The sequence below is a fragment of the Paenibacillus sp. GM1FR genome (genome assembly GCF_002803315.1).
In the GTDB taxonomy this organism is placed as follows: domain Bacteria; phylum Bacillota; class Bacilli; order Paenibacillales; family Paenibacillaceae; genus Paenibacillus; species Paenibacillus amylolyticus.
The window spans coordinates 807,400-865,070 of record NZ_MKZL01000011.1 but is presented as its reverse complement, the minus strand read 5'-3'; the positions used below and the strand labels follow the sequence as shown (position 1 = coordinate 865,070).

32 protein-coding genes (2 of these 32 only partly in view) are annotated in these 57,671 nt (G+C 43.2%); 4 read left to right on the top strand and 28 right to left on the bottom strand.

Annotation, left to right across the window (positions count from 1 at the left end):
* On the top strand, positions 1-660 hold the 3' portion of the coding sequence (locus tag PAEAM_RS09605; RefSeq protein ID WP_100527342.1) for an HAD family hydrolase. 78 nt of this gene lie to the left of the window's left edge; the window shows 660 of its 738 coding nt (coding positions 79-738); its start codon lies off the left edge, out of view; it ends in the stop codon at positions 658-660.
* Positions 661-803: 143 nt separating this feature from the next.
* Here PAEAM_RS09605 and PAEAM_RS09600 read toward each other — a convergent pair whose 3' ends face one another.
* The 6 genes from PAEAM_RS09600 to PAEAM_RS09575 all read right to left on the bottom strand — a co-directional run bounded on the left by PAEAM_RS09600 (position 804) and on the right by PAEAM_RS09575 (position 26,605).
* Complete coding sequence (locus tag PAEAM_RS09600) at positions 804-986, bottom strand: YjfB family protein (RefSeq protein ID WP_100527341.1); 183 nt, start codon at positions 984-986, stop codon at positions 804-806.
* A gap of 473 nt (positions 987-1,459) precedes the next feature.
* Positions 1,460-11,281 (bottom strand): non-ribosomal peptide synthetase, encoded by a 9,822-nt coding sequence (locus PAEAM_RS09595; protein WP_100527340.1) that lies wholly within the window; start codon positions 11,279-11,281, stop codon positions 1,460-1,462.
* 35 nt (positions 11,282-11,316) lie between these two features.
* Positions 11,317-23,205: a non-ribosomal peptide synthetase gene (locus tag PAEAM_RS09590; protein WP_100527339.1), complete on the bottom strand. Its 11,889-nt coding sequence runs from the start codon at positions 23,203-23,205 to the stop codon at positions 11,317-11,319.
* A gap of 274 nt (positions 23,206-23,479) precedes the next feature.
* The gene (gene fabD / locus PAEAM_RS09585; RefSeq protein ID WP_100527338.1) at positions 23,480-24,685 is read right to left on the bottom strand and encodes an ACP S-malonyltransferase; all 1,206 of its coding nucleotides are present in this window, start codon (positions 24,683-24,685) and stop codon (positions 23,480-23,482) included.
* A 420-nt stretch (positions 24,686-25,105) separates the two neighbouring features.
* Positions 25,106-25,966, bottom strand: coding sequence for a Cof-type HAD-IIB family hydrolase (locus tag PAEAM_RS09580; RefSeq protein ID WP_100527337.1), 861 nt, complete (start codon positions 25,964-25,966; stop codon positions 25,106-25,108).
* Positions 25,967-26,083: 117 nt separating this feature from the next.
* Positions 26,084-26,605, bottom strand: a complete 522-nt coding sequence (locus PAEAM_RS09575; RefSeq protein WP_100527655.1) for a GNAT family N-acetyltransferase — start codon at positions 26,603-26,605, stop codon at positions 26,084-26,086.
* A 220-nt stretch (positions 26,606-26,825) separates the two neighbouring features.
* On the opposite strand from PAEAM_RS09575, the gene PAEAM_RS09570 reads away from it, so the two are divergent.
* Positions 26,826-27,983 (top strand): S8 family peptidase, encoded by a 1,158-nt coding sequence (locus tag PAEAM_RS09570; RefSeq protein WP_100527336.1) that lies wholly within the window; start codon positions 26,826-26,828, stop codon positions 27,981-27,983.
* Between the two features lie 122 nt (positions 27,984-28,105).
* On the opposite strand, the gene PAEAM_RS09565 is transcribed toward PAEAM_RS09570, so the two are convergent.
* From PAEAM_RS09565 to PAEAM_RS09515, 11 genes are all read right to left on the bottom strand, one after another.
* The gene (locus PAEAM_RS09565; protein WP_036672797.1) at positions 28,106-28,504 is read right to left on the bottom strand and encodes a RidA family protein; all 399 of its coding nucleotides are present in this window, start codon (positions 28,502-28,504) and stop codon (positions 28,106-28,108) included.
* 314 nt (positions 28,505-28,818) lie between these two features.
* The gene (locus PAEAM_RS09560) at positions 28,819-30,261 is read right to left on the bottom strand and encodes a 6-phospho-beta-glucosidase (protein WP_100527335.1); all 1,443 of its coding nucleotides are present in this window, start codon (positions 30,259-30,261) and stop codon (positions 28,819-28,821) included.
* Between the two features lie 34 nt (positions 30,262-30,295).
* Entirely contained in the window at positions 30,296-32,209 is a 1,914-nt protein-coding gene (locus PAEAM_RS09555) for a beta-glucoside-specific PTS transporter subunit IIABC (protein ID WP_100527334.1), read from the bottom strand.
* A 445-nt stretch (positions 32,210-32,654) separates the two neighbouring features.
* Entirely contained in the window at positions 32,655-34,592 is a 1,938-nt protein-coding gene (locus PAEAM_RS09550; RefSeq protein ID WP_100527333.1) for a beta-glucoside-specific PTS transporter subunit IIABC, read from the bottom strand.
* Between the two features lie 167 nt (positions 34,593-34,759).
* Positions 34,760-35,599 (bottom strand): BglG family transcription antiterminator LicT, encoded by an 840-nt coding sequence (gene licT / locus PAEAM_RS09545; RefSeq protein WP_036613486.1) that lies wholly within the window; start codon positions 35,597-35,599, stop codon positions 34,760-34,762.
* Positions 35,600-35,823: 224 nt separating this feature from the next.
* On the bottom strand, positions 35,824-36,129 hold the full coding sequence (locus PAEAM_RS09540) for a hypothetical protein (protein ID WP_100527332.1): 306 nt from the start codon (positions 36,127-36,129) through the stop codon (positions 35,824-35,826).
* Between the two features lie 56 nt (positions 36,130-36,185).
* Positions 36,186-36,746 (bottom strand): DEAD/DEAH box helicase family protein, encoded by a 561-nt coding sequence (locus PAEAM_RS09535; protein WP_100527331.1) that lies wholly within the window; start codon positions 36,744-36,746, stop codon positions 36,186-36,188.
* A 163-nt stretch (positions 36,747-36,909) separates the two neighbouring features.
* The gene (locus PAEAM_RS09530; RefSeq protein WP_133120425.1) at positions 36,910-38,067 is read right to left on the bottom strand and encodes an acyltransferase; all 1,158 of its coding nucleotides are present in this window, start codon (positions 38,065-38,067) and stop codon (positions 36,910-36,912) included.
* A 71-nt stretch (positions 38,068-38,138) separates the two neighbouring features.
* The gene (locus tag PAEAM_RS09525; protein ID WP_100527329.1) at positions 38,139-38,678 is read right to left on the bottom strand and encodes a GNAT family N-acetyltransferase; all 540 of its coding nucleotides are present in this window, start codon (positions 38,676-38,678) and stop codon (positions 38,139-38,141) included.
* The gene (locus tag PAEAM_RS09520; RefSeq protein ID WP_100527328.1) at positions 38,653-39,126 is read right to left on the bottom strand and encodes a putative immunity protein; all 474 of its coding nucleotides are present in this window, start codon (positions 39,124-39,126) and stop codon (positions 38,653-38,655) included. The genes PAEAM_RS09525 and PAEAM_RS09520 overlap by 26 nt, the downstream gene beginning before the upstream one ends.
* Before the next feature lie 114 nt (positions 39,127-39,240).
* Complete coding sequence (locus PAEAM_RS09515) at positions 39,241-41,961, bottom strand: alpha-L-rhamnosidase (RefSeq protein WP_100527327.1); 2,721 nt, start codon at positions 41,959-41,961, stop codon at positions 39,241-39,243.
* A 134-nt stretch (positions 41,962-42,095) separates the two neighbouring features.
* Between PAEAM_RS09515 and PAEAM_RS09510 the strand changes: the two genes are divergently transcribed.
* Complete coding sequence (locus PAEAM_RS09510; RefSeq protein WP_133120424.1) at positions 42,096-42,980, top strand: AraC family transcriptional regulator; 885 nt, start codon at positions 42,096-42,098, stop codon at positions 42,978-42,980.
* A gap of 9 nt (positions 42,981-42,989) precedes the next feature.
* Here PAEAM_RS09510 and PAEAM_RS09505 read toward each other — a convergent pair whose 3' ends face one another.
* From PAEAM_RS09505 to zwf, 8 genes are all read right to left on the bottom strand, one after another.
* Positions 42,990-43,556 carry a 5' nucleotidase, NT5C type gene (locus PAEAM_RS09505; RefSeq protein ID WP_100527325.1) on the bottom strand — a complete coding sequence of 189 codons (567 nt, stop codon included), beginning with the start codon at positions 43,554-43,556 and terminating at the stop codon, positions 42,990-42,992.
* A gap of 168 nt (positions 43,557-43,724) precedes the next feature.
* Entirely contained in the window at positions 43,725-45,188 is a 1,464-nt protein-coding gene (locus PAEAM_RS09500) for a glycoside hydrolase family 1 protein (RefSeq protein ID WP_100527324.1), read from the bottom strand.
* 49 nt (positions 45,189-45,237) lie between these two features.
* The gene (locus PAEAM_RS09495) at positions 45,238-47,157 is read right to left on the bottom strand and encodes a beta-glucoside-specific PTS transporter subunit IIABC (RefSeq protein WP_100527323.1); all 1,920 of its coding nucleotides are present in this window, start codon (positions 47,155-47,157) and stop codon (positions 45,238-45,240) included.
* Positions 47,158-47,289: 132 nt separating this feature from the next.
* Complete coding sequence (gene licT, locus PAEAM_RS09490) at positions 47,290-48,144, bottom strand: BglG family transcription antiterminator LicT (protein WP_100527322.1); 855 nt, start codon at positions 48,142-48,144, stop codon at positions 47,290-47,292.
* Positions 48,145-48,477: 333 nt separating this feature from the next.
* Positions 48,478-49,581 (bottom strand): metallophosphoesterase, encoded by a 1,104-nt coding sequence (locus PAEAM_RS09485; protein ID WP_100527321.1) that lies wholly within the window; start codon positions 49,579-49,581, stop codon positions 48,478-48,480.
* 246 nt (positions 49,582-49,827) lie between these two features.
* Positions 49,828-51,246 (bottom strand): NADP-dependent phosphogluconate dehydrogenase, encoded by a 1,419-nt coding sequence (gene gndA, locus PAEAM_RS09480; RefSeq protein WP_036613463.1) that lies wholly within the window; start codon positions 51,244-51,246, stop codon positions 49,828-49,830.
* A gap of 68 nt (positions 51,247-51,314) precedes the next feature.
* Positions 51,315-51,980, bottom strand: coding sequence for a fructose-6-phosphate aldolase (gene fsa, locus PAEAM_RS09475; RefSeq protein ID WP_036613461.1), 666 nt, complete (start codon positions 51,978-51,980; stop codon positions 51,315-51,317).
* A gap of 36 nt (positions 51,981-52,016) precedes the next feature.
* Entirely contained in the window at positions 52,017-53,540 is a 1,524-nt protein-coding gene (gene zwf, locus PAEAM_RS09470; protein WP_100527320.1) for a glucose-6-phosphate dehydrogenase, read from the bottom strand.
* Between the two features lie 112 nt (positions 53,541-53,652).
* Between zwf and PAEAM_RS09465 the strand changes: the two genes are divergently transcribed.
* A complete protein-coding gene (locus PAEAM_RS09465; protein ID WP_036613457.1) occupies positions 53,653-54,537 on the top strand; it encodes a LysR family transcriptional regulator in 885 nt (294 codons plus the stop codon).
* Positions 54,538-54,635: 98 nt separating this feature from the next.
* Here the strand turns inward: PAEAM_RS09465 and PAEAM_RS09460 are convergent, their stop codons facing one another.
* The 3 genes in view from PAEAM_RS09460 to PAEAM_RS09450 are tightly spaced (at most 24 nt apart) and all read right to left on the bottom strand, a layout consistent with a single transcriptional unit that may run on beyond the window.
* Positions 54,636-56,651, bottom strand: coding sequence for a chemotaxis protein CheA (locus tag PAEAM_RS09460; RefSeq protein ID WP_100527319.1), 2,016 nt, complete (start codon positions 56,649-56,651; stop codon positions 54,636-54,638).
* Between the two features lie 14 nt (positions 56,652-56,665).
* Positions 56,666-57,091 carry a chemotaxis protein CheW gene (locus PAEAM_RS09455; protein ID WP_100527318.1) on the bottom strand — a complete coding sequence of 142 codons (426 nt, stop codon included), beginning with the start codon at positions 57,089-57,091 and terminating at the stop codon, positions 56,666-56,668.
* 24 nt (positions 57,092-57,115) lie between these two features.
* Positions 57,116-57,671, bottom strand: partial view of a methyl-accepting chemotaxis protein gene (locus tag PAEAM_RS09450; RefSeq protein WP_100527317.1) — the final stretch only. Its footprint extends 1,034 nt past the window's final position; the window shows 556 of its 1,590 coding nt (coding positions 1,035-1,590); the start codon falls outside the window, past its right edge; its stop codon occupies positions 57,116-57,118.

The following is a 57,671-nucleotide window of genomic DNA, read 5'->3' as shown; positions in this document are numbered from 1 at the left end:
GGTGTACTAATTGACAGCGAACCGATTTATTTTGAGATTGAGCGCAGCTCATTTTCCCATTTTGGAGCAAGGGTGACTGATGAAGAACATCATACCTATGTTGGAGTTACGCTGGAATCCATGTGGCAGCAAGTACTGGACAAACATCAGCTGACAGCTACGCTGGAAGAAATATTTACTTATCATCAGCATAATGTGATGCAAACGATGCTCGCCCATCCGAATCTGACGGCGATGCCTTCCGTGGAACGCTGGTTAAGTTGGCTGCATGAGCAGCACATACCCATAGCTGTAGCTTCTTCCTCTCCACGTGCACTGATCGATCTGATCATGGACAAAACCGGACTTGAGCAATACTTTGAGGTGCGAATGACAGGTGAGGAAGTTACAAACGGCAAGCCGGCACCAGATATTTTCCTGACCACAGCTGAGATGATTGGTGCATCCCCTTCGAATTGTCTGGTGATCGAGGACTCGCGCAATGGTGTCCACGCCGCCAAAAGTGCAGGCATGCGTTGCATCGGATATCGTAATCCGGGATCAGGCAATCAGGACTTGTCCAAAGCCGATCTTCAGATTTCCAGTTACGATGAGTTATGGACATTGAAGGATACGCTGCCCTTTGAAGGCAGATTGCCAAGCTTGTCAAAGTTTCGCTGAGAAGATCGTAATAAAAAGATCATAATTTCGGAATGTATTTAGAAAAAAAACAACCCAAACGGCTTCAATTCATTCGAATTGGAGCTGTTTGGGTTTTGCTTGCTGCAATGGGTATTACATGAGGACACATACTGTAATTTCAACTAAACCGAAAGATCGAGACTTCCACCCAGATTGGGATGAGGAGCAGGCATTGACTTCAACATTTCTGCCATCTGCTGGCCTTGCTGCTGTGCCATGTCTTTTGTAATCGACATCACTTGCAAGCTTGCCGACTGCACTACTGACGCTCGGCTCATCGCCATTGATAATGCTGCAATATCCATGTTCTGCACTCCTTTCACTTTCTGATTACATAGATGTACTTATTATATATCGGTCAGAAGGGAGGAATTGTTAAAAGGTCGATCAAAATGTATACGGAGGCTTCTTTCGTTTCAACGATCTGTTGAATGAACTTCCGCAGTTTCAACAGCTGATCTGCCTCGCTTGTGACATCACAATGTTGATCCGACCACGTAAGAGACTTCATTTCTCCATCTACAGTAATTTTCCAGCTATCATCATTAACGGAGCATAAAAAGGGGATGCCTCAGTCATGAGCATGACTGAGGCATCCCTTATTAAAGTTATTTAATTCTAATGAACCTGGTACACGCTATTCGCTCAGATTTGCACAGGTCTGTGATGTAACGAATCACAGAGACGTTATTCCGTCGATTGGGTCGATTTTTAGGTTCTGACACCCTGATATGATGAAATAACATTACTGAGGTTCGTTGAAGTTTGCCATTCACGTCTAATAACTGTTCGACGTACTCAACGCAAGTTCGTTTATTTTAACTTCCGGGTTACTTACCACCTGTTGAATCATGGAAATAAAGTGTTTTTGAATCTGTTCAACGGTAGATGAGTCATACACATTGGCATTGTACATCAATATGATTTTCATATTTTCATGGGGTTTGACAATCAAAGTAAAATCAAAACTATTGTGTTCTGTACCCCCAACATTCATAATCTCAAGCGGTATTTCACCTTTCTGGCCCAGACTCTCCATTCGGTTCTCTACCGGGAAGTTCTGATATACAACAACATGGTTAATCAGAGATTGTTTTTGCTTGGTCAGATTTTGAATATCATATAACGAATACGTATCATATGCATGTGACTCCACAGCTTGTGCCTGATTCATTTTCATTAGAGATATAAATGACTCATCGGCCTGAGCCTGGATACGAACAGGAATCGCATTAATAAATAACCCAATCATGCTTTCGATCCCAGGGATGACAGGCGGTCTGCCCGATACCACACTTCCGAATACAACATCATTGCTTTCATTGTATTGCTGCAACAATACACCCCAGGCCGTCTGCACTAACGTATGGAGAGTAACATGCTGCTGTTCTGCAATCTGTTTCATTTGCTCGACCAGTACATCATCCAAATAGCAGTTTAGCGTTCTGGAATCCTGTCTTTCATGTTTCGGTTTGACTTTTTCTCCGGGCAGTTTCGTTTGCCCCTCATAACCATCAAGGTAATGACTCCAATACGTTATTGCACCTTGATGATCTTGCTGTTCCAACCATTCAATGAATTGACTATAAGGTGTTAATAGAGTCACTTGAGGCTTTCTATTCTCCCGAATCGCAAAGTAATTCTCAAATATTTCTTTGCTTACCAGAGACATACACCAGCCATCCATCAAAATATGGTGAAAACTCCATATGACGCGGTATTCCTCATGCTTTGTTCGTAAAACAGACATACGTATTAGCGAATCTCGTTGTAAGTCAAATCCTCTTGCCTTGTCTTGCTCGATATACTCGTCAACATACGTTTTACGTTGCAGCTCACTTGTGCCAGCTACAACTTCATAGTTAAATTCAAATTTCTTCTCTTGATACACAATTTGAAGAGGGATATCCACGAAATCACTGTAAAAATTAGTTCTTAATATCGCATGCCTTTGCATTAATTGATCCAAACTTTGCGCAAAAGAGGTAACATCCAAATCTCCACGCATATCAAACATGATTTGTACAAAGTAAGCGCCCGAAATTGGATTCCGTTCACTTTCGTACAACATTTCCTTCTGTAATGGTGTAAGTGGGTACACATTTTCGATTCGACCGATGTGCCCAGTGTGTTCCACGATTTGATCCAATTGATCAATGGTTAATGACTTGCATGAAATATCACTTGGTGTAAGCTCGGTTTGTTCCTTCCTTACACAATGTTCAACGATTCTATCAAGACCTTCCTTATAGAGACAAGCCAATTGCTCCATCGTTTCCCGGCGATATTGTTTTGAACTATAGTTAATGGACAACGACAACCGACCCTCTGTAACAATGCCATTGATATTCAGCACAAAAGGTCTCTTGTTGTTTTCACTTACGGATGGCCCGCTGGAATAAGGCGAGAATTTAATGCCATCTTGGCCCGAATCCTGATTCACCTGTCCCATATAGTTGAAACTAATTTCGGGATTTTTCTCTAACTTGAATCCTTCATTTCCATGTGACAAATACCTCGAAATCCCGTAACCAATGCCCTTGGTTGGGATCTGGCGCAGTCCTTCCTTGACGGTCTTAATCTTCCTTGATAAGTCAGCCCCGGACTCCATCGTAATCATAACGGGGTACATACTTGTAAACCATCCCACTGTACGCGTAATGTCCAGCTCTGGCAGGATGTCTTCTCTACCATGCCCTTCCAGATTTACGAGGATTTCTCCCATGCCTGTCCAATCATCAACAGCCATTCCTAATGCCGTTAGCAATATATCATTAATTTCCGTATGGTACGCATGATGTGTTTGCTTTAATAATTGCTCGGTTTCCGCTGCTGTCCAATGAAGGGTGATCGTTTCACTATCTTTGCCAATCGTCTCATCACAATCCATATCTTTTGGCAGCGGGCTTAGCTGGGCCTGCTCCACACGACTCCAGTATGGATTCTCTTGCTTCATCGCCGGGCTGTCTGCAAACGTCGACAATTGTTCTGCCCATTGTTTAAACGAGGTCGTTTTTTGAGGAAGCCGGATTTCTTCACCTCTTAAGAACTGGTCTTGCCCTGTCTGGATATCTTCATATAAAATACGCCATGAAACCCCGTCTACCAACAAATGATGAATGGCAATAAGCAGGTGATCCCCTTCAGCACATTGGAAAAACCCAAGTTTGATCAAAGGTCCGTGAGACAGATCCATACCACTCTGAATTTCTTTTGCTTTATTTTCAATGAACGATGCAGGATCTGCTTCTGTTTTGAGGTCAACGATTTCAAGGCTGTATAATCCTTCTTCGTCTGCCCCTCGGTTCCACGCTTCATATCCGCCTTCAGGAGCTTGTCGATAAAGGATGCGGAGAGCATCATGCTGTTTCACGATCTTATCCATGATGCTGTGAATAAAACGAACATCAAACCCTTTTTCACGAAAGAACATCATTTCCTGATTGTAATGATGTGCGTCCACCATATTTTGATCAAAGAACCAGCGCTGAACAGGTGTCAGCATCACTTGTCCCGTAACTTCCCCTTGTTCAGAAATAGTGCTCACGGATGTAACGTGTTCACTCAACTCCGCTACTGTCGGATAGGTGAAGAAATGCTTCATTTCCACTTTATACCCTGCTTGAAGCAGTCGTGAGGAAACTTGAATACATTTAATCGAATCGCCCCCGAGTTCAAAGAAATGATCTGATGTGCTAACCTTTTGAACACCAAGCACAGCTTCCCAGGCAGCGACGATCGCTTGTTCTACAGCGTTCTGCGGCGCCATATACTCGGTCCCTTTTTGCATATGTTCTTGTGGAGATGGCAATGCCTTACGGTCAACCTTCCCATTGGAAGTTAACGGTATATGCTCTAATTGAACAAAATAAGACGGGATCATATAATCCGGAATTTCATGAGATAATGCCATTCTGATTTTCTTCGCTGTCAGTGAGCTGTCGCCTTTCCAATACGCACACAACTGCTTCGAACCATCCTTATGCTCACGGGCAATAACGACTGCTTCCTGAATGGAGTCTATTTGCAAGAGCGCAGTTTCCACTTCGCCAAGCTCAATTCGGTAACCGCGAATTTTCACTTGATGATCGATTCGTCCCAGATATTCAATATTCCCATCCGACAGCCATCTTGCGGCATCTCCTGTGCGATACATTTTCCCTTTTGTAATCCAGGGATGATCAACAAATTTCTCTGCGGTTAAATCAGGCCGGTTCAGATAACCTCTGGCAAGGCCCTCACCTGCTACAACTAATTCTCCCTGAACACCGATCGGTTGAATGCGCTGGTGTTTATCCAAAATATAGGTCTGCAACGTTGGGATTGGTTTTCCAATATTGCTCTTTCCAGCATGTATTTCAATGTCGGTTATTTCCTTATACGTTACATGAACCGTTGTTTCGGTTATCCCATACATATTAATTAACTGGATAAATGGATATTTCAGCTTCCAATCCTTCAATAACACGGGATTGAGGGCTTCTCCTCCAAAAATCACTTTTCTTAATTTCAGATCTGTTGCATGACCTGCCAGTTCTTCCTGAAGAAGATGATAGAAATACGTTGGCGTTTGATTCAATATCGTCACTTGCTCGTTTTTTAACAATTGTAGAAATTGTTCCGGACTTTTTGCCGTCATTTGAGGTACGATAACCAGTTTTCCGCCATAGAGCAATGCCCCGTACATTTCCCATACCGAAAAATCAAAACAAAAGGAATGGAATAATGTCCATGTATCTGATGCATTAAAATCAAACAAATTTTTACTGTTGAACAACAATCGCACCACATTTTTATGTTCAATACATGTCCCTTTTGGTTTACCTGTTGTTCCTGAGGTATAAATTACATAAGCCAGGCCTGTTGGTGCAGCAGTCATTCCCAAATTGGAATGATCTTCATGATAGGACTCAGGTTGATCCAGGCAAACGACCTCTCCTGCAAAAGAGATGCGTTCTTGCAAATGACTTTGCATTAATAATACATGTACACCCGAATCCTCAAGCATGTAGTTTATACGATCCTCCGGATATTCAGGATCAATCGGCACGTATGCGCCACCCGCTTTCAAAATCGCAAGGATCCCTACAACCATGTCTAGCGAACGATCAGCGATGATCCCGATTAACTGATCATTTTGAATGCCTTTAGCCTTCAACGTTCTTGCCAATTGGTTGGCTTTCTCGTTCAGCGTTTGATAGGTTAAATGTCGATCATCATATACAACCGCAACGTTTTCGGGAGTTCTTGCTGCTTGTTCCTCAAACAGTCCATGAATTGTCTTGTCCATTGGATATTCAGCCATAGAATCATTAAACTGTTCCAAAATTTGTGTTTTCTCCTGTGTTGTAGTCAAGTCAATGTCATGGATAGGGATAAGCGGATTGTTGGCCACTTGCTCCAACATCTGAATCAAGTGACCTTGAATGCGTTCTACGCTTGCCCGGTCATAGACATTAGCATTGTAATAGAACATGCATTTCATCGATTGGCCTGGTTTGATAATCAGGTTAAAGTCATAATTTGTTTGTTCATCTGCTTCTACATTCGTAATCCGAAGAGCTGTCTCTTCCTGATCCCCAAACTGTTCCATAATGCCCTGTACAGGATAATTTTCGAATATCAGGATATGATCAATCAAATTTTGCTTTTGCGATGTTTCCGCCTGAATCTCGTATAACGGATACGTGTCATGTGGATGCGAAGCCACAGCTTGTTCCTGATTCCGCTTCATAACCGCTGCAAATGTCTCGTTACCTTGAGTCTGAACGCGTACAGGAATGGTATTGATGAATAAACCAATGATTCGCTCAACTCCAACAATCGCCGCAGGTCTGCCCGACACCACGCTTCCGAATACAACATCCTCACTGCCGTTATATATCTGTAGCAACATTCCCCAGGCTGTCTGCATGAACGTGTTCAGCGTCACCTGATTCTGACTGGCCACTTGTGCGAGCTGTCCGGTTAATTCCTGACTAAGTGTACAAATCATATGCTCTGAATGATATTCATCACTCTTCGTAATTGAATGTTCTTTTGGCAAAGTGGTCTGCTCATCATAACCTTGCAGATAGTCACGCCAGTATTTCAGGGATTCTTCATGATCTTGGTTGTCCAGCCATTCAATATAGTGTTTGTATGGAATCGTACTCTTTGCCTCCAGTTTTCGTTGTTCCTGAATAGCAAAGTATCCATCAAACAACTCCTGGATTACAAGAGACAGGCACCAGCCATCCATTAAAATATGATGATAATTCCAAATGAAACGATAGGTTTGGTCATGCGTTTGCAAGATCGAAATACGCATTAAGACATCCTGAGACAGGTCGAAACCTTTTATTTTATCTGTTCTTGTATATTCTGCCACGTATGCTTCACGATCTTTTTCATTCATCTCACGCAAATCTTCGTATATTAGTCCATTCCGTTTATGACGGTATACCACTTGCAGAGGTCCATTCTTCCATTTGCTATGAAAATTTGTTCTGAGAATCGAATTACGCTGCATCAACTGATCCAGACTCTTCGTAAAAGCTTCCACGTCTAACGGACCATGAAGATCCAGCGTGGTTTGAAGGAAATACGCTTCCGATTTTGAATGAAGCAAATGATGAAAGAACATCCCATTTTGCATCGGTGACAAAGCATATATATCTTCGATTTCACCAATGTGTTCCGATTCTTGAACAAATCCTTCTAATTCTTCAATCGTAATTCCTTTTAACGTTAGATCACTTGGTGTACATTCCGGCTTCTCTTTTGTCACACAGTGCATCACGATTTCTTGCAGATGATCTCTAAAATATGTTACCACTCGCTCCATCGTTTCTTTTTGATATTTGGTGCGACTATACCGAAGTGACAACGTCAATTTGCCTTCTACAATTAAGGCATTCATATCGATAAGAACATTTCTTCTGTGATTGTCGCTTGCTGTTGCTCCGCCTGGGTAGGGAGAGATCTGCATCCCGCTATTCTGAAGATCCTGATCAAATTGACCCAAATAGTTAAAGCTAATTTCAGGATTCAAGGTAAAGGGCGTTTCTTGCTGATGTGCACTTAAATATCGTAAAATACAATAACCAATCCCTTTTTTAGGGATTTGACGAATCATTTCTTTGTTGGTTTTGATGAAAAGAGACATATTTGAACTTGCTTCCATATCAAGTACAACCGGATACTGGCTCGTAAACCATCCGATCGTTCGTGTAATATCGAGATCCGGTAAAATTTGTTCTCTTCCATGTCCCTCCAGATTGACCAGCACTTTATCCATGCCCGTCCATTGGTGAATAGACATGCCTAATGCATGGAGCAGCAAATCGCTAATCTCCGTTTTATACGCACGATTCGCTTGTTTTAATAATTGTTCCGTTTCTGCCGCTGACCATTCCATAGTGATCTCTTCGCTGTCTCTTTCCAGTGCATGATCCGCTTCGAAATCTGTAGGTAACGGTTTATAGGTTACTTGTTCAATTTCATTCCAATAGGCTAGCTCTTGCGTTATCGCATCACTGTTCGCATACAACTGAAGCTGTTCTGCCCATAATTGGAATGAAGCCGTTTTTTGCGGTAGTTGAATCGATTCTCCATCACTTAATTGTTCATATCCTCTGGATAGGTCTTCGATCAAAATTCGCCATGAAACCCCGTCGATGACGAGGTGATGAATAACGATTAATAGATGATCTCCATCTGCACACTGAAATACGCCCAACTTCATCAAAGGTCCACGTTCCAAAGTGAACGTGCTCTGCATTTCATTTGCCTTCTTCTCGATTTCTTGAGACGGATCTGCTAATGACTTGAAGTCCATCACTTCAAGTGTATATAAGGATTCCCTTGCCAACCCTTCATTCCACGCTTCATAACCCTGTTCTGTAAAGCGATATACTGTACGAAGTGCATCATGATGCTCACTCAATTTATCGAATACACGGCGAAGTGTGACTTCATGAAAACCTTCTTTCCGGTACAACATCACGGACTGATTATAATGATGGGCGTCCACCTTGTAATGCTCAAAAAACCAATGTTGGATTGGAGTCAGCATCACTTTTCCAGTGATAATTCCCTGTTCTGACAGGGTACTTATGGGTTGAACATAGGGAATCAAGCTTGCTATGGTTGGATTTTTAAACAGATGATCCATCTGCACCTGGTAACCTGCTTGATATAACCTCGAAGAAACTTGAATGGATTTAATCGAATCTCCTCCAAGTTCGAAGAAATTATCCAAAATCCCAATGTTCTCTACCCCAAGTACCTCTTCCCAGATCGATACAAGTTGTTGTTCCACCATCGTTCGGGGTGCTTCGTACTCCATGCTCTTCAACATATGTTCTTTGGGAGCAGGCAAAGCTTTGCGATCGATTTTCCCGTTGGACGTGAGCGGCATCTGAGCCAGCTGTACAAAATAGGACGGAATCATGTAGTTTGGCAGTTGCTGGGACAGCGTCTCCCGCAGTTCCCCGATCGTGATTGCATCCTCTCCTACCAGGTACGCACATAATTGTTTGGTTCCTGTTTCATCTTCTCTGGCTATGACGATGGCCTCTTTTATCTGGGTACTATTTAGAAGAGCCGTCTCCACTTCACCAAGTTCAATCCGGTGTCCACGAATTTTCTCTTGATGATCTACCCTTCCTATATACTCTATGTTCCCATCGGGCAGCCATCTTGCGAAGTCACCTGTCTTGTACATTTTTGCTCCCGAAACAAATGGATCATCCACGAATTTCTCCGCAGTCAGATCTGGACGGTTCAAGTAACCTCTGGATAGCCCTGCTCCGGCTACACATAATTCTCCCTGAACTCCAATTGGCTGCAATTCATTCCGTTCTCCTAAAATGTAGACTCTATTGTTCGCAATAGGCTTCCCGATTGAGATATTTTGATCTGCCGACTTGATCGACAAAACTGTGGATACAACACTATTTTCGGTTGGACCGTATTCATTACACACTTCGATGCGTGGATTGATGCGCTGCAATTTGTGTATTAAGGCAGGAACAATCTTCTCTCCCGCAGCCACCACATTTTTCATAGATGCCCAATCTTCCGCGCTTACTTGTTCCAATAGGGTCATCAAGAAACTGGGTGGACTTTGGATGTGCGTAATTTGCTGTTTTTTGACCATCGTATTGATGGCTATAGCATCTTTACACTGTTGCTGGTTTAACAAATACACTGTCGAGCCAGATATCATCGGACCAAAGAAATGAGTAATAAATGAATCAAAAACGAAAGGATTCAGCATTAATACCCGATCATCTCCGGTAAAATGATAAAAATCCGATTTCCATTGCAGGGAATTTACAATGCTGGCATGTTCAATCATTACGCCTTTGGGATGACCTGTTGTTCCAGACGTGTAGATCATATATGCCAGATCACTGGAGATCGCTCCATCGTCCAATTTTAAATGATCATCATAGTGATTTATTTCAGAATCCAGAATGACACATGTCCCTGCATAATGTTCCGGCTTCTGTATATGACTTTGATGCAGCAACCAAGCCACTTTTGAATCCTCAAGGATATAGTGAATACGGTCTGCCGGATATTCCGGATCGATTGGGACATATGCCCCGCCAGCTTTTAAAATACCGAATAGACCTATGATCATCTCAAGTGAGCGCTCTGCCATAATGCCAACGAACTGACCCGCCTGCACCCCCTTAGCTTGAAGTAATCGGGCCAATAGGTTGGATTTTTGATTTAACTCTCTGTACGTTAACTGTCTATTCTCAAATACGACTGCCGGATGGTCCGGTGTTCGCTCCACCTGTTCTTCAAATAATTGATGCATCGTTTTGTTCTGTGGATACCCCACGCTTGTATCGTTAAAGTCATATAACAACTTGTTTCGATGAAACTCTGATAGCATATCTACTTGACTTAACTCCAGATCAGGTTGGTTTAGAACTACGGAAAACAATTGGTCAAGATGCTCTACAATTTGTACCATATAATCGCGATCATAACGATCATCATCATAAACTAATCTTAACTGAATGAAGTCGTTCTCGAGATCAAAGTGGAACATCGTCGCCGCTTTTACGTTATTTTCATCAAGGGCAGGATGAATTTCATTCAACGAAACCAAGGTATGAATTAGAGGTACATGGTTCGAATCATACTGAACATTTAAACGTTCAACCATTTTTCTGAAAGGGATTCGTTGATGCTGAATGGCTTCAGTTAAACTGGTCTTCACTTGATTAAATAAGGATTTGAATGACATCGCATGATTGATATTATTTTTTAAGACAAGAACCTTATTCGAGAGCGATAGATCAGTGTTCTTTTCTTCCATCGTTGGTATACCAATAATCATCTTGGTTTCATTCGTGTATTTATATAACAGACACTGAACTCCCGTTAATAAGATCGTATAGATCGCCATAGGAGCATTTCGCGACATGGACTTGATTTTATGTGAAACATCGGCTGACAAAGACTTATATATATCATTCTGGTGCTGCGTATCGTCTGGGTGTTTGGAGGTTGTCTTGCAATAAGGCAAATGAACAAGATGATCATCATCTTCAAATCGGCTTGCCCAATACGATTCCTGTTTCTTAAAAATAGACATACGGCACCCCGATCACTTTATATTTTTAGGTTAGCTTAGAAGAAATCTACTTCAATTAGATCAGCCAGCGTAGCCCCATCTATTAATTCTTCAACCAATTGAATCTTCTTGATTTCAATATGAGGGTCGTTGGCAATGGCTGTTAATATGACCAACAGATTTTGTGACATCGCTTCAATCGTTGTTTTCTCAAATAAAATCGTACTGTATTCAAAGGCCACTTCTAACTTGTGTTGCAATTCGGTAACATACAACGTTAAATCGAATTTGGATACTCTCGTATTTGGAGCATAAGGCTTACAGGTTACCCCATCCATCTGAATCTCTGAAGCATCTGTATTCTGCAATACAAACATAGTGTCAAACAACGGATTCCGCCGAGCATCTTTGGTTACATTCACTTTCTCAATCAATTCTTCAAACGGATAATCCTGATTCTCATAAGCGTTCAACATATTTTCTTTCACTTCCAGCAGATACTCCGTGAATGTTTTATCCGCGGCAGGATAATTGCGAATAGCCAGTGTGTTCACAAACATCCCCATGACCGGCTCCAGCTCAGCATGTGTCCTGCCTGCAATCGGCGTGCCCACAATGATATCTTCTTGTCCGCTGTATTTGGACAACAGAATCGTATAGGAGGCTAATAGAATCATGTATAGCGTTGTTCCTGTCAGAGCTTCCATTTTTCTCAAGCCCGGAAGGATGTCTTCCTCCAAAACAATGTCCAATACATCTCCCGCATAGCTTAGCGTTTCAGGTCTCTCATAGTCTGTTGGCAGATCCAATAGCGGGATACTCTCATCAAACACAGTAAGCCAATACTTCTCCTGCTTTTTCATCCGCTCACTACGAAGTTGCATTTGCTGCCATTCAGCATAGTCCTTATATTGAATTCGAAGAGGAGACAGCTCCTCTCCCTTATAGAACTGGCTAAGTTCAGTCATCAGAAGATGCACGGATAGTCCGTCTGCAATGATATGGTGGAGATCTACCAGCAATACATGACCCTCCTGCTGAAGTTCAATAAGTCCCACCCTCATAAGAGGTGCTTGCCCGAGATCAAATGTGCGAACAAACTGTTCAATTCGATCTTCGATCTCTACTTCCGTTGACTCGATCAATTCAATTGCAAAGTTCACTTTAGGGTATACGATCTGTTTCGGTTCTCCGTGTATGACTTTGAATCCAGTCCGAAGCGATTCATGACGATGAATCAATTGTTGGAATGCTTCTTCCAATCTGGTGCGATCAAGCGATCCTTCCAACATAAACATACCTGACATGTTGTACATGAGTTCCTTGCCAGCTTTGATGCTCATAATGTACATTCTCATTTGCGCCGAAGAAATAGGATAATATTCTTTTTCCTCCACTTGAGGAATGGAAACTGATACTTCCTGTTCCATTTGTTCAATAGATTGAGCCATCTGTTCAATGGTCTGCCATTCAAAGACGTTTCTTACCGATATGTGGATATTCAGCTTTTGATTGATTTTAGCGGCCAGCTTGGTCGCACGTAAAGAGTTGCCTCCTACATCAAAAAAATGGTCTTTTACACTGATTTTTTTCACGGCAAGCACATCCTGCCAAATAGGCAGCAACTGTTTTTCCACCCCAGTTTGGGGTTCTATATATTCACTTCCCGTTTGTATGTTCTCTTCTGGACTCGGAAGCAATTTGCGATCGATTTTCCCGTTCGCTGTGAGAGGCATGTGATCCAATTGTATAAAGTAGGCTGGAACCATGTAATTCGGCAACACTTTAGAGAGGCTTTGTTTTAACTCTCCCACCGTCAGCGTGGAATCCGCTGTAAAGTATGCACATAACGATTTGTCCCCGTGATCATCCTCATGTGCAACGACGATAACTTCTTTCACACACTCTAGATCTAACAGCGTTGCTTCGACTTCTCCTACTTCGATCCGATATCCGCGAATCTTAATTTGGTGATCCATTCTTCCCAGATACTCGATATGCCCATCGGGAAGCCATCTCACCAAATCTCCCGTTTTGTACATTGTCGCTCCCTGGACAAACGGATCACGTACAAATTTTTCTGCTGTCAGCTCAGGTAAATTCAAGTATCCTCTACCAACCCCATCGCCAGAGATACATAATTCCCCTACGACGCCTACAGGCTGAACTTTGCCATGTTTGTTCAATACATACAGGCGATTATTTCCTAATGTTCGACCAATCGGTAGGTGAGCTCGTTGATTCGCTGTATCCAGGTGTTCTGGAAGTACACGGTATGTCGCAACATCCACACAACATTCTGTTGGACCGTACACATTAACTATGGTTGGAGGCGTGATCTGATTGAGAGCAAATAATGATGTGATTTCATTTACACTTTGCTGAGAAAGAGCTTCACCACCAATGAGCATATATTTTAGCGATATGCCTTGAACGTTTTTTGCCTTCGATAGTAATTTCAGGTGTGCAGGCGTACCGTCCGTCAAATCAATTTGGTGGTGCTGATAATAATTCATTAAATCTTGTCCATCCAGTACCGTGTCCTTGTCTACAATAAACAAGGCATGTCCTGACAGCAGTGCGCCAAAAATCTGCTTCACAGATGCATCGAAATAGTAAGGCGCAAGTAAAGCGACATGCAAACCGCTATGCTGATCATCTATAACTTGACTGTACAACGCTTGGACCAAGTGATGAACCTGACGATGTTCGATCATTACACCTTTTGGCATACCTGTTGTGCCTGAAGTATAGATCACATAAGCCAACTGCTCGGAATTCCCGGCCGGTTCCAGATTCGACAGATTAGCTGCATAGGTTTCTTCATCGTTCAAATCAATCATTTTTCCATTAAACGATACCAACTGCTTCAAATGCTTTTGCGTGACTAACAATGTTGCCCCCGAATCATGCAGGATGTACCGGATACGCTCTTCAGGAGAATCCGGATCAATCGGTACATACGCCCCGCCTGCTTTTAGAATGCCAAAGATGCCAACGATCATATCAATCGAACGATCTGTCAGAATGCCTACAAATTGATCCTGTTGCACTCCCTCAGCTCTAAGCGTATATGCCAACTGATTCGCCCGTTCATTCAATTGACGATACGTCCATTGCTCATCTCCAAAAGCGACGGCTAATTGATCAGGTGTCCGTTCCACCTGTGCTTCGAATAACTCCTGTATGGTCTGATCCCGGGAATATTCTATGTTGGTATCATTAAAGTCATATAAAAGAACGTCCTGCTCATGTTCAGACAGCATTTGAATATCGGACAAGGCAATATCAGGTTCGATCACAATGTCTCTGAGGATGTTGAACAGATGTGTTTTCATTCTGTCGATGGTATCCCGTTCAAACAGCTCCGTCTTGTAATTAAAGTGCATTTCCAGACACTCGTTATCATCCTCAACGATGAACATCAGATCATACAACGATACACCGACATTTAATTCTCTAACTTTAAAGCTGCAATCCTGTTCTTGCCGTTGATTCAACGCGGTATTTAAGAAGATATACATCGTATTAAAAAGTGCTGTCCCAGTGGTATCCCGATGTGTGTTTAATTTCTCTACAAGATTGTCAAAAAGATAGTCCTGGTTATCCAATGCATCCAGGGATTGTTTTTTAATTTCTTCGAGATAGGATCGAAACGACTTATTCCCCACCGGCTGTGAGCGAATCGCTAACGTCTGGATAAAGACACCTATCATATTCTCGACATCCGGATGGTTTCTTCCTGATGTTGGCGTGCCTACAATCATATCTTCTTGTGCTGTGTATTGATGAAGCAGCACATTATACGCTGCCAATAACACCATAAACATCGTAGTTCCCGTTTGTTTCGCAAGCTTTTCCAGCGACTGCTTCAAATGCTGATCCAACACAAATGACAATCTTGAACCTGCCGAAGTCAAATGAGGTGTCCGAACAAAATCAGTAGGCAGATTAAGGTTCGGGAGTTCTCCTTTGAATTGATCCAGCCAATATTTTTCTTGCTGCTTATAAGACTCCCCCGCCAGAAATTCTTTTTGCCAAGCTGTAAAGTCTTTGTATTCAATCTCAATTTCCGACATGCTTCTTCCGTCATACACATCGATCAGTTCATTCGCAAGAATGCCAACGGAATATCCGTCCGATATAATATGATGCATCTCGATGAGAATCTCTGCATGATCATCGTTTACACGAATGAATTCGGCACGTATTAATGGTGCTTTGGAGCAATCAAATGGTTTGGCAAACGCCTTAACATGTTGTTCGAATGAAGCAGAACTTTCCTGAGATCGTTTCACTTCAAAATCAATCGTTGGAGCAATACCCTGGTAAAGCTCTCCATCCATCAGATGGAAACTGGTGCGAAAAGCTTCGTGACGGTGCACGATTTGTTCCAATGACGAAATCAATTTAGCTTCATCGATATTTCCTGTAACCGTAATATGGCCGCACATGTTCTGAAACACACTATTCGGCTCAAATTGATCCAAAAAGTAGATCCGCTGTTGTGCAGATGATGTCTCATAGAATTCCTTGACGTCCAATGCCTTAATCGGAATGAATGTTTCCTCGTTCTCGCCTGTAATCAGACTGGCCAGCTGCTTCAGACGTTGGTTTTGGAAGAATTGAACGATTGAAATTTTGTGTTGAAACTGCTCATGTACCTTGGATAGCATTACTGTCGCCTTGAGCGAGTTACCTCCGAGATCAAAAAAGTGATCATGTCTCCCCACTTGATCGAGGGATAATACGTCCTCCCAGATCAAAGCCAGCTTTTTCTCCACGTCATTGACTGGAGACTCGAATATGGCTGCATGATTAACGTGAGGAAGACGCTCCGTAACATACCGATTGTACATCTCTTGTAATTGATCCTGTTGCTTGGATGAGAACAACGTCAAAGACGAGATTTCAGCCTCTGGATGACTCACCATATGTTGCAGCAAACCTTTAAATCCTTCAGACCACAGTTTCATCATCTCAGGTCCAATAAGATCGGTATTGTAATCAAAATCAAGGTACAATTCATGGCTAACATCCGTAATATTAAGAAACAAATCGTAAGAAATATGTTTGATCGGATACGACATGAATTCAGTCTTGATATTTTCAAATTGAAGATGATGAATCGTTCTGTCCATATTGAATAAAATCCGGGTATCCGGTGCAGTCATATGAGCAAGCTGTTCGGATACGAGGGTCAATGGAACATGCTGATGCTTCATGACTAGAGCCAGCGTTTCCTTGAGCTGAAGAACATGGTCTACAACGGATTGCTTCGTTAACAAGGCATGATGAACAGGTACAATGTTGACACAGTTGCCAATCAGCGTATTTTTTCGCATATGAGACTGACCCGCTGTAGGCACGCCGATAACAAGGTGAGACTGCCCTGTTAGTTGATGCAAATATAAATGAAACGCTGCAAACATTGTTACAAACAAACTGCTCTTATTATTGATGCTTAACGTTCGCAATGACTCTGTTAATTGATGATCCAGCTTAATAGAATATCTTTCACCGTCATATCCCTTGGGCACATCATCGGACGGTGCCGTTGGAAGTGTAATGTTGGGATAGGATAAGGAAAATTGTTCTTTCCAGAACTGAATCCCTTCGGTAAATGAGCCTTTTTCATGTTCAAGTCGTTGCCATCTTAAATACTCACGGAATGGAGTGGCTTCAGGTAATTGAACCGGAACTCCTCGGACCAGAGCAGAATAGGTATGTTCCAACTCTTGAATGAATACAGCAATCGACCAGCCATCTACAACAATATGATGAAATGTCAGCACCATAAGGTATTGATCAGTTGCCTTTTTAAGCAAGGTGATTCTAAATAGAGGTTCCCCAGACTGTAAATTGAAGGCTTCATTTGCATCGGAAGATAACCAATTGGAAATTTCCCGTTCTTGATCCTCACCCGCATATGCCGAGAAATCCAACCATGTACATTGAAATTCCATTACGGATCTGATTTGTTGTGTTTCACGATCGGCATGAATGACTGTTCTCAGGGCTTCATGACGCTGTGCGATTTGATTCACGGCCTGATCCAGTGTGGAAGGTTTTATTCCACCTGTCATTTTTAAAATAACACTCTGATTTAATGCAGCATTCGCATCTTCCCCATGTAATGAAGTTAACAATAATTGTTTTTGCTCTAAAGAGAGCGGATATTCCGAAACAGGCGATTCACCAAGGATAAACCCCCACTCGCGTAGTTCATGGATCGTCTCTTTCACGATTCTGATTATCGTATCCATGTCACCCATGGAATGCACAGTCGATATAAAACAGTTACGGCCTTCCCAAATATATATACCTTTATAAATTAAATGGTAGAAGAATAATTCCATATCTCCAAATGATATAAATCTAAATAAAGATCCATAGTTCACCATTTGCATCGGTACATTCGCTGTTTTGAAAAACGCATTTAATTCTTTTACAAGATAATCTGTTTTTTCATTTAATTCCTTATATAAGGTTTCTGCTTCAGATTGAAGATACTGTAATACCGTTAACATCACTCTCATCGTAAGAGGGTGAGTACAGAAGGTTCCACCGACAAACGTTTTCTTATCTGCGTCGGAAGGGTAAGAATCATCACCAAAGTTCCAGGTTCCACCATCTACCGGATTCATAAATTCAGCTTTACCCGCGACTATGCCAATAGGCAGCCCGCCACCGACCACTTTCCCATACGTAACCAAATCTGCTTGAACCCCAAACCAATCCTGTGCTCCACCCAGACCAATTCTGAATCCAGTGATGACTTCATCGAAAATAAGTGCAGTCCCAGTTTGATTTGTTATTTCTCTAAGTTCCCGTAAGAATTGTGTTGGCTGCATATCAGGTCTTCGACTTTGCACCGGCTCTACAAGCACAGCAGCCAATTCACCACCCAGGTTCTGAATCATATCCAGGGATTGCGGATGGTTATAATTAAGAATAATCAAATCTTCCATAGCGCTATTTACAATACCAGGAGCCATAGGCAGCGCAGACGATAAAGCATCCCCAGGATTCGCTACACCCAACACACCGTCATGTGTACCGTGGTAAGATCCTGAAAATAATACAACTTTGGAACGCCCCGTTGTTGCCCTCGCTAAACGAAGTGCAACCATAACAGCTTCTGTTCCTGAATTATAAAATGCGACACGTTCTACACCCGTTAGCTCGGAAATTTTAGCTGCGACATCTCCTGCCAAGTCTGACATAGGGCCCAATGGAGGCAATTGTTCCTGGAGGCTGTCTGCTATTACATTTTGAATAAAAGCTGGATTATGACCAAATAGATTCACACCAAATCCCATCGTCAGATCCAAATACTCATTCCCATCCATATCCCATAGCTTAGACCCCTCTGCACGCGTTGAAATGATGGGATACACCATTTCCTTCCAATACGAGCGAAATCCGGACACATTGCGATTATTCGCATGAACCAAACGTGTTTGGCCTGTTTTTAATTTGGAGCCTATGGTTCTTGCGGTATACTTGGCTATAAATTGTTCAACATACTGGTTCTGAAGCGGTGATAATCCGCTCTCTTCATGAATTTTCAACGATTGATACGGTATAAAAGGTTTAGCTTCCTTTGATTCCGAATTGGGTTGGATCTCTTTGGTTGGTTTGGTTTCATGATGTTTCATTTCCAAAAGAGGCGATTGAACAGCATTCATTTGCTCGCCTAACAGCACATTCAAACTTTTTAATTGAGATTCCATGAGCTGAATGGCAGACATTACAATTTGCTCCGACACATTCCCTGAGGATTTTTCCGTGTTTATATTGTTCACAGATGCCATATTTCGTTGTTCAGTATGCTCCTGAACTGTTTGATTGTTTATATTTTCAGATACATCATGATGCTTTATATTCTCTGACACATATTTAACTAAGGAATTAATATTTGTAAGGGTTTCAAAAAACATTTCCATCGGGATATTCAAACGGAACAGCTCTGAGATTTCCTTCTGAATTTGCACAAGAATAATGGAATCCAATCCCATTTGGAGAAAATGAGCTTGATGATCCAGCTCTTCCAACTTCAAACCAGATGCACGACAGATGCTTGTTTTAATCTTTAATTCAATATCGTTTGTATTCATCTCCATTTGAACCTCATTCCTCTCTGACCTATGTCCCGCTGGTATCGTATGTTTGACTTCAATCCAACAGCGCTTCTGCTCAAATGGATATAGAGGCAATGGAATTTTCCGAATGACTTCATGATTATAAAACCTTTCCCAATCAATCACTGCCCCCAGTATATATAACTGACCGAGTTCATTTAAAGATTCTGCCTTTCCCTGAACATAGATATGATCGCTAACAAGCGTTTTGTCTTTTTTGGCATAACCAAAATAAACATTTGGCAGTTTACCCTCTCCGCTTGCAATTCGTTTCAATTTTTCATGTAATTCTTGTGTACTCGTGACTACGATGGCAAGCCGATAATCCAGATTAGCCCTTCCCGTACAGGTTGTATAACAGATTTGTTGAATGGAAACATCCGTGTGATCGGTTAGATATTCATGATACGTTCTAACCAATTCATCCAGCGCCCGTTCCGTGGCAGCAGACAGAACAAATAGATGAGGCTCTTGGGACATTCTTTTATCTACGGTTGGGGAAGGAACATATTCTTCGAGAACCACATGTGCATTGGTACCACTGAAACCAAAAGAACTAACCCCGCATCTTAATGGACCCTCTTTTTCACCAAAAGCCATTAGTTCCTGATTCACATAAAAAGGTGAAGCTTCAAACTTAAGCAGGGGATTAGGCTTGTCAAAGTGAACCAATGGTGGAATCTTTCTATGTTGAAACATAAGAATAGATTTAATTAATCCAGCGATCCCCGCCGCTTCAAAACCATGTCCAATGTTAGCTTTGGCAGATCCGATTGCACAAAATTGTTTCCGATCCGTATATTTCTCAAAAGCTTTACGCAAAGCATTGAACTCAACCGGATCACCTAATTTTGTTCCTGTTCCATGTGCTTCAATAAAGTTAAGCGTATCAGGCGAAATGCCGGCTTCTTTCCATGCCTGTTCGATCACATTGGTCTGTGACTCCGGGTTAGGTGCTGTGATTCCTACCGTCTTTCCATCCTGATTAATCGCACTTCCCTTAATCACACCATAGATATGATCCCCGTCCTTAATCGCTTGCTGCATTGGCTTCAACATGACCGACCCAACACCTTCGCCAAATCCCGTGCCGTTGGCATCTTCGCTAAACGTTCTCGTCAATGCATCTGGAGATTCCATATCCAGTCCGATACTTATCGGTAATAATGCCGTTCGAATGCCGCCTGCGATTGCCATTTCACAGTCTCCGGCGAGCAATCCTTTACATGCCATGTGAACAGCAACAAGTGAGGAGGAACAAGCGGTATCAATCGTTAAGGCCGGGCCTTTTAAATTCAAGAAATATGCAATTCTGCTCGCCAGTACAGATGGTAAATTTCCAATGATATAATTTTTGGTTTCTGCGGGGTAACTCGCCGTCACGAGCCGTTCGTAATCATACCCAACTTTGGAATATCCCACGTACACGCCCACATTTCTTCCATTGATTCCTTCCCCTGCATACCCAGCATCTTCAATCGTATGCCATGCCGTTTGCAAGAACATCCTTTGATTCGGGTCCATAAATTGTGCAGTTTTAGGGGTTATGCCAAAGAAAGAATAGTCGAATTGATCAATTTGATCCAAGTAACCACCCTTGATCCATTGAACTTCGCTCATTGCACTTCGCATGGATTGTATATAATCCGCTGCGTCTTTTATCCGACTTTCCGGGTAGTCCCGAATGTTATGCGTTCCATTTTCCAAAACACGCCAAAAATCGCTTGCATTTGATGCACCAGGGAGATTCAAAGACATACCGATAATAGCAATATCTTTGGATGGCGTATGATCCTCTTGAGTTTTGTTGACTTGCATGGTCTCGCTGTAACCTCTAGCCAGATATGCTGCCAATTCAGTTATCGAGGGATAGGTAAAGAGATCCGTAACAGCAAGCTCTTCTCCGTATTTTTGTTCTATACGTTCAGCGATTTGGGCCAGCTGTAATGAAGTTGCACCCATATCAAAATAGCTATCCTCAAGTTCAACCTTTTTCCCAACCAGCACTTCAGAAAATAGTGAAGTTAATTCACGTTCTATGACTCGAACCGAAACAGCAGCCTCTTCTTTTGCCTTGTCATTGTCATTCTTGATCCAGTCATGGATGAATGCAGATTCTGTTGAGAATTTGCCTGCTTCATACTGCTTGGCTAACTGATACCGCTGGATTTTCCCACTTGTTGTTTTGGGTAATTTTTTGATGGGCAGTACCTCTTTGACACTCCATCCCCCATGTTTATATAGATGTCTTTTGATTTCTTTAACAAGCGGTAAGAAGTGTTCGATCTTTTTTTTGTACACGACAAACACAATAATTTCTTCACTTTGACTATTCGAATCATACACACCACAAGCAGCAACTCTTCCGAGTTCAATATCATCTAATTGTATGGCGACACGTTCAATGTCATGGGGATATACATTTTTACCATTGATAAAGATAATGTCTTTTTCCCGCCCTGTTACAACCAGTTTTCCGTTCATGATAAAACCCAGATCTCCTGTATTCACCCATCCGTCGTGCGTTAATAACTTCTCCGTTGCTAGTGAATTGTTATAATAACCTTGGGTGACGTTATCCCCCTTGATTTGAATTTTTCCAATAACCAAATCGGGAACACTGTTCATTTCCTCATCGCAAATTCTAACATGGCAATAATCAATCGCTTCGCCAACGGCAACAAATGATGCCACATGTTCAGCATGTTTCTCGACTTCGATGACACACTCCCCTAAGTTCAGATGATCCCGGTGAACGTACACCGCAGTAAATTCTTCTTCTACCTTGGGAAAGGAGACGGCAACAGAGGCCTCTGCTAATCCATATACGGTAAACATGGCTGTTTTCTTTAAGTGATATGCTGACAATACATTTAGGAATTCATCACACACTTCGGGTAATATAGGTTCCGCCCCGTTATAAATGACCCTTACAGATGACAGATCCCATCCCTCCGCTTTGTCTTCGCGAAAGAAATTCAGGAAGTATTTATAACCAAAGTTAGGAGAAGACAGTATGGTTGCTTTGTGTTCATTTACTTTTTTCATCCATAGAATCGGTTTACGAATGAATAATTCCGTTGGGAGCAAGTGCTGATGAATTCCTGCCACGAGGGGTACGAGATGAAATCCAATCAAACCCATATCATGGGTAAGGGGCATCCAGGAGAGAAAACTATCGTTTGAACTAATTTGTGTGCCATTAATAGCAGCACAAGTATTATAAATCAGGTTTCGATGGGTGAGCATGACGCCTTTGGGATCACCGGTTGATCCAGAAGAGAATTGAATAAATGCCAAGTCATCAGACTGAGGTTCAACTATATTATTAATAGATTCATAATAGTATATGGTGTCTTGGATCAGATCCGTTCTGACTTCTAATTGATGATGGAAATCAAGCATGTCATGTTCCAAAACAAATCTCTTCATTTTATCCAGCACCTTCTCAGATGCAATCATGAAAGGGTTATTTAGCAAATTCCAAATACGGCATACTTTCAAGTTTTGTTCTTCATCTTCACCAATACTTACAGGGATAGGGATCATTCCACCGAGTATACAAGCCCAGAATGCGACTAAAAACCGTTTGTTTTCTTGAATCTGAAAAATAATCTCTTGTTTAGGTTTAATTCCGATGGCTTGTAGATAACCTAGATACCCTTTTGCCTCAGTAAATAATTGATGATAAGATATAAAAGTTTCGCGTTTGTCCGCATCGATAAAACGAATACCTCGGTCCGTTATTTTACCTCTGTCGCGGATAATATCCACTAATGTTTGAAACTGATTAGTATACATATCTCTCCTCCAAATGAATCATCTCTAACATGCTTATCTAATTATTTACACATATTCCAAGCAAAATTTTACCATAGAAATATATGTAAAATCAATCAATTCATTGTTACTTTTTGGTAAAAAATAGAGATTGATTTGTGGGTTATTGACATATTTATTACCTGACGTTTGGAGTTTCAACAAGTTCAGACGTATCAAACGACAAAAAAGACCGCCTTGTAACAAGGCAGTCTGGCGCTGTATTACAGATCCTGCGAGAGAATATACAGCATTACTAGATTGCATCAATCAACGCGGTTCCATCCAATGGAATTTTTTTTGCTATAATAATGGAATGACATACCTGTAGAGCATCATTTATCTCTTCTTCACTAAGTTCATATTCATTGTTGTTTACTTGTTCCTTTGCCCGTTGTAATTGGTGGAATAATGGCTCAACCGTTTGGGTGTATGATATCGAATCAGGGTTATAATTCCGGGAGATGAGTGCGGTTACCATGAGCTCAGACAACCATTTTTTACGAATTGTTAACAGCTTATTTTTTCTTTCATGTGTATTTGTAAGCATAAGTAAATCAGAAGGCTGACTTAGCGAGTAAGGTATAATACGCTTCGTTATTTTACTCATAAGACTAACTAACACATGTTTAGAACCCAACTCTATAACTTCAGTAACCCCATTTGCAACCAGATAGAGCATAGACTCTGACCATCTTACAGGCATCGTCATCTGCATGGTTAAATAATCCACGACAGATCGATCAGACTCATAGGGTGCTGCTGTAACGTTGGAAATAATCGGGTACTTTGCATGGGCATATTGATATTGATCCGATTCAACTTTGAATTGTTCTGCTGCGGTTTGCATCATGGGAGAATGATATGGGCCAGATACATTTAAAAAAGAATGTTTGGTGCCTTTGGATTCAGTTCTCTTTATAATTTCTTGTATGGACTGGCGATGTCCTGAAATGACAAACTGCTGGTCAGCGTTCATACAAGCCACACAGGCAGGACGTTCTTTTGTTGAAACTTCTTCGCACATGTTTTGAAGTGTATCTAAATGAATGCCTGAAATGGCGGCCATGGTACCTTTCTGATATGGGTCTGCATTGTGCATAATGATACCTCGCTGTCTTACCAGTTTAATGGCGTCATGAAATGAGAGAACACCTGCGCATACCAGAGCCGAATATTCTCCCAAACTATGCCCAGCCAAATAAGCGGGTTCCATCCCTATTTCTTGCATATACACCTGATACGCTATGACACTAACAGTCAAAAGTGCAGGCTGAGCATTCATCGTCATTGTCAAATCAGCCATGCTACCTTCAAAACATAACTTTCTCAAATCCAAAGAAAGGGCATCACTGGCTTCTTCAAATAACTTCTTAGCCACATCGAAGTTATTCCAAAAGTCTCTACCCATACCAACCACCTGAGAACCTTGTCCAGGAAACAACAGAGCTACTTTACTCATCCAGCATCCTCCATGTATTCAACATTACATTTCATCTACTACACTAATTCAGCCACTCATAAACCAATAAATTCCTTGTTTTCAAAATTAATGATAAACTTTCATTGTGAGTTATGCAATAATAAAGTCAAGAGGAGGGTTATCAATTCCTATGAATGGGAAGAAATTCGTGATCATTTTTGGACTCCTTTTTGGACTCTGTGTCGGGGCATTTAGTGTAGTTCTACACTGGATATTTACTGAAGCCTGAACATGACAAATAGACATCCCCAATACGGAGATGCCTGTTTTGTTCTGATCTGATCATTCGATGCTTATTATTCCTCATTATCTTAAGTATCTGAATACACTAATTTCAAGTTCAACGACAATTCCTTCAGATATGTGTGTTACCATCTTTTTCGTGTGAATCGGATTATCTTATCCCTCAATCAATCCATACTTCACAAAACTATGATACAATCCATCTTCCTCTACTGTTCCAGTAATATCATCTGCAATGGCTTTCAGACCTGGCTTCGCATTACCCATGGCAATTCCGACGTTACAAAATTCCAACATCTCGGCATCATTCATGCCATCACCGATGGCGAATGTATCTTCTTGGGTCATGCCTAAATGCTTCAGCAGATCGGCGATCGCAATGGCTTTGTGAATGCCAGGGATCATCAGTTCACCACTTCCTTCACCAAAGATCGGCACAGTGCACTGAATGACTTCGAATTTCCCTTCAAACTCTTGCTTGATCCGCTCAAACGGGATGGCTGAGCTCTCCAAGAAACATACTTTGTTCACGTCATCCTTGTAAAGGTCAGCCTCTCCATACGTCAATCCGGCAATAAACGGGTGCGGTTTCAGCTCCTTCTTCTCTCTGGCTACAGGGTCATTCTCCACATCGCCATAGATACGGCGTTCCAGGTGAGGTTGAAGATTGCTACTCGCATACAATGCCGAGTTGGATTCAAGGTAGAAGTCAATGCCGTTTTCATTGAAGAAATCGACCATATGTCGAACATCTTCCGCTGTCACCCTTTTGTGATATAACACGTCCTTGCCAAACTCCACATAACCCCCACCTGCACCAATCAGACCATCGAATCCGACATCCCAGATGGAATCATAAATTTCTGCTTTGGATCGGCCTGTACATAAATAGAGCAGATGTCCGTTCTCTCTAGCCTGTTTACAAGCCTTCTGTGCTGACAACGGAATGCTTCCGTCATCATCTACCAATGTCCCATCAATATCAATAAAAACAATTTTCCGCTTCGTTTCGTTCATCTGCCTAGCCCCCATCATGTATGTTGTATATGTCTATGTTGTTGTATACAAGAGTTATAGTATCATCAATCATTTTTTCCAAAAATGTGGTCAGAATTTCGGTTCTGTTTCCAATGGTCACTTACATGCCAACTTGTCCATATGTACGGTTTGCCAATCATCATCCTGCTCAGCAATAACCGTAAACCCTTGGCGTTTCCAGAAATCTACGGCTCCTGCCAAGAAGCGATGTGTATGCAAATACAGCGTGGTATAGTGCATATCCTTTACCACGTTCTCCAGTTCGTTCATCAACATCGAACCAATGCCAAACCTACGATACGCGGGATCTACATAACATTTTACTATTTCTGCAGCCGATCGATCTGCATATCGACCTTCCACAGCTTCGATACGTCCATCATATGGTAATATCCCAATAGAACCGACGATCCCCGCATCCTCCATCATTGCAACAAGAAAAATCGAACCATCGGAGTCCAGATAATGTTCTCTGAACTGCTCGAAGTCTACAGGCAATTTCGTATGATCCATCATCGGAAACACTTCTCTGCGTACACGCATGGCAAAATCAATGGCATCATGAATCTGATGTGCCTGAACTGGTGTGACTGTCGGTATACTCTGAAGTTGTGTCAATAAATCCACATTCCTTATCCTCTGTATTAAGAGCTACCTCTCGGCCCTGCCTTAAATCTTGTTCATGCCAAAGCGGCTCTCTTCATATCATCTTACCGAATTTATCCCTTCCTATCAATCTATCTACACTACTATCCAAATTGCAAGAGTGCCCGCGCAGTCTGATAGAGTTCGCATACGATAAGGCGTGTCACAAATCATATTGGAGGGATAAACGCTCATGTGGTTATGGTTAGGTGTTTTTGCTTTCATTTTGCTAGTAATCGGGTTCGTGTATCGTTATCTGGACCAACTTGCCGAGAGCAAGTTTCATCCTCACGCTCCCAAGCAGCTCTTCGTCAAATTCAAGGAAGGTACAACCGAGGATGAGATGCACACCCTTCACAAAAAAGGGAGATGTAAAGTTGCTGAGACCTATGCAGATTTAGGATGGTACCGCATGGAATCCCGCAAAAAAATGCACCGGATGCTAAAACATTACAAAGATCATGAGCTTATTGAACATGCAGAGCCGAATTACCTCGTTGAAGCATCCTTTACTCCCAATGACCCTTTCTTTCCTTATCAGTATAACCTGTCCAAAATCAATGCACCCGCTGCATGGGATATTACTCAAAGTAATAGCTCTGTCAAAATCGCCATTATCGATACTGGTGTACAGCTGAACCATCCAGAATTGGCCTCCAAGCTCCTCCCCGGTTATGATTATGTTGATTATGATAACATTCCTGAGGACGGGAACGGTCATGGCACCCATGTAGCCGGGATCGCTGCCTCCGTTACCAACAATGGTGTGGGCATCGCAGGCGCTGCACCACTCGCATCCATCGTTCCGCTCCGGGTACTGGATAACAACGGGCAAGGAACGATAGGTAATGTCGGTAACGGGCTTGTCTTTGCTGCCAACAACGGTGTTAAGGTTGTTAACCTGAGCCTTGGTGGACCGATGGGAAATGCTTTTCTTCAAGCTGCCGTACAGTATGCTTGGGATCGTGGAGCTGTGATTATTGCTGCAGCCGGTAACGACAACACTTCATTCCCGATCGTACCCGCATCGTATCCCAACGTGATTGCTGTCGCTTCAACCAATCCCTCCGATCTCAAATCCAATTTCTCCAACTATGGTTCCTGGGTGGATATGGCTGCACCGGGTGATACCATTCTATCCACATACCTGGGTGGTTCCTATGCCTACCTTAGCGGGACATCCATGGCTGCCCCTCATGTGGCTGGAGTGGCTGCACTTCTCGCTGCACAAGGGAAAACAAATGCTCAAATTCGGGATGCGCTGTGTTTCGCTTCTGATCCGGTATCAGGCTCCGGGATCTACTGGACATATGGTCGACTGAATGCTTATCAGAGCTTGCAGGTGCCATAATACACCATCTACTATCGCTCATGATTGCACACAGGGCAAATCCTTTCCATTTTTCACAAATAAAAAACGAAGGGACATCTGTAAGTAAGATGCTCCTTCGTTTGGTTAAAAAGTATTCGATGTTACACTTTTGCTGCCCAAAGCTCTATTTCAATTTTAATCTCTGGGAGACCTAACGCCGTAATATATCCAATCGTCATTGCAGGATAATCCGTACTAAATAATTGTCCCCACTCGGCATATAAGAAATCCCAATCGATTTCCTCGGTTGCCCATACGTTCACTTTGATAATATGTGCAGCATCTAAGCGCTCAGATTCGAGCACTGTTTTAATATTATTAAATGTATTAGTGACTTGCTCATTCAGACTCTCTGGAAAGAGTCCATTATGATCTGCTCCAATTTGACCCGAAGTCACAAATAATTCTGCATTCCTCGGGATTCTTGTAATATGCGTGTACTGACCTACAGGAGCTGGCATATTTTCTGGATTTGTTCTAGTAATTTTGTCAATATTCATCTGGATTACCTCATCATTCTTAAGATTTTTCTGCGTTATTTCCTAGTTTTCCTCCGATTTTGGGCAGACTTCACCCTTGGAATAGATTCTAGAAAAAGACAGCAGTGGAGTATCCATATCCCGAAGATATAAACGCAAGTGATTTTTTCTTCATGAGTGGATGCTCCTCCCTTCTTAAGTGACAAGATTCTCTTAATCTCTTTATTATATCTGAAAGCCACATCATGGGTCAAATTCATCCCCTCATAAACAAAGAGCAATCCCGTAATAACGAGACTGCTCTTTGTCTATTCTATAGCGCCGGAGACCTTGTATCAGAAATATTGTGCGCCATTACTCGCAATGACATCTTTGTACCAGTGAAAACTCTTCTTTTTCACTCTGCGAAGTGTGCCCGTACCATCATTATTTCGGTCTACATAGATATAGCCATAACGTTTCTTCATCTCTCCGGTACCCGCACTGACCAGGTCAATCGGTCCCCAGCTTGTGTAACCTATGAGCTCTACACCGTCTTGAATCGCTTCAGCCATTTCGGCAAAATGACTATTCAAATATTCGATGCGATAGTCATCTTCAACGGAGTCATTATCTAACAACACATCGGTTGCACCAAGTCCATTTTCTACGATAAACAAAGGTTTGCCATAGCGGTCATGCAGTTGATTAAGCGTAATTCGAAGCCCCTTAGGATCAATGGTCCACCCCCACTCGGAAGCTTGCAGATAAGGGTTCTTCACCGAACCAAATACATTGCCTTCTGTCGAATCTTTCAAAATCTCAGGGTCTGTACTGGTGCACCGGCTTGCATAATAGCTAAAACCGATATAGTCGACCGTGTTCTGCATCAAGATCTCTGCGTCTTCCGGTTGCATGTCAATCCGAATGTCATTTTCCCTGAAAAATCTTTTTGTATAACCTGGATATGCTCCCTTCGACTGCACGTCGATGAAGAAGAATGACTCGCGATCTTTCTCCATGGCTTTCCATACATCATCCGGATTAGAGCTGTATGGATACACCATTCCAGCGGCTAACATACATCCAATCTGTGCATCCGGAATGATCTCATGACAAGCCTTAACAGCAAGTGCACTCGCTACCAATTCATGATGTGCTGCCTGATACAGAATCTGATCTTTGTTTTCACCATCCTGAAGGACAATGCCCGCTCCAATATACGGAAGATGCAGCAACATGTTGATCTCGTTAAACGTCATCCAGTATTTCACTTTATTCTTATATCGATTGAACAAAGTCGTCGCATATTTCTCAAAGAAACCAATCATCTTACGATTCTTCCAACCGCCGTAAGTTTCGACCAGATGTACAGGTACATCGAAATGGCAGATCGTCACGACAGGTTCAATGTTGTATTTTAATAACTCATCAAAGACATCATCATAAAATTGCAAGCCTGCTTCGTTTGGCTCCGCTTCATCACCATTAGGGAAAATCCGTGCCCAGGCTATGGAAAGCCTGAGGCACTTAAATCCCATTTCTGCAAATAACGCAATATCTTCCTTATATCGATGATAGAAGTCGATGGCTTCATGTGAAGGATAGAATTCCCCTGTTTTTGGCTCATACGAATCCAGGTTACCCAGAGCAATATTCCACCGATTGGCACCAATCGGAATGAGATCTACCGTTGTTAAACCTTTGCCACCTTCCAGATAAGCACCTTCCAATTGATTCGCTGCGGTTGCTCCTCCCCAGAGAAAATTCTCCGGGAAGGCTGTAAACTTTTCATTCATCGAGGAGTTCCTCCTTAACCATCCTTAGTTTGAATTAGCTTAATACCGTGATCAATTTATCTTTCTCATGAACGGATGCATCTTTTGTTCCTACAACGTCCAGATAATTTGAAGTATTAGTGACAATGATCGGTGTAACCGTCTCATATCCTGCATCCTTAATCGCTTGCAGATCAAACTCAACAATCAGGTCACCTGCGTTAACACGGTCTCCATCTTTCACATGGGTTGTAAAATGTTGACCTTTCAGCTTGACCGTATCCTGTCCAATATGGATCAGCATCTCTACACCATCATCGCTTACCAGACCAATGGCGTGTTTGGTACGATATACGGTTTGAACGACACCTGTGATTGGAGATACCACTCTACCACTGGTTGGACGAATTGCAATCCCTTTACCCATGTGCTCTCCTGCAAACGTTACGTCATTAATTTCGTTCAGTGCAACAACTTCACCAGCCATTGGGCTGACAATTTCGTATCTGCTGTTCGGATTTGGATCAAGTACTGGTGCAGGAGCTGGTGTAGCTTCCACTTTGTCTTTGAATCCAACCACGTACGTCAGAATAAAACCAAGGATAAATGCGATACCACATGCAACCAGAGCCATATAGAAACCAGAATCAACACCTGTTGCTTTATTAATGAAACTTGGGAATCCGAACACTCCCAGTCCACCAAAGATGTATAATTTCGAACCGGCCAGTCCCAAGATACCGCCACCGATACCACCAGCAATACAGCTCATGATAAACGGTTTTTTCAGTGGAAGTGTCAGACCGTAAATTGCTGGCTCGGTTACACCGAAGATCCCAGAGATGAAGGCCGGAATACCTAAAGATTTCAATTTCGTATTTTTGGTTTTCAGTATAACCGCAAGTACAGCACCGATTTGGGCAAAGGAGGCAGCGAAAGACATGGCAATTACCGGATCAGCCCCAGAAGTACTCAAGTTAAGAAGCATGACTGGCACGAGTCCCCAGTGGAGCCCAAACAGTACAAACACTTGCCACAAACCACCGATAATCAAACCTGTAACAACTGGACTTAAATCGTAGATGCCTGTTGCTCCTGCACCAATCAACTGGCCTGCCCAAGTGGATACTGGACCAATCAGTATGAACGTTGCCGGAACGATAACGAGCAAAGTAAAGAATGGAACAAGGAACGTGCTAACGACTTTAGGAATAATATTTTTAAAGAATCTTTCAATTTTAACAGCGAAGAATGTAGCAATAATGATAGGAATAACCGATGTTGAATAACTCATCAGAATAACCGGAATACCAAGGAACGTAATGTGAATCGGTGATTCAATTAATGTACCTGCAAACAGGGTGTACAATGGATCTCCAGCAGTCAGGCCGGAGAGCGTAGGATAAACTAATGAAGCACCTATCGCCATACCCAGGAACGGTGAACCGCCAAATTTCTTGATTGCCGTGTAACCAAGGAAGATCGGGAAGAAGTAGAACAGACAGTCACCCGTTGCATTCAACAGTTGGTACGTTCCGGAAGTGTCTGTAATCCATCCAAAGGATAAAAACATGGCCGTGAAACCTTTGATCATACCTGTGGCAGCCAGCAAACCTAGTAACGGTGTGAACACACCGGAGATCATGTCGATAAATCGACTGAACAACCCTACTTTTTTGCCTGAGTTATCCGTTTCCTCTTCAACTTGTCCTTCACTTGGGAAATTTCCTACTTTAACAACTGCTTTATATACATCCGGCACTTCGTTGCCGATAACAACTTGATATTGTCCACCACTTTGCATGACGGTAATAACACCTGGCAGATTTTTAAGCTCTTCCGTTTTGGCTACGCTTTCATTTTTCAGTTTAAACCGCAGTCTTGTTACGCAATGGAATACACTGTTTACGTTCTCGCGACCACCTACACGTGACAGAATGTCCTTAGCTAATTGATCGTAGTTGCTCATTGTAATTCTCCCTCTCTAAGTAGACTCCCCATGACTTTTGAAACAAATAAAACCTGAACCACTGAACATACACAACATACCGGATCGTCCGGAAATCAGTCGTGTTATTCAGCAATTCAGGTTTTGCCCTTAACGGTTGCAACCCTGTAAGGCTGTACACATTGGTATTTAATTATTTGGATAACGAAAGTAAGTTACATTCCATATCCTCTGAACTGAGGATGGCCGGCATTGCCTGATTGAACAGTTACAATCCGATTAATGTATGCGCTTACTTCTTAAACTCATCATAGTACATCTGAACTACGTTTGCAACACTTATTTTTATTAATTTCACAAATACATTTGAGTGACCGAAAATAAAAAAAAGAGACCACTTCGAAAACATCAAAGTGGTCTCTATAGAGCTAATGCTCAGATTAATAAAATACGCACTAAAGCAGCATTAACCTATAACCGTAACCAATTTATCCTTTTCTTGCACTTCACGACTTGTTGTAGCAACCACGTCCAAATAATCAGCCGTATTCGTTACAATAATCGGTGTTACGGTCTCATATCCCGCCTCAATAATGGCCTGCAGATCGAATTCAACGATCAGATCGCCAACACTCACACGATCTCCATCTTTCACATGTGCAGTGAAATGTTGACCTTTGAGTTGTACCGTATCCTGACCGATATGGATCAGAATCTCTACACCTTGATCATCTACAAGACCAATTGCATGTTTGGTACGATAAATCGTCTGTACCACACCATTAATCGGGGATACAACTCTCCCACTGGTTGGGCGAATAGCAATCCCTTTACCCATATGTTCACCAGCAAATGTAGCATCGTTAATTTCTTGCAGCGGAACAACATCACCTGTCATCGGGCTGGCAATTTCGTAGCGATTGTTGGGATTAGGCTCAAGTGCAGCCTTCTCTTCTTTTACTGGCTCTGGAGCCTGTTTGGCAGCCTCCGGATTAGCAGGATCTTTGAATCCTACAAAATAAACGAGAACAAAACCTAGTACAAAAGCAATGATAGTGGCAATCATGGCCATCCAGAATTCATAGTTGATTCCCTCTGTGGGACTAATCAGCGCTGGAACACCAAAGATTCCTGAAGCAAATACAAACATTTTGGAGCCAGCGAAGCCAATAATACCACCAGCGGTTGCAGAAGCAATACAACTCATAATAAATGGTTTTTTCAGTGGCAAAGTAAGACCATAAATAGCAGGCTCAGTTACACCAAAAATCCCGGACACAAAGGCAGGAACACCCAGTGATTTGAGTTTGGTATTTTTCGTTTTAAGCATAACGCCAAGAACGGCACCAATCTGAGCAAAGGAAGCAGCAAACATCATAGCCAGAATCGGATCTGCTTTCAGTGTGGACAGATTGAGCAGCATGATTGGTACGATACCCCAGTGTAACCCGAAGATCACCAATACTTGCCACAATCCACCAACAACAATACCAGTTACCAACGGACTCAAGTCATAGATGCCCGATACCCCGGCACCAATCAGTTGACTTGCCCATGTCGCGATTGGACCAATCAAGAGGAATGTTACAGGTACAACAATCAGAATTGTAAAGAATGGCGTGAGGAATGTTCTCACAACAGAAGGAATGATCTTTTTGAAGAACAATTCTACCTTTGCTCCAAAATAAGCAGCAATAATAATCGGAATGACGGATGAGGAATAACTCATCAAGATAACGGGAATACCCAGGAACGTGATATGAATCGGTGATTCAAACAATGTGCCTGCAAACAGCGTATAGAGCGGCTCCCCACCACTAAGACCGGATAAGGTCGGATATACAAGTGAGGCTCCGATGGCCATCCCAAGGAATGGAGATCCACCGAATTTTTTCATAGCTGTGTAACCCAGGAAGATCGGGAAGAAGTAGAACAGACAGTCTCCTGCAGCATTCAACAATTGATATGTTCCTGAAGCCGGGTCCAGCCATTCGAGAGAAGTAAACATGGACAGGAAACCTTTGATCATCCCTGTTGCAGCAAGCAATCCGAGAATGGGTGTAAATACACCTGAGATCAAGTCGATAAACTGACCCAGAAGACTCTCTTTTTTACCGGAAGATTCTGAATCATCACTTGAGACCGGTTCATCCGCATTCATATTACCCACCTGTAACAAGGCTTTATAAACATCAGACACTTCGTTACCCACAACTACCTGGTATTGCCCCCCGCTTTGCATTACCGTTATGACTCCGGGCAGATTTTTGAGCTCGTCTGTTTTGGCATTATTGTCATTTTTTAATTTGAAACGAAGTCTGGTCGCGCAATGCACCACGCTGTTAATGTTCTGTTTTCCACCAACGCCAGACAGAATGTCCTTGGCTAATTGCTCGTGTTTCATGAAGTCTTTTCTTCCTTTCTGGCTAGACACGGATTCGAAGCATATTGGAGAGAATAAAAAAACCTGAACATCTGAATGTACGGAACATCCGGTTAACGGTATGTTCTGTCATTCAAGCGTTCAGGTTTTGCCCTAGTGGTTGCAACCCTGCAAGCTGATCTATGGGATTATTCAGAAGTTGCATTCACAACTCTCTCAATATGAATCGTTAAGTACATCAATTCTTCGTCAGTTAGTTGATACGTGTAGTTGCTTTCAATGAATTTCTTGATTTTCTCCGAGCACTTGTGCGCTGCTGGATACTTTTTCTGAATCATCAGGAACAGTTCATCATCGTTGTTGCTCTTGTAATGTTTTCCCTTCACCAAACGTTGGGCGAAAAACTTCAAATGCGTCACAAAGCGATAAAATGTCAGTGAGTTCTCATCAAAATCAATCTTGAAATGATACTTGATGATTGTCAAGATTTCCTGCATGACCTGGGTCATACTCTTGATGTTGGGCATTTCCTCGTTCAAAGCTGCATTGACAAAGTGAAGTGCCATAAAACCGGCTTCGTCCTCGGGCAAGATCACACCAAATTGATCACAGATCATATTGAGCGCTTCCATTCCGACTTCATATTCCTCTTTGTATAACTGCTTTGTCTCCCAGATTAAACCGTTGCGTATGGGCAGATTCTTGCGATACCGCTCAATGGCAAAGTGAATATGGTCTGTGAGATGTAAGTAAATGCTCTCATTTAATTTCTTGCCAAGTTTTAATTTGGCGTAAGCGATGATTTCCTCGGATACTTTCATGTATTCCAGAGGAATGCTTGAGATTAATGCCTTGAAGTTTTCCTGAATATCTTCATTCTGTAAAGTAAATATCTTGTCGATATGCTGCTCGGAAACCATATCACCCGCCCGCTTCTGATAAGCAATCCCACGGCCAATGATAATAACTTCCTGTTCGTCATTCATTGCAACTACAGCATTATTGTTCAGCACCTTCTCGATTTTCACTTTATCACTCCAATATACAGAAAAAGACAAACCAATCCCTTTTCTCAAGGTATACGGCTTTGCCTGATTCAACAGTTACAACCCGATATGTTGTACGCGCTTCCCTCATAATATTACAAATTTCTACACAGTGCAACAAAAAGTTAATATCGAATTAGCATGACTCCCGATCTAGGTAAATATACTCACAGGAGTGAGCAAATCAAGAATTATTTTACAGGAATTCATGGTTTATTGTTTTTGTTGTCTTTCTCCAGGTCTGCTTCAATTTTTCGATTAATCATGTCCATTTCTTCTGAATCCAAACGATCAACTTGAGTGTATTCTTTATCCATTTCGTACTCTTGCGCCTCGCCTTTGTTCATTAACCCCAGATGATTCTTGATATCCCGGATATCATCACGCATATGCATCGTCTGACGGTATTGGTCTACAACAAGTGCAAAAATAATGCCCCCGGCCACTATTGGACCAAATGGGATCAGATAACATAAAACAAGTCCTATGAGCAAAAATAAAACAAAGTACATGATGTAATGCCCCTCTCATAAAAATATCTACTCTGCTAAGATAAACGTTTCATAGATTACAAATTAAATCGTTCCTGTATTAACTTTGCCACCTCATCCGGGCTCTTGTGTGTGTTATCAATTCTTATGTAGTGCTCATGTGTGATTTCTCCCACTTCCGAATTCAATCGATAAAGCTTCATCGTATCAAGCAAATCTCGCTCAGACCAAGCGATGTCACGCTTTGTTGGCTTATGTAACAGGCGATGCGGACTTTTATTGCGCTCCAATCTTTCCGATGCATCGGCTTCCAGTTCCACATAACAGACCTGACCCCCTTGAGATGCAAACAACTCACTGATCTTACGGATATACTCTCCATCTTGCTCCAGATCAAACGCCCATACAAAAGTAAAAATCAGACCTGGCAGATCACTCTTTGCCACTTCTTCAAAAATCTCCTGACGGAACAGACTCACCAGTCGTTTGCCTTGTGGTGTACCATAGCTGAAATAAGGAGACACCAATTCAATGGTCATGTGGTTATGAAACAATTTAAGCTTTGTTATCTTCTCCAGTTCTTGCCCAACCGTCATTTTGCCTACAGCCTGCGGACCAAAAATAATCACCAATTTCATTTGATCACTCCTGACAAGGTGGTGTTCATTCCATTAATTCAATTTTATGGACATTAAACTCTATAATACCTTCATTAGGGCAAATAAAAAAGAGGTTTCAAGTGATTCCCTCAACGTGAGGGCTTGAAATCTCTTATCTTAAATTACATATGTTTATTTATACTTACCGTCCGATCAGTACCCATCCCCACTTCATCCGGCGCAAACCCATTGCGCAGATCCATGATATCAGGAGCGCCACAATATAAGATAGTATGATGCCTACGCTGAAGTGCCGAGCCAGTTCATCTGTGAATTCACGCCTCCAGAAGAGCAGTACGAGTGGATGCATTAAAAATACACCGAACGCAACTGTACCCAAGGAGTCCAGAATACGCGTAGCTTTACGAACCTCGGTATGTTTTCCTGTGCCGATTCGTTCACTAAAGATCAGTAGAAGCAGGCAGGCTGACAAGGTAAACAGATTACGGAACAGGAACAGCACGGTATAGGTAATAACCGGGTATGCAGCAAAAGCGGTTTTGATATAAGCATTACCATATATAAAAATGGCACCTCCACCTAACAACGCAGCTATGAGCACATAACGGTGTGTATACAGTTTGTTCAATGCCCACTCAAAGTTCAACCCAACCCATGCGCCAAATCCAATCACGATCAGATAACTGGGTAACAAACTTCCTGTCCGTTCGAAGTGAAACTGCAAATGTATTGCATAGAAGATCGCTTGGCCCGCAATAAAGAATAATGGCAAATAACGATTAAACAAACGATGGCGTGTAAGGGACAGAAGCCATGGAAAAACGATATAGAATTGAAGAATAATCAGAAAAAAGTACAAGTGCGTATGAGCGGTTCCCATCACTAATTGTTTGGCAAATTGAACACCATGGGTCAAAGGTTCTTTGCCCGCAAGCAACTGTTTAATGGCAAAGTAGATAAGGGACCACACCAAATAAGGTACAAATACATTAAATAAACGCTTCTTATAAAAAGCGAGCATCCAACCCTTCTCATTCACCTTGGAGCTGTAGTTGTAGAACAAGACCAGGGAGGACAGGAACAGAAACGCTGGAACGGCAAATTGCAAAAACGTGTTCCAGAAATAATACACATCATGATCTAATGTATGCTTGGGGTAATGTGCAACTGCAGTTGAAGTTGCATGAATAGCTACCACTGCCATGATGGCAAAAGCACGATAGAGATCCAGATACTCAATTCGCCGGGGCCGATTAACCGGTTGATTCATAAAGATAACCTCACTTGTGCCTGATATGGGATGATAGTTTCCGGCCGCAATCCAGATTCTATGCTTCATTTTAATCAGCACACGAGGGTAATACAATCATAATCCATATTATTTTCGTTATATTACATCATTATTCTGCATTATTCGACATTTTTCATCCAGAATCGTTCAACAACGTTGCCATTGGACTCCACATAGTCTTCATCCCGAATGCCACCATTTCGAAGGATAACCCTTCTGGAAGGCTCATTAACCGCATCACATACGACCAATACTTTGGAAATTCCAAGCTCTCTCGTTTTCTCCAAAGAAAGCCTGAGAATTTCGGAACCATAGCCATTGTGCCGCTCTCCTGGACGAATACCATATCCAATATGTCCTCCACTGTTGAACAATTTATCGTTAAGCTCATGCCTTATATTCACAGCACCCACGATTTGTTGACTCTCCGTGACCAGCCAATATGTACTGTCTTTGACCCAGCCCTCCGGGATGTCGATCCCTTGTTCATTACGCTGCAAAAATGCCAACATCTCATCGAACGCATAAGGATCTTTGGAAATGACCCAAGGAACCATCAATTCTCCACTTCTGACCCATTCTTCATAAAATGCCAAATACGCATCCTTATAGGCTTTTGATGGTTTAATTAATCTAACGTGTTCTTTCCCCATGATCATTACATCCTCCCAACAGATATTGATATTGCCACGTTCTCTCTTCCAAGACACGACGTTCTTGTTCTTCCATCAAAGAGTCATAAAAAATAGCTTTCACTGCATAGGTTGCGGCATGTACCGCATGGCCTTTGACATGGGCCGTTGCAGCTGCGTGTCCCGCCGCACGAGATGCAGCAGAGGCAGCGACATGATCGGCTTCCCGTGCAGCAGCATGAGCTGCAAAAGCCGCCTTTCGTGCATCAACCATGGCAATCTCTCCACAGATCCAACCTCTTCCTGCATCAATGGCATCACGGGCGCGAAGATCCTCCGTCTTCTTCTCAAATATATACAAGACACGTGCCGCACACTCCGCAGCCCAACAGGCCAATGTATGGTGATCCTGTTGCTTAGCCAAATCCTCTATTTCACTACGTAAAGGTGCATCTTTGAATGCAGGTTTTGCCATGGTCATGCTCCTTCCATTGTTCGAATACTACAAATTCACTCTCAGACAAGTTCGAAAAAGGACCTGCGTGTGTGCAGATCCTCTTCAGTGTACCTCTTACCGCTTATTCTATCATTATACGGACTCTGTCAATGTAGCCTCCTGAACATCCTGATCCTTTTTCGCATCCGTGTCTTTATACGTAAATTGGTAACTTCCAGATCCAAGTGTGACTTCAACATCGTCTCCAATGTTTTGAATATCCTGAACTCCACTTATCTGATCCAACGGTTTCCCTTGTTCCAGAACGATCTGTGCACCTGCTCCAGGAAGACGTACTGTACCCCTCGTGTTGGCGGGAATATGCACCCGTATCTCCATTTCACCCTCCGCCAACCGGTGCCAGCTTGAAGCAACTTGACCATACATCGTCTCCAGACTCGCTTCCACCCAATCCAGTCCAGGTCCGGGTTGCGGCTCGATATGCACCATTCGGAATCCTGGCTGATGTTCATCGGACCGAATGCCGGCAACGTAACGATACAACCATTCTCCAATCGCTCCGTACGCATAGTGGTTAAATGAGTTCATATCAGCACTCCAGAGACTGCCATCCTCTTTTATCCCATCCCAATGTTCCCAGACGGTCGTTGCGCCTTGAGTCACCTGATATAGCCAGGACGGATAATCCTCTTGAAAAAGTAATGTATATGCCAGGTCGTGAAGACCTGCATCACTCAATACCGGATTCAGATAAGGTGTGCCTACGAAACCTGTAGTAAGATGATTGCCCGCCTCTTTCACGAGTTTCGCCAATTGATCAACAGCACGAGTTCGGGCAGTCGCGTCCAGCAGGTCAAATTGAAGCGCAAGAACATGTGCTGTTTGCGTAGGAACAGCAATTTTGCCGGCTGGAGTCACGAATTCATTTCGAAACGCATGAACAATGTTTGTATGCAACTGCTTGTAATATTCAGCATCGTCTGTCTTTCCAAGGACCTCAGCCGCTTTTTGAGTTAACGAAACCGAATAGGCATAGAAGGCAGATGCCACATAATCCGTGTCCGTTGCGCCAACATAACTATCAGGCTTGGAGTCCAGTCCCAGCCAATCGCCAAAGTGGAATCCCGTGTTCCACAGGTACGGATTGTCACCCTGCACATGAATATACTCGATCCACTGCTTCATACTCTCATATTGTTCGGCCAATAATCTGGCATCCCCATACATCTCATAGATGGTCCAAGGACAGATAACTGCTGCATCCCCCCAAGCGGCGGAAGAATGACTGGTGTCTCCCCACCCTTCTGAGGTGGAACCTCTCAGATCTGGAACGAAGAATGGAATACCTCCATCTTCTCCCTGATCCGCTTCCAGATCCCGCAGCCATTTGGTGAAGAAGGGAGCCGTATTCATCAGGTAGGAGGACGTGCGGACAAACATCTGTGCATCCCCGGTCCATCCGAGCCGTTCATCCCTCTGTGGACAGTCTGTCGGCACATCAAGGAAATTCCCCTTTTGCCCCCACAATATATTGTGATGCAGTTGGTTTACCAGCGGACTGGAGCATGAGAACTGACCTGTTTGCTCCATATTCGAGTGCAGTACTATTCCGGTGAATTCATCCAGACGAACGTGTTCTGGAAAGCCAACCAGCTTCACATAGCGGAACCCTTGGAACGTAAAATGTGGTTCAAATGATTCCACGCCATCCCCCTTGCACGTGTAGCGAATACACTGCTTGGCGGCGCGAAGATTATCGGTGTAAAAGTTGCCTTCATGATCCAATATCTCAGCATGGTGCAGCTCAACCGTCTGACCCGCCTCACCTTGAATGCTGAATCTCACCCATCCCACCATATTCTGCCCCATGTCTACTACACGATCTCCCTGTGGGGTTGTTAATAAGGCGATTGGCTGTAGCTGTTCTACTTGGGTAACGGGTACGTTCTCCTGAGCAACGATGATATCTTTGGGATGATCCAGTACGTTCACGGGTGACCAATTCGTCTGAGATGAATCCGACCAGTCGGACTCCATTTGTGCATCATACGTCTCCCCCATATAGATGTCCGACATACGAATGGCACTAGGAGCAGCGGTCCAATCCCCATTGGATATAATACATTCCTCTGATCCATCTGCGTATTTCATATGGAGTTCCAGCAGCAATGCGGACGTTGAACCAAATATCTCCCGTTCTTTGTTCCAGCCAAGATATCCTCGGTACCAGCCATCTCCCAGATTAGCACCTAAAGTATTCTGTCCATCCTGAAGCAGGTGGGTAACATCATAGGTTTGATATTGTAATCGCTTACGATAAGAGGTCCAACCAGGTGTAAAATAATCTTCTCCTACTCTTGTGTTGTTCATATGCAACTCGTATAATCCAAGTGCTGTAACATATATGCGGGCAGAAGTAACAGGTTGTTTCACATTAAACTGCTTGCGCATACGCGGGCATGACGTATCTCCATCATCTGATGGTTTAGCTGTGATCCATTCTGCTTGCCACTTGTTATGACTATCCATAAGTCCCATCTCGAAATAAGCCGTTTCGGACCAGCCCGAATCATTTCCTGCATCATCCCATGCCTGAATCCGGTAATAGTATCGCGTTTGCGGGGAAGGCTGAAAATGGTTTAATTCCACATGTATGGATTGATCCGTGCTTATCTTGCCAGAATCCCATGCAAGCTCATCAAAATCTTCTGACAGGGATAGCTGGATCTGGTATGCGGATTGCATGCAATTTCGACGATCAGACTGTAACTGCCAGCTTAATCTCGGTGATTTGACATCAAGCCCTATCGGATTAATTCTATACTCACAGCGAAGGTGACTAACGTTGAACATTAGCAGATCGTCCTTTCCATCTTGGCTTCCCATTCGGGGTTACGATATAATTATATCGATCCTGTTGCCCTAAATACCCGGTAATCCAGACTATTTCATCCGGTGATTCAGCCATCTGTGCGAGGAGGTTGCTTGTGAATTCATCTGTACAGCTCATGAAAAGTGAATACTTCCTGCATAATCATTTGCAACTTTTTGTCAATCGTTGCTCTGAAGATTTTGTGCTTCCTTTTCACGCACATGATTTTATTGAATATAGCTACGTTGCCGAAGGAAAGGGCTTTCATCATATCGGTGAAGATGTCATTCCGGTGACAAAGGGGATGCTGTTTGTCATTCCTGTCGGCGTTCCTCATGTCTTTCGTCCTGTCAGCACCAACGTAACCGAGCATCCGTTAATTATATATAATTGCTTATTTAATGCTGAATTGATCCACACGCTGACAGCAATCATTCAGGAAAAAGAAATCATTCAACATCTGATGGATCTGGCACAAAATCAGGTTCCTTATATATCCGTTGTGGATCACAACGACCGCATTGAAGAACTAATGGTGAAGCTGTACCGTGAATCCTCCGTTCCGGGAATCGGTTCGTCTACCATGTTATACACCTTGGTAAGCCAGTTGGTATTGATGACCTACAGACAACTTTATCAAAAGGAACATGATGAAGAGCATCATTCCACCGGTTTTGATTACATCCTTCACTATATCAAGGAACACGTGAGCAACCGTATTCGAATGTCTGATCTGGTACGTGTATCGGGCTGGAGCGAGAAGCAAATTGGGCGAATGTTTCTGCGACATACCGGACAGACCTTTAGCGGCCACCTGCAACACCTGCGTATACAAAAAAGCTGTGAACTGCTTAAGAGTTCACAGCACAAAGTCAGCCTGATTGCCGAGCTGGTTGGATATCGGGATATGGATTCATTCTATGCTGCATTCAAAAAAATAACAGGCGAAACACCTCTCGCCTATCGCAAAAAATCCAGAGCACAGCACTCTGGACAATAAGATTTACTTTCAGACACCAACAACTTGTAACACTTCATCTATGTAAGCCTTGGCCTCTTTCCATGAAGACATCAACGGAAAGTTGTATCGCTCACGCTCCTGTATATTCCACGGATGTGGGATACAGATGACCTTTTTGCCGTCCTCATGCGCGGGGATCAGGTTATGTGCTCCATCATCAATGAGCAGATCGAAAGCGAGCAGGTTTTTTCTTTTGCATGTAATAAACTGTTCTGCGGTTATAAAAGGCATATGCTGCTGAAGCCAGTTCCACTTCTCAACCACTGTTCTTGGTTCTGCTGCCGTCACAACAATAACATCATAAACATCGTTAAGCTTTCGCATCTCATCTACAACATACTCGTCGTATAATTCCAATTCCTCGAACAGACCCGGCCGACCATAAAATACATCGTGCGTGCTCTCTGGATGACGCAAATGGGATGTATCCCAATGAATCATATCCTCGTAGCGCAACGGATGGGTCGGGAAGTTGAGGTTGTTGTGATATATAGCCCGCTTGACCAGATGACATATCGTGTCATCCATATCTACAGCAATAATAGGCTTCTTCATGGTTATCCCTCCCCCAATACGAACACAGTATACCATCCAGAATGTTATGTAGTCATCTTTTTTACCTTGAAATGCCAATAGCGTTGATAAGAATTCTACCTGATTATATTAAAAAGGCGCCCCGGCGCCGTAATACCAGCTACGCCCGGGGTGCCTTTATAGATTAATCTATTCCAAGTTCTCGCCATTCGAGGCAATGACTTTTTGGTACCAGCCAAAGCTCTTTTTCTTATACCGATTTAATGTGCCTTGTCCCTTGTCATCCTGATCCACGTAGATCACGCCATAACGCTTGGACATTTCCGAAGTAGATGCACTGATGATATCAATCGCTCCCCAGTTGGTATATCCCATCAGGTCCACACCATCCATAACGGCTTCTTTCATTTGTGTAATATGTTTTCTCAGATAATCAATACGATAATCATCGTTGATGGAACCGTCTGCTTCAACCGTATCTTTGGCACCAAGGCCGTTCTCTACCACAAACAATGGCAATTGATAACGGTCATACAGCTCTTTCAATGCCACGCGCAGGCCGATCGGATCAAGCTGCCAGCCCCACTCTGTACGCTCCAGATTCGGGTTCTTAATTGTACTGTACAGGTTGCCTCCAGTTACTCCATATTCCTCTGGGTTCACTGCGGACACCAAGGATGTGTAATAACTGAACGAGATGAAATCAACCGTGTGCTCACGCAGGATCTGCTCGTCCCCAGGTTCCATGGCAATGGTAATCCCGTTCTCTGCCCAATACCGAGCCATAAACGTTGGATAACTACCACGAACTTGTACATCCGTATGCAACAGGTTCAGCTGGTTATCGATCTGTGCTTGTAGCACATCCTCTGGCTTCGACGTCGCCGGGTAGTGAATCATACGCGCAAGCATACATCCGATCTGGAAGTTCGGGTTAATCTGACGTGCCTTTTCTGTCACCAGGCTGCTGGCTACAAATTGATGATGAAGTGCCTGATAAGAAGCCTGCATCGTGTTCTCAACTCGGTCTTCAATAATACCGCCGCCTGTGAACGGTTCAATAATGGTTGTGTTAATCTCATTAAACGTCAACCAGTATTTGACCTTGTCCTTGTATCGGTTCATCACGGTTTCGGCATATCTCACAAAGTGTCCAATCACTTCGCGACCAGCCCAGCCGTTATATTTCAGGACAAGCGCCATAGGCATCTCGTAATGCGAGAGTGTTACCAGTGGTTCGATATCGTATTTACGGAGTTCATCGAACACTTCGTCATAGAAACGCAGTCCCTCTTCATTCGGCTCGGCATCATAACCATTTGGAAAAATACGCGGCCAGTTAATGGACAGACGGAATGTCTTGAAGCCTAGCTCAGCGAACAGCGCAATATCCTCTTTGAAACGGTGGTAAAAATCAATCCCGTAACGCTTCGGATAACCTACTGCACTGTGATGTGCCATTGCTTTCTCAACCGTTGCACTGGTAACATGCATCAGTTCTCTAAGGTTGGTGTAATCCTTTTTCTCAAAATAAGGAACCATGTCGGCCGTCGACCATCCTTTGCCGCCAGCATCGAATCCGCCTTCAGCCTGGTTAGCGGCAATAGCGCCGCCCCATAGAAAACCTTCCGGGAACCCTTGTCGATTAATCATTCGAATCTCTCCTTCTTTTGTTGATGTTGTTAGTCCTAAGACGGACAGTTTAGATTTCAGCTTTCAAGACGTCTTCACCCATCGTGATTTCGCCCAATTTCACAGGTAAAACCTGCTTGTAATCAGCCGTATTGGTAACAACCATAGCAGTTGTAATGTCGTATTCTTTTGCAATCTCGGCCAGTTCAAACGTGAGTAACTTGTCTCCAGCCTGTACACGTGCTCCTGTAGCAACATGTGCATCAAAATACTGTCCACGCAGCTTCACCGTGTTGATACCAACATGAATCAACAATTCCATTCCGTTATCACTGCGGACAACGATCGCATGTTTTGTTTTGAACACATTCATGATGGTACCTGTCACTGGAGATACCAATTCGCCCACCGTTGGAACAAATGCCACACCTTTACCCATCAATTCATCACCAAATGTTGGATCATTGACTTCTTTGAGCGGGATGGATTTACCTGTCATCGGTGCAACAGCTACTGCATCACTCGTTGGTGTTGGATCGCCCATGTCGTCCAAGTTCACGCTTATAGCATCGCTGGAAGCTACTTTCGCTGGTGCTGAAGAAGCGCCTGGTGAGAATTGAGCCAACGCCTCAGCGTCTCCTTCTTCTTCCTTAATACCAAATATCGTTGACATAATCGTACCCACCACAAAGGCCAAAATCATACCCCCAAAGGAATACCAGAAGGTTTGTCCGATCAGGGAAGGAAGTCCTGGGAGACCACCGTTACCCGCAAGTACATACGCTTTTGCGCCAAAAGCAAGGGCGAATCCGCCACCCACTGCACTACCAATCATCGCTGCAGCAAATGGTTTTTTGTATTTCATGTTTACGCCGTACATAGCCGGCTCCGTTACACCCATGAGTGCGGTGAAGCTCGTTGACAATGCCACGGTTTTGAGTTTTTTATCTTTTGCCCGGAAGAATACGCCGAGTGATGCACCAGCCTGACCCATATTGGAGATAAAGGTTAATGGCAAGAATTTATCAAAGCCCAGTGTAGCGATATTACTCAGGATGATCGGCACAAGTGCATAGTGCATTCCTGTCATAATAATGAGCGCCATCGCGCCGCCAAGAACAATACCTGCAATCAATCCGCCTTCATTCAGCAGCCAGTTGATGCCGCCAGACAATCCGCTACCTACAAATGTACCCAATGGACCGATCGCAATCAGCGTTACTGGAACCATAACAAGTAAGGTAATCAGCGGCACAAGCAGCAGCTTGAGTGCAGCAGGGATAACGCGGTCAACCCATTTCTCAACATAGGACATCAACCATACTGCAAGAAGAATCGGGATAACCGATGAAGCATAACTTACTGCTGTAACCGGGATTCCCAAAAATCCAACCGATTCACCGCTAGATAGCAATGCTGTCATATCTGGGTACATCAGTGCTGTACCTAGTGCAATCGCAACAAATGGGTTACTACCGAATTTACGAGCAGCGCTGACTGCAATCAGTAAAGGCAGGTAGTGGAATACGCCGTCACCGATGGCTGAAAGAATACGATACGTATCCGTTCCTGCAGACATCCAACCTACGGACACGAATAGTGCAAGTAATCCTTTGAGCATACCTGCCGCAGTAATCGCTGGGAGCATCGGAGCAAAGACACCTGCGATTGTTTCAAAAATTTTCAGCACGACATTTTGTTTTTTATCCGACTTCGGCTCTTTATTTTCTGTACTTTGCTGGATTGCCGGATTTTCCTTCACCATGGCATCGAATACTTTTGCCACATCGTTTCCGATTATGACCTGGAATTGATCGCCGGAAATATTTGTTCCCATGACCTTATCCAGTTTCTTGAGTGAGCCGTTATCAACTTTCTCGTTGTCTTTCAGATCAAAGCGCAAACGTGTGACGCAGTGATAAACTGAGTTAATATTGTTTGTTCCCCCAACGGCTTTAATGATTTCCTGCGCCGTTTCCTGATGTTTCATGATATTTTCCTCCTCATTTTTCCAATAAAAAATACCCGAACGAATCTAGCGCATACTGATGGCGCCATCTCATTCGGGTATTGCCTGATTGAACAGTAACAAGCCCATAGGATATCCAGTTGTAATTTGATTCTATTGCGTGGACTTTGCGTCCCGCTTGGTTTTCATCAAACGTTCCAGATGGAGCGTTAGATATAACTGCTCAGAGTGAGTCATGTCATACTGATAGTTCTTATGGATAAAAGTCTCGATCTTGCCAATACATTTGAATGTCTCCGGATAGTTTTTCCGAACCACTTCATATAAATACTCCTCGGCATCATCATGTGAAGAATGGGTAATGACACGCTGACAGAAATATTTCAAATGGGTGATGAAGCGGAAATAATTGACGCTATCTTCATCCAATTCGACGTTGAAGTGATATTTGATGATATTCATAATTTCCTGCAACAGTTGCATTAGATGGGTGACGTCGTTCATGGAATCATTGACTTCCGCATTGATGAAATGTAAGGCAATATTACAGATTTCATCTTTGGGAAACTCAATATCCAGTCTTTCCTTCAACAAGGTCAGTGCTTCTCTGGCCACATCATACTCCGCCTTATAGAAGTGCTGAACTTCCCAAGAGAGTGGATTACGAGTAATCATTCCTTTTTCCAAGCGTTGAACGGCAAAGTGAATGTGATCAGACAGCGAGACATAGATCCCGTCACTGATGGTTTTGTTCAATTGAGTTCGTGCCAGTGTCACAATATCATCTGTTGCCTGCAGAATCTCAATCGGCACTTCAGCTACGATGGATTTGAATTTCTCATAGATCGATGCATCCTGAAGACGAAATATCTTCTCAATCCGCTCTTCATCAATCTCATCGCCTGCTTTGAACTTAAATCCGATTCCCCGGCCGAGGATCAGCAGTTCCTGATTTTTGTCATCCACGGTACTGACAATATTGTTATTAAATATCTGTTTAATAATCATTATGGACCCACCTGGTTTTTTTTGAGGAATAAAAAAGGGCAAAACCAAAACAGAAATAATAAAATCATTTCCATAGTGGTTTTGCCCGCATTACCGGTAACAAGCCTCGGATATAATTTATCATAACCTGAAAACGGTGTCAACCCAAAAATACTACTATTGCTATTCCACTTCATTCCCTTACATGAGTCTTTTCCCTAAGCTTCCACGTTTAAGGGTGCATATGCTTTAGTATTCACATTTTGGAGCAGATTCAAACGAAATCAACCAATAAGCATCACTTGATCACTTGCTTCGAACAAAAAAGACCCTTCTCTCGAAGGGCCCACCGTATTATTGCTGGAACGTCACATTAATCTGTACAATCTCCGAACGACTGCTAGTACGAATTGGTGGTCCCCAGAAGCCAAATCCTGAGGTTACGATGGAGTGCATAGAGCCCTTTTGCAGATAACCCCAATCGTTCTCATAAATGGCCTGTGTGATGAACTGAGCCGGTGCAATCTGACCACGATGGGTGTGACCAGATACGACCAGATCTACATTATTCTGCTCCGCAATATCCAGATCATACGGCTGGTGATCCATCATAAGTACCGGTTGGTTCAAGTCAGTACCTTGCATTAACGTAGCCACTTCTGCCCGATCCTTCTCTGTTCGGTCTTTCCGACCAATGAGGGTGATCTTGTCATTCAGCACAATCTTGTCATCGTACAAAACTTGCATGTTGCTCTTCTCCAGCGCAGCAATCAGATCTTCAATCGGACCATCGAACTTATCGTGATTCCCGAGTGAAGCATAGACACCGTATGGAGCCTGAATGTCACTGATAATGTCGGCAATTCCGCTATTGCGGTACATATCCAGATTGTCATCAATAATATCTCCAGGATACAGCACCAGATCCGGCTTCAGTGCATTAATTTCCTCCACCATGCGTTTGGCATGTGCAGGGCCAGACAGAAGTCCAAAGTGCATATCGGCAGCCATGACAATGTTGAGCTTGTCTACACCTTCTACTTTTTTATCAATCTGGATATTATATGTTCTCACTACAGGGCTGTAAGCGTTGAAAATTCCGTAACCCATTGTGGACACTAACAGCACCAGCGTAACAACTCCCGCCCATTTCTGTGTGTGATGTCTCGGAATGCGGGTTAATCTCAGCAACCACATCGTGAGGTGGACGACGGGCAGGATCAACAATAACAACGAGAAGATTGCCAGCCAGTAAGAACCGATGATACCTAGAAACGAAATGCTTCCAAATACCCGTGCCAAAATGAAAGAAACGGCAAGGAATACAAGCGCTATAATATAAAACCATCGAAATCTGGCGGACACAACTGGTTTCATCCAACTCCAACCGCTCCAACCTATGTAGAACACTAATAAACCGTATACGACCAAAAACAATATACCTGCTAATACAAACATGCCCGGTCTAACCTCCACGTCAATAAGTTGTATTCTGAATTTTCATCACGGACACAGGTCCGTCTGAACAAGTATAACGTAGTTGAAGGGTCAGATCATCTGTTTGCCAAACTCAGATTCGTACATTTTATTACAATTTGATGATATTCAAATTCAAACCATTAACGAGAAAAAGCATTCCCGTAGCCGCCCTGAATAGCTAAATTCAAGGGCAACTGCAGGAATGCTATATTTTCGGAATTAAAATTACTCGTTTGTGTCCATCCACTGGAAGTGGAATGAACCTTCTTTGTCCACACGTTTGAATGTGTGAGCACCGAAGTAGTCACGTTGTGCTTGCAGCAAGTTTGCTGGCAAACGCTCTGTACGGTAGCTGTCATAGTAAGACAGTGCACTGGAGAAACCAGGTACTGGAATACCTTGTTTTACAGCAGCCGCTATAACTTCACGCCATGCGCCTTGATAAGACTCAACGATGTTTTGGAAGTAAGGATCCAAGAGCAGGTTTTTGAGTTCTGCATCTTTGTCATATGCTTCTTTAATGTTTTGCAAGAACTGCGAACGGATGATGCAGCCGCCACGGAAGATCATGGCAATGTTGCCGTATTTCAGATCCCAGCCGTATTCATCGGAAGCTGCACGCATTTGTGCAAATCCTTGTGCATAGGATACGATTTTACTTGCAAACAATGCTTTACGCACGTTCTCGATGAATGCTTTTTTGTCGCCAGAGAATGCTTCAGTTGCTGGTCCATTCAGGATTTTGCTAGCTGCTACACGCTCGTCCTTCATCGCAGACAGGAAACGGGAGAATACGGATTCCGTAATCATGGACAATGGAACGCCGAGATCCAGCGCACTTTGGCTTGTCCATTTACCTGTTCCTTTTTGTCCAGCCGCGTCCAGAATAACGTCAACCATTGGTTTGCCTGTTTCTGGATCGTATTTGGAGAAGATATCTGCCGTGATTTCGATCAGGTAGCTGTCCAGCTCCCCTTGATTCCACTCAGTGAAGATCTCATGCAACTCTTCAACGGAAACGTTCAATACGGATTTGAGCAAGTGATAAGCTTCACCAATCAACTGCATATCTCCGTACTCGATACCGTTATGCACCATTTTCACATAGTGTCCGGCACCGTCTGGTCCGATATATGTGCTGCAAGCGTCATCGCCAACTTTGGCAGAGATCGCTGTAAGGATCGGTTCTACCAACTGATAAGCACTTTCCTGACCGCCTGGCATGATTGCCGGGCCTTTCAGTGCGCCTTCTTCACCACCGGATACACCTGCTCCGATGAAGCGGAAACCTTTTTCTTCCAGTTCTTTACTGCGACGTTGTGTGTCAGGGAAGTAAGCATTACCTCCATCGATAATAATGTCGCCTTGATCCAGATGAGGAAGCAGTTGCTCGATCGTTGCATCTGTTGCTTTACCTGCTTGGACCATGATCAGAATTTTACGCGGAGACTCCAGGGATTCCACGAATTCTTCAATAGTGAACGCACCTGTCAGGTTTTTACCTTCTGCTTCTTTCAGAAGATCGTTCGTTTTCTCTGGGGAACGGTTAAATACCGCTACCGAGAAACCTTTGCTTTCAATATTCAAAGCCAGGTTTTTACCCATTACTGCCAATCCAATAACACCAATCTGTTGTTTACTCATTATGTCCTCCCAATGCTCCATGATTTATATAGTTTTATTGTAAGTTGAAACGAATATATGTTCAGTGATTATTGTACTGTTTTTTTCCAGTCCGCTGCAAATTTGTCCATACCTTGATCTGTCAGTGGGTGTTTGGAGATCTGTTCAATGACGGAGAATGGAACAGTAGCAATATGTGCTCCAGCCATCGCTACACGTGTAACGTGATCCGGATGTCTTACAGAAGCCGCAATAATCTGTGCATCCAGGTTATGTGTACGGAACAATTCAGCAATTTTGGTAACCAATTGTACGCCATCCTCGGAGATATCATCAAGACGTCCCAGGAATGGGGATACATATGTTGCACCAGCACGAGCAGCCAGAAGTGCCTGGTTCACCGTGAAGATCAACGTTACGTTGGTTTTCACACCTTTTTTGGTCAAGTAACGGCAAGCTTCAAGTCCTGCAAGTGTCATCGGCAATTTGATCGTGATGTTTTTGTCGCTGTTGTTAATTTTGATCAATTCGTCTGCTTGCGCGATCATTTCTTCAGCAGTAAGGGCATCTGGTGTCACTTCCGCAGAAACGGACTCCACTTCAGGTACCAAACGCAAGATTTCTTCAATACGATCTTCGAATTTCACGCCTTCTTTAGCTACCAAAGATGGGTTTGTTGTTACGCCAGACAATACGCCGATTTTGTATGCTTTTTGGATATCTTCCACGTTAGCTGTATCGATAAAAAATTTCATGATTAAATTACCTCCAGATATATTTTTTATTTTGGTTTAGAGATTCGCATTAACCGCCAAGGGTATGCTATTTGTAACTACAGACTCCTGATCCGCCGGCTCATCAAACCACCAGTGGTGACCTTCTTCTTCAAGCATAACATCTGATTCAACCGGTCCATAGCTACCCGCAGGATACAGGTGAAGTGGCAACAGATTTTCCTGGAATGCATCCAGAATTGGCTGCACCCATGCCCATGACAATTCTACTTCATCCCAGTGGGCAAAGAAGGTTGGATCACCCAGCAAAGCATCACGAATCAGATTCTCGTAAGCTTCCGCAAGGTCACCTTTGTCCGGAGAAAGATCAATATGAACCGGTTTGAATTCACCTTTATTCTCAGGATCACTTGCATTCAGTTGCAATGTCATGCTCTGATCCGGACTCATCTCAATGACGAGCAGGTTTGGCTTGGAACCCTTGTTTTTCAGCACATTTGTCTGTCCTGAAGGTTCTTTGAATTCAATCACGATACGTGTTGATTTCTCCTTCATTCTTTTACCCGTGCGAATGTAAAACGGAACACCACGCCAGAAGAAATCATCAATTTGCAATTTGGCAGCAATGAATGTGTCATTCATCGTATTCTCGGCTACACCCGGTTCAGCAGTATACGCATTTACCGGTTTACCTTGAATGTTACCTGCTGCATACTGTCCACGGATGATGTTTGCGCCCACCGATTGTTTTTGTAACGGCTGGATCGATTCCATAATATGTTTTTTCTTCAATCCAACTTTTTCGGAAGTACTGTTGTATGGAAGCTGAATCGCCATCATCATGAGCAATTGCAACATATGATTCTGGAACATGTCTCGCACTGCACCAACATGATCATAATAGGATGCACGTTCTTCGACACCTACAGTCTCATTCGCCGTAATTTGCACATTGGAGATGTAACGGTTGTTCCATAGCGCCTTCATGATTGGGTTACTCTGATGCAACGTCTCCAGACGCTGTACCATCGGTTTGCCCAAATAGTGGTCAATCCGATAAATCTCTTCCTCCGTGAACGATTCGCTTAATTTGCGATTAAGGTCTCTCGCAGACTCTAGATCGTGACCAAATGGCTTCTCGATAACGAGGCGTTTCCATCCCTCTGTGGAACCCAGTCCACTTTCTTGAATGTTCTCGGCAATCGGTTCGAAAAATTCCGGACCAACCGAGAGATAAAACAAGCGATTGGACGGAATGCCAAGTTCAGCTTCTCTTTGTTCAACTAATCCCAACAGCTTTATATAATCTTCCTTATGGCTTATATTCAATACACTGTAGCGGAAAGCTTTCACAAATGACTTCACAACTTCAGGATCAGCTTGGCGTCTGGAAAATTCATTTAATGATTTTTCCACTTGTGCCTGAAAGAATTCATCAGACCAATCTCTACGCCCCAGACCAATCAATGAGAAGGTTTCAGGAAGCTTCTGCTCAAGATATAAGTTATATAAGGCAGGATATATTTTTCTTTTGGCTAAATCGCCAGTTGCACCAAATAAAACAATGGTAGTTGGTTCCATCTTACCGTTCTCCTTCCAAGTAACTCTGGTTTCTTTGTTGTAGTTACACTATAATACGTTTTATAGCTATACAAGTAATTAATATATTTCACAGGAGCTATAGACCACATCTATGACTACAAATTACGAACTATATAAAGTCTTTTATTGGGCCGCCAAAACGGGAAGTTTGACACAGGCTGCGAAAGCACTGTATATCACTCAACCCAGCGTCAGTCATGCCATTAAGCAATTGGAAGAGAGCTTTGGTCTTACCTTGTTTTATCGAAATTCCAAGGGTGTAGCGCTGACACAGGAAGGTGCCAGTCTATACTCCTATATTGAACAATCCCAGATTCTGATCTCACTTGCAGAAGAAAAAATGGCCGCACTGAAGAATCTCGACAATGGTGAATTGAGAATTGGTGGCAGTGACTCCCTGTTCAAGCATTACATGCTGGCGTATCTAGAGGAATTTCACACCTTGTACCCTAATATCAAGCTACATCTGAGTCATGGAACTACGCCGGAAGTCATCACCTTTCTGAAAGAAGGCAAGATTGATCTTGGTGTTGTTCGGATGCCCATTGTTGATCCACAGCTAGAAGTCAGGGAAAGTATTCAGTTGAAGGACTGTTTTGTAGCTGGGGAACGTTATGCTCAGTTGAAGGGTAAAATCATGACACTTGAGATGCTTCTGGAGCATCAACTGATCCTCTTCTCCCGGAACAGCCGTGTTCGGATGGCTATAACTGAGTTGTTTAACAGCTATAATTACACGTTAAAACCTGAGATTGAGGTTGGTAGTGTTGATCTGTTGATTGAGTTTGCGCGTCGAGGACTGGGTATTTCCTATGTCACACGTGAATTTATCTCCAAAGAGCTGGAGGAAGGCTCTCTCTTCGAAATTCAGCTTGATGTCCCGCTCCCCCCTTCCCATGTGGGGATTATGACCAAACGCAATATGCCGATCTCTCTGGCAGCCAACCGGTTTATGGATCTCATTTTCAAATCCTGAGTGGTCACAATGTCAAAAGGTTCAACAAATAGCCCCACCGTCCAGTTATGGATGATGAGGCTTTTTGGCCTGCATAAAAATTTGTGTTTATCTAACGATTAAACACTCACCAGATAGGACGCGTCCAATATAAGGGCAACCTTACCATTACCGAGGATCGTTGCTCCAGATAGATGGTTCATCGCTCCCAGATACGTACCGAGTGTCTTAATAACGACTTCCTGATTTCCTATAATCTCGTCTACTGCATAAGCTGCAATTTTATCAACGGAACGCACGATCACCAGTGGAATGGTCTTGGATTTGCGGTCTGTTCGTGGATAGTTGAGCCTGTCGCACAGTCGGTGAAAAGGTACAATTCGTCCATGATTCAGGATCGCTTGTTGCCCCTGGATCATCTGAATATCTTCAGGTGAAATTCGAACAATCTCAGCAACATTATACATTGGCAAGATCAGCACACGACCCGATACTTTGACTAACAGACCTTTAATAATCGCCAGTGTGAGCGGTAGACGAATCGTAAACGTGGTACCCACACCAACCTCCGTATCAATATCAATGATGCCGTTGAGTCGCCCGATCTGACTACGCACGATGTCCATTCCAACACCGCGTCCTGATACTTCACTGACAGAAGAAGCCGTCGAGAAGCCAGGTTCAAATATGAGGTGGACAGCTTCCTGTGTTGTTAGGCGTGTAGCCTGTTCCTCACTAATGATGCCCTTGCCCAAGGCGGAAGCTTTAATCTTCTCACCATCGATACCTTTGCCATCATCCGAATAACGAATGACAACATGATTTTCTTCATGAAACGAAGTTAAGGTAATACGTCCTTTGGACGGCTTACCGTTCTCCGCCCGAACCACTGCACTTTCAATGCCATGATCTGCACTGTTGCGGATGAGATGGATCAGCGGGTCACTCAGTTCTTCAATAATCATCCGGTCAAGCTCAGTCTCTCCACCTTGAATAACCAGTTCCAGATCCTTACCCAGCTTCTGTGATAGGTCACGAACCAATCTCGGGAAGCGACTGAATAGTTGATCAATGGGTAACATCCGTGTCTTCATTACACCTTCTTGGAGTTCCTTGATTACCCTTCCCATATGATCGGATACACCACTAATACTCCGGATGAGTGTTGAAGACTCCTTACGCGCACCCGATCCACTCAGATCTGCAAGGGATGTCTGATCAATTAACAGTTCACCGACCAAATTCATCAAATGGTCCAGACGTTCAACACTCACACGAACTGTAGGTTGAGCAGCTTTCACTTTCTCATCCGGCCCAGTTGTATTTACGGTAGGCAAGCTTTGTTTCGTTTGCTCTGTTTCAGAGATTAATTCAAGTGGTGCAGAAGTCGCTGCAACCTCATTGGATTCCAGCAGATATGGATCAATCTCCAGCATATGAATATCCGAGTCTGAAGACAGCTCTGCCTTAAGCTGCTGTTGGTCATTCGACGTTGCTACGATGATGATGAACTGACCATAATGATCATCTTCATTCTGCGCGCCCGGTTGACTCTCCATGAGCGAAGTAGCGACAACCGTACCACAGATGTCCTCAATGCGTTGTCGTAAAATATGATATCTGGCCGCTTTCATCATGCACTTCTGCTCCAGCACAACATGAATGGACAATAACTGCTTCCCTGACACAATAGCTACCTGTGCCATAATCGATTCTGCTGGTTGCAATTGAGGTATTATAAGTTTTCCGACTACTGCCGGAGTCTGAATTAAATCCTTTATTTCTCTTACTACTGCTCGAAAATCTGCATAGGCTTCCCCACGAATGTACTGATCCCGAAGTACCTTCATGGCGTCCAAAGAGCGGAACAACGTATCAATTAGCTCCGAAGTCATCTCCGGTTTTTTCTCCCGGACCCATTCAAGAGCATACTCCACTTCATGCGTAAGGTCGCTTAATTCACGGAAATCCATAGTGGATGCCGACCCCTTGATGGTATGGGCTGCCCGAAACAGCGTCTGAACCAGTTCTACAGAAGGCGAAAGCTCCAATGCCAATAAAGACTGATCCATACGTTCCAGTTGATCATTCAGTTCTTCGATAAAGATGTCACGGTAGGCAGACAAATCCATCATTCGTATATACCTCCCTAACCGCCCAATATTTCGTCCAGTTTCAAAATGCCCACAAGCTTGTCTTCCTGTTGACCCACACCATGGAATAAACCTTCACGGTTACGACCATATCCGCCGGTTGGCGGATGTATGTCCGAATATGTGGTTACCTTGTTCACGCGATCCACGATCAAGCCAATATATTCATCCTGATGTCGAACTACGATAATACGCGTCGCTCTGGTGTCCGCTTCATCCGGCATACCCAGCAAATTACGAAGGCTCATTACACATACAACCTTGCCACGCAGATTAACTACCCCTTTGATCTCTGGGCGGCTGAATGGGATATCTGTAATGCTGAGCATTTTAATAATTTCGTGAATTTCTTCGATTCGAATGGCGCAAGTCTCTGCACCTACAGACAGTTCAATATATTGTTCCTTCTGAAGTGAAGACATCAATTCACCCTCAATTCAATTTTATTAATTTGTTTTGAAGGCAGCTGCCGAATTCGCCAGTTCTTCCGCAAGATGCGCCAAAGACTGGCATGTTGCCGCTGTCTCTTCAGACGCTGCAGCGGATTCCTCACTGGAAGCCGAGATGGATTCAACAGAGCTCATCACCTCTGCGGCTTGGGCTGCTTCTTCTTCACATGCAGCAGCAATTTCGTTTACTTTCTGTGAAGAGTTATTGACCATATCAATGATCTGATCAAACGCCTGTCCCGTCATGGAAGACTGCTCAACACTGGCTGCTACAGCCTGTACACTTTGTCTCGTATTTTCCTGCATTGCTTTGATGATGGCTGTAATTTCTTTGGTCGCCTCGCCACTTCGTTCGGCAAGCTTCCGGACTTCATCTGCTACTACAGCGAATCCTCGGCCTTGTTCTCCGGCCCGCGCAGCTTCAATTGCAGCATTCAGCGCGAGCAAATTGGTCTGCTCAGCAATATCGTCAATCACTTCAATGATGTCACCGATTTTACGAGAATCATCTTCAAGCTTGGTCATTTTTGTATTAACAGCTTGCATACCTTCC

Bases quoted from the DNA above. Each gene is read 5' to 3' on its own strand.
- PAEAM_RS09460 (WP_100527319.1), bottom strand. From the start codon at position 56,651: ATGATGGATTTGTCTGCCTACCGTGACATCTTTATCGAAGAACTGAAT.
- PAEAM_RS09590 (WP_100527339.1), bottom strand. From the start codon at position 23,205: ATGTATACTAATCAGTTTCAAACATTAGTGGATATTATCCGCGACAGA.
- PAEAM_RS09540 (WP_100527332.1), bottom strand. From the start codon at position 36,129: ATGTACTTTGTTTTATTTTTGCTCATAGGACTTGTTTTATGTTATCTG.
- PAEAM_RS09560 (WP_100527335.1), bottom strand. From the start codon at position 30,261: ATGAATGAAAAGTTTACAGCCTTCCCGGAGAATTTTCTCTGGGGAGGA.
- PAEAM_RS09555 (WP_100527334.1), bottom strand. From the start codon at position 32,209: ATGAGCAACTACGATCAATTAGCTAAGGACATTCTGTCACGTGTAGGT.
- PAEAM_RS09550 (WP_100527333.1), bottom strand. From the start codon at position 34,592: ATGAAACACGAGCAATTAGCCAAGGACATTCTGTCTGGCGTTGGTGGA.
- PAEAM_RS09520 (WP_100527328.1), bottom strand. From the start codon at position 39,126: ATGGCAAAACCTGCATTCAAAGATGCACCTTTACGTAGTGAAATAGAG.
- PAEAM_RS09505 (WP_100527325.1), bottom strand. From the start codon at position 43,556: ATGAAGAAGCCTATTATTGCTGTAGATATGGATGACACGATATGTCAT.
- fsa (WP_036613461.1), bottom strand. From the start codon at position 51,980: ATGAAATTTTTTATCGATACAGCTAACGTGGAAGATATCCAAAAAGCA.
- PAEAM_RS09570 (WP_100527336.1), top strand. From the start codon at position 26,826: ATGTGGTTATGGTTAGGTGTTTTTGCTTTCATTTTGCTAGTAATCGGG.
- PAEAM_RS09595 (WP_100527340.1), bottom strand. From the start codon at position 11,281: ATGTCTATTTTTAAGAAACAGGAATCGTATTGGGCAAGCCGATTTGAA.
- fabD (WP_100527338.1), bottom strand. From the start codon at position 24,685: ATGAGTAAAGTAGCTCTGTTGTTTCCTGGACAAGGTTCTCAGGTGGTT.
- PAEAM_RS09455 (WP_100527318.1), bottom strand. From the start codon at position 57,091: ATGTCTTCACTTCAGAAGGAACAATATATTGAACTGTCTGTAGGTGCA.
- PAEAM_RS09580 (WP_100527337.1), bottom strand. From the start codon at position 25,966: ATGAACGAAACGAAGCGGAAAATTGTTTTTATTGATATTGATGGGACA.
- PAEAM_RS09485 (WP_100527321.1), bottom strand. From the start codon at position 49,581: ATGTTTGTATTAGCAGGTATATTGTTTTTGGTCGTATACGGTTTATTA.
- licT (WP_100527322.1), bottom strand. From the start codon at position 48,144: ATGATTATTAAACAGATATTTAATAACAATATTGTCAGTACCGTGGAT.
- gndA (WP_036613463.1), bottom strand. From the start codon at position 51,246: ATGAGTAAACAACAGATTGGTGTTATTGGATTGGCAGTAATGGGTAAA.
- PAEAM_RS09515 (WP_100527327.1), bottom strand. From the start codon at position 41,961: ATGTTCAACGTTAGTCACCTTCGCTGTGAGTATAGAATTAATCCGATA.
- PAEAM_RS09600 (WP_100527341.1), bottom strand. From the start codon at position 986: ATGGATATTGCAGCATTATCAATGGCGATGAGCCGAGCGTCAGTAGTG.
- PAEAM_RS09500 (WP_100527324.1), bottom strand. From the start codon at position 45,188: ATGATTAATCGACAAGGGTTCCCGGAAGGTTTTCTATGGGGCGGCGCT.
- PAEAM_RS09525 (WP_100527329.1), bottom strand. From the start codon at position 38,678: ATGATCATGGGGAAAGAACACGTTAGATTAATTAAACCATCAAAAGCC.
- zwf (WP_100527320.1), bottom strand. From the start codon at position 53,540: ATGGAACCAACTACCATTGTTTTATTTGGTGCAACTGGCGATTTAGCC.
- PAEAM_RS09535 (WP_100527331.1), bottom strand. From the start codon at position 36,746: ATGAAATTGGTGATTATTTTTGGTCCGCAGGCTGTAGGCAAAATGACG.
- PAEAM_RS09495 (WP_100527323.1), bottom strand. From the start codon at position 47,157: ATGAAACATCAGGAAACGGCGCAGGAAATCATTAAAGCCGTTGGGGGA.
- PAEAM_RS09465 (WP_036613457.1), top strand. From the start codon at position 53,653: ATGACTACAAATTACGAACTATATAAAGTCTTTTATTGGGCCGCCAAA.
- PAEAM_RS09530 (WP_133120425.1), bottom strand. From the start codon at position 38,067: ATGAAGCATAGAATCTGGATTGCGGCCGGAAACTATCATCCCATATCA.
- PAEAM_RS09565 (WP_036672797.1), bottom strand. From the start codon at position 28,504: ATGAATATTGACAAAATTACTAGAACAAATCCAGAAAATATGCCAGCT.